Consider the following 57,671-nt stretch of genomic DNA (forward strand, 5'->3'; position numbering starts at 1 on the left):
GATCATTATTGGAAGTAGTCGCAGCTTCTGGAAAAAGCAATATCCTTTCTTTCAAGAATGTGCAGAAGGAACATTCGATGATATTCCTTTTGACAAATTTTATCGTTCATTGAACCATACAAAATCAAGTTTGGTTCGTATCGAGGCAGACAGTTTAACTTACCCTCTCCATATCATCATTCGTTATGAAATCGAAAAAATGATTTTCAATGAAGGGGTAGATGTTGCTGAACTACCTGAAATATGGAATCAAAAATATGAAGAGTATCTGGGAATACGACCAACAAATGATGTGGAAGGCATCCTACAAGACGTTCATTGGTCAGGTGCAAGCTTTGGTTATTTTCCATCTTATGCATTAGGATATATGTATGCTGCGCAATTACTTCATTCTTTGCAGCAAGAAATAGATGTGGAAAATGTTCTAGCGTCAGACGATTATTCTCCAATTAAAAACTGGATGTCAGAGCATATCCATCAATATGGTGCATCTAGAAAACCAAATCAATTAATCATGGATGCAACACATGAACCGCTTAATCCGCAATACCTGATCGACTATATGAAAGACCTGTATTTTAATGTATATCAGGTGAAATAAAATACAATTTACAAAGATAGCTGAAATTCATCTAATCTATAGATGTTTTCAGCTATTTACTTAAGAAAGAAGTGGAACGAATGGATAAATTACAAGTGATCGCTGATTATAGTATGGACCAATTAGCGCATGATCAAACAGGACATGGGAGCGATCATACCAAAAGAGTTGTCAAGTTAGCTGAAAAAATTTTGGAGACGGAACCGCAGGCAGACCGCTTTGTGACGCTTGCAGCAGCTTACCTACATGATACGATTGATGATAAAGTCGTTAAAAATGAGAACGAGGCAAAGCAACAGCTTCGTGTATTCCTTCGCTCTTTGCCAATAGTAGAGGAACAGATCTCGATGATTTTTTCCATTATCGAAAATATGTCCTTTTCTAAAAATCTCTCTGAAGCGGCCGAACTATCTCTGGAGGGTAAGATCGTTCAAGACGCTGATCGTATCGAAGCATTAGGAGCAATCGGCATTTTGCGTACTGCTTATTTCGGCGGTGGACATGGGCACCCGATTTTTGATCCTGAACTGTATCCGCAAACATTCAAGGACAAAGAAAATTACCGAAAAGGCACGACAGTGATCAATCATTTTTATGAAAAACTGTTCTTGCTGTCTGATAAAATGAATACTGATTACGGATATGAAGAAGCCAAACGAAGAGAAACCTTCATGCGTGAATTCTTAGAAGAATTTTTTCTGGAATGGTCTATTGACGATGAAAATTTTACTCCAGACAATTGGATCAAAAATAACAAAAAATGATGGAGGTTGTGACAGAAGTGGTCAGCTCCAAGATATTTCGGATCATTTTCCGTAAAAGTTACTTCTGGAACACTATTTACCAAGAGGTCGTGAGCCTGCCGTTCAGCTCCGAGTCACAAGGAACAATTTCAAAAAATAGCTTCTCATGTTTGATGAATATTGTGACTTGTGATTCGGAATTGGCAGGAGAACACCGTTTATTCGGAAGAAAGGACTGTGACAAGACTTTTGTCACAGTCCTTTTTTCGAATTCAACAAGTAAAATTTTTAAGAAATATTCAGAGAGTAAAATTAAAAATTGCTGATAAATGAAGATGGAAGTTTTATGTATTTTTATTGGTCTATGCAATAAATAAATTAAATATTCAGAATACAATTGATTTTAACGAAAGGGCTTCTATCAATGGTTGTGTTGTATTTATCTGCCCAGGTAGAGTAAAATAGATCATTATCTAAAAGGTAATTGTTCATACTATATAAGTCATTTGAAAGTAAAAAGATACTGTAAATAAAAAATGTGGTTAAATAATTCTCATAATCAGTGTAAGCGTTATCAATAATATGGCATACTTGCTTTGTAGATGAATGACACGATATATGTTTGGTATGTTCTGCAAGACAGATGAATATGGAGGTGGAGACAATGTCTTCCAAAGAACTAACAATGTATTTAGAGAAAGAATTGGATCAACTGAAAGAAAAGGGGTTATACAATACGATCGACATACTAGAAAGTGAAAATGGTGCTTGTATCATCGTAGACGGAAAAAAGATGATCAATCTAGCATCCAACAATTATCTTGGATTTGCCAATCGCGAAGAATTGAAAAAAGCATGTATTGAAGCAACCGAAACTTATGGTGTAGGAGCAGGAGCAGTCCGAACGATCAATGGTTCGCTGAAAATCCATCAGCAATTAGAAGAAAAAATCGCAGAATTCAAAGGGACAGAAGCAGCAATCGCCTTTCAATCTGGATTCAACTGCAATATGGGCGCTATCTCTGCAGTAATGACAAAAGAAGATGCTATCTTATCGGATGAATTAAACCATGCATCTATTATTGACGGTTGCCGCTTATCCGGAGCAAAAATCATCCGAATTAAACATCAAGACATGAAAGACCTTGAGAAAAAAGCAAAGGAAGCGATAGAAAGTAAGAAATATAAAAAAATCATGTATATCACAGATGGTGTTTTCTCCATGGATGGAGACATTGCACGATTGCCGGAAATTATTCCGATTGTTGAAAAATATGGACTGATCACCTACGTTGATGATGCGCACGGCTCAGGCGTAACTGGAAAAGGTGCAGGAACCGTCAAGCATTTTGGATTAAGCGACAAAATCGATATGCAAATGGGCACGTTATCGAAAGCTATAGGTGTTGTTGGGGGTTATGTAGCTGGATCGAAAACACTAATCGACTGGTTGAAAGCTAGAAGTCGGCCATTCCTATTTTCTACTTCGCTAACTCCAGGTGCAGCTGCAGCTGCATTGGCTTCGATTACTTTGATGCAAGAACATCCGGAACTTGTCGAAAAAGTTTGGGAAAATGCTAATTATTTTAAAGAAGAATTGAAAAAAGTAGGCTATAACATCGGTATGTCTGAAACACCTATTACTCCAGTCATTTTGGGAGACGAAAAAGTGACTCAGACTTTCTCTAAGAAGCTGATCGAACATGGGATTTATGCTAAACCAATCGTTTATCCAACTGTGCCTCTTGGGACAGGCAGGATCAGAAATATGCCGACTGCGGAACATACGAGGGAAATGCTTGATGAAGCAGTAGCAGTTTATCAAAAAATAGGAAAAGAAATGGAAATTATTTAACTAAGTTTAGTTTTTTCGTCTATTTAAAATTAGAGAACATGTTCACGCATATATTGTTAATCATCTGAAGATAGTAGTAAAAAAGATCAGGGAGGATCATCATGAAAAAAGTATTGGTGACAGGATGTTTAGGACAAATTGGTTCAGAGTTGATCACACGACTACGTCAAGAACTAGGCAGTGAAAATGTCATTGCGACAGATATACGCATGCCTGAAGTCATTGAGAAAAACGATATCTTTGAGATCCTAGATGTAATGGATTACGAAAAAATGCGCAGCATAGCAGAACAATATCAAGTGGACACATTGATTCATTTGGCTGCTCTTTTGTCAGCTGTTGCAGAAGCAAAACCACAATTAGCCTGGGATTTGAACGTGACTGGGCTGGTCAATGCATTGGAAGTCGCTAGAGAATTCCAGCTGAAACTTTTTACGCCAAGTTCAATCGGCGCGTTTGGTCCAAATACTCCAAAAGATCATACCCCACAAGATACTCTTCAGCGTCCTACAACCATGTATGGGGTAACGAAGGTAGCTGGAGAACTACTATGTGATTATTATTATGTGAAATATGGCGTAGATACTCGTGGTGTCCGTTTCCCTGGATTGATTTCTTATGCAACCTTGCCAGGAGGCGGTACGACAGACTACGCAGTCGATATTTATTATTCAGCAATCAAAGAAGGAAAGTACACTAGTTTCATTGATCAAGGTACATCAATGGATATGATGTATATGCCAGATGCGATCGATGCCATTATAAAACTCATGAATGCAGATCCTGATCGATTGGTTCATCGAAATGCCTTCAATATATCGGCGATGACTTTTGACCCGGAAGAGATCAAAGCATCTATTCAAAAAATCATACCAGATTTTGAAATGGATTATGATGTGGATCCTGTACGTCAGTCAATAGCAGAATCTTGGCCAAATTCACTAGATGTTTCTTGTGCGCAAGAGGAATGGGGCTTTTCGCCGAAATACGACTTAGATGCGATGACAAAGGATATGTTGGAAAAACTGAAAGAAAAATTGGTAGAGACGGTATAAAACAAGAACCACATCCAAAAAGTTTTTTATACTTTTGGGATTGGCTATGGTATGAAAGGGGACAAGGGATGGAAGAATATCAAGCCACGCCAGTAAAAGAAGTAAAAATAGAAAATGAATTAAAACGTACGATGGGATTTTTTACTGCTTTATCGACTGTTATGGGCACAGTGATCGGTGCAGGGGTATTTTTTAAAGCCGCAAGCGTAGCAGAAGTTACAGGATCCGCCAGTTTGCATATGTTTTCTTGGTTTCTCGGTGGTATGATTTCTGTCTGTGCAGGACTAACAGGAGCTGAACTGGCAGCTGCTATTCCAGAAACAGGAGGGATGATTAAATATATCGAACGGATTTACGGAAATACAGCAGCTTTTTTATTGGGCTGGGCGCAAGTCGTGATTTATTTTCCAGCAAATGTAGCAGCCTTGTCGATCATTTTCGGTACACAGTTCGTCAATCTATTTGGTCTTTCCCAGTCAATGATTGTTCCCGTAGCTGTTACAGCTGCTGTATCGATCCTGCTGATCAATTTTTTAGGTTCTAAAGCTGGAGGGGCTTTTCAGTCGATTACGCTTGTCTGCAAGCTTATCCCTTTGTTTGTGATCGTCATTTTCGGTTTGTTCCGACAAGAAGGAGTAGACTTCCAACTGTTTCCGATCCAAGCAGGAGAAAATCTTTCATTTTTCTCAGCCTTGGGAGCGGGCTTGCTAGCAACGATGTTCGCATACGACGGTTGGATACACGTAGGAAATATTTCGGGAGAATTGAAAAAGCCGGCGAAAGATTTGCCAAAAGCAATTTCTTTAGGAATCATCGGAATCATGATCGTTTATTTATTAGTAAATGCGGTGTTCTTAAGAACCGCATCTATCGACGGAGTCGCAGGAAACAGCAATGCGGCAAGTGACGTTGCAAAAATGATTTTTGGCGGCTTCGGTGGAAGACTGGTCACAGTTGGTATCTTGATTTCTGTTTATGGAACCATCAATGGCTATACCCTTACTGGAATGCGTCTCCCTTATGTTATGGCAAAAGAAAACAACCTGCCTTTTAACAAGCTCTTTGCTAAACTTCATGATAAAACTAAAGTTCCTGTAGCCGCAGGTATCTTAGAGCTAGTCATCGCTATTGGCATGATGATGATCGGTGGTTTTGATACACTAACGGATATGCTGATCTTTGTCATTTGGATTTTTTATACGATGGTCTTTGTTGGTGTCATTCTTCTTCGTAAAAAAGAACCTGATTTGTTTCGACCATACAAAGTTCCAATGTATCCGTTTATTCCACTAGTAGCAATCATTGGAGGGACTTTTATCGTATCAAGCACGCTTATCACTCAGACCTTTTTAGCTTCGATGGGGATAGTATTGACACTTGCCGGTATCCCGATTTATCTCTATTTAAAACGTAGATAGCTAAAACATTCGAATTTTATTAGAACTGCACTCTCTGCCAAATAAAATATTTTATTTAAATGAGGAGTACGTGGAAGAAATGTCAAAAGTACTCGTTAATTTTGATCACGTAAATGTCGTTTTGTCTACAATGAAATAGCAAAGTAAAAGACAGAAATCGGGCTCAACCGATTTCTGCCTTTTACTTTGATTTGCGTAACTGAACTATTCGGCGTACGCCGCGATAAATATTTAATAAAACCAAGCAACCAGAAATGAAAATGGGAAGCCAAATCAGATAGACAGGGTAGCCAAGCACTTTAGACAAAGCTTGTGGAGAAATTTTATCCATTTCAAGAAGTGCTTGCTGCCAAGTCTGAAGATTGAAGACTAGCATGAAACCCGAAATAATCAGGAGAATAAATCCTAAATAATGAATTGTAGTTCTTTTTCTTACATAAGCGATCGTAGCATAAAGGAACAGTAAAAAAATAGGTACGCCAAAAACAAAGTACATATTCAGCATCTCGACACCCCCTTTGTGTTTATCTTACTTTACTTTGAAAGAAATGAGAAATAATAGCCTCGTTACTTGCTTGAAACAGCAAAGGACTGCTAAGATAAGAGAGATACAAAGAATCAAGGAGGAGTCATATGGCAAGTTATATCGAACCGATTCGTTTTGCGCTGATTGTTTTTCCATTTTTAGCCTTAGCGATCTCATCTGTTTTTTTTATTTATGAATATCGAAAGTATGGAACATTTCTAGTAACAAGGGCAGTTATTTTGTATTCTTTCGTTTTTTATTTATTGTGTGCGTATTTTTTGGTGATCTTACCACTTCCGGCAAAGGAGACGGTTGCCCAAATGACAGGGCCAAAGATGGAGCTGCATTTATTTGCTTCATGGCAACATTTCAGAGACAACACGGTATTGGTCTTGTCTGAACCTAGTACCTACCTGCCGGCAATGAAGCAGAGTGTATTTTTGGAACCAGCTTTTAATGTTTTATTACTCATACCATTTGGCATTTATTTAAGATATTATTTCCGGCTTTCTTTTATGAAAACGATGATTGCTAGTTTCTGCCTTTCTCTATTTTTTGAATTGACGCAGCTAAGTGGACTTTATTTTATCTACCCAAGACCATACCGCTTATTTGATGTGAATGATTTAGTGACAAATACATTGGGTGGAATCATTGGTTTTGTCGTTATGCCGTTATTTACATTTATGCTTCCTACAAGAAGACGAATGGATGAACTTTCTTATGAAAAAGGAAAGACTGTCTCATTGACTCGACGCTTGGTCGCTTATTTGATCGACTGGACATTTTTATCTCTTATTAATTTGGTAGCGGCGATTTTCTTTAAACTTGCGTTCGATTCAGGGACAGTTACTTCTCATATCTGGTGGCTTTTATTAGAAGTAGGGGTATACTTTATGATTGTACCGTTTATAACCAATGGATGGACACTTGGCAAAAAAATTGTGCGTATCCGTTTGGTGGAAGAAGACCGCGAACGAATTTCTTTAAAAGCATTGATGATCCGCTACGGGTATCTGTACTTTCTTTTTTATGGTTTAAGCTGGTTGGGGCAGTTGCTTCAGCAAATCATGAATTCGACAACGAATACGGTGTTGCAGATGAGTGCAGTATTCATTTCTCTCGGTGTCTTGTTACTGCAAGGTATTTTTATTTTAAATATCTTGCTATCATTTTTGAGAAAAAAACGGATTCTGTTTTATGAAAAAGCTAGTCACACATATACTGTTAGCACGATTGGCCAAACAAAGGATGATGATTCTCGAAATTAGCTGAGCAAAAACGCTTTGTCTGTGTTATAATGCCAAAGTCGTGATAATTTAAAGAGAAGAGGTGCACGAATGAATAATTTTGATATATTCCGCTTCAAACCGTTTATCAATGAAGCGTTAACCGCAAAGGGCTTCAAACAGCCCACAGAGGTCCAGGAACGTTTGATTCCTTTAATTGCAAAAGGAAAAAATATCATTGGGCAATCTCAAACTGGTACAGGAAAAACACATACGTTTTTGTTGCCTTTGTTTGAAAAAATCAATGCAGAAAAAGAGGAAGTACAAGTTGTTATTACAGCTCCAAGTAGGGAACTAGCTGCACAGATCTATGAAGCAGCTACACAAATCGCTAAATTTTCTACACCGGAGATCCGTGTCTCGAATTTTGTCGGCGGTACAGACAAACAGCGTCAATTAAATCGTCTGCATCACCAACAGCCACAGGTTGTAGTAGGCACGCCTGGTAGAATATTAGACATGATGAATGAACAAGCGCTGAAGATTCACACCGCATTTGCATTTGTTGTCGATGAAGCGGATATGACATTGGATATGGGTTTTTTAAATGAAGTAGACCAAATTGCAAGTCGATTACCAGAAAAGCTGCAGTTTTTAGTTTTTTCTGCCACTATTCCAGAAAAACTTCGTCCATTCTTACGAAAATACATGGAAAATCCAATCATTGAAGAAATCAAACCAAAAGCAGTTATTTCTGAAGACATTGAAAATTGGCTGATTTCAACAAAAGGTAAAGATGAAAATCAAATGATTTATCAACTGCTGACAATTGGTCATCCTTATTTAGCAATCGTATTTGCCAATACAAAACAGCATGTGGATGAAATTGCCGATTACTTGAAAAACCAAGGCTTGAAAGTAGCAAAGATTCATGGAGACATCACCCCAAGAGAGAGAAAACGAGTGATGCGACAAGTACAGAATCTGGAGTATCAATATGTTGTAGCGACTGATTTAGCTGCTAGAGGGATCGATATCGAAGGTGTTTCTCATGTTATCAATGCAGAAATTCCAGAAGATCTAGACTTCTTTATCCATCGTGTCGGACGTACTGGACGTAATGGCTTAAAAGGAACGGCCATTACGTTATATTCGCCAAATGATGAGCAAGCCATTGATGCGATAGAAAAATTGGGCGTCTCATTTGAACCAAAAGAAATCAAAAACGGGGAAATCGTCAAAACATACGATCGTAATAGACGTGCCAAACGAGAAAAATCAAAAGATGTATTAGATCCCACGCTGATTGGTCTTGTGAAGAAGAAAAAGAAAAAGATCAAGCCTGGTTATAAGAAAAAAATCGATTGGGCAATTGCAGAAAAAAATAAAAAAGAACGCAAAATCGAACGCAGACAGCAAAGCCGTACTGCTCGTAAAAATAAGAAAAATTCACATAAATAAAAAACAAGAGGTTGTGACAAAAGGCGTGTCACAATCTCTTGTTTTTAAGCTAGACTTTTTTCCATTCCGATACAAAGTACTTCATCTTCAATAAAAGGTTCTGTGCAAGTATGATACCCTTGTTTTTCATAAAAATCTACAGCCGTCATTTCAGCTACTACATAACTAGTCTGACAACCTTCTGAAACCGCCCGTTTTTCAGCAGCTTCAAGCAACTGACCGCCTAACCCTTTTCCTCGGTATTCTTTTGCTACGCAAAATCGTTCCGGCTTGAAGCAAGTAGGTGTTTTCTTTTCATAACGCAAAGTAGCTACTGGTCTTTTTTGATCAAGAAATAGATAATAGGTTTGTTGCGGGATATCTTTTCCGTCGAATTCTAGTTCTGCAGGAATCCCTTGTTCTAATACAAAAACTTGATATCTCAAAAAGCAGCTAGCTGCGCGTATCCATTCATCCGCTCCAACTATTTTTTTCATCATATTCCTCCTTGTCATGAATAGCAGAGATGTATTGATTCCTTTATTCTTATCGTACCAAAAATCGTGGAATATGACCAAAAGGAAATGAAAATAAAAATTGAGATATTGACAGTGATCAATAGAATGCGTATACTAATTAAGTACGAAAAGGATATGATTTGTTTTTTAAGACTCACAGAAAATTCTTTCTTGGCTGAAAAAAGAATAGTCACTAATCAAATTGCTCCCTTTTTCTATTTTGGTAGAAATACCGACGCAGCTCAGCGTTATCGAGTTTAAGAGGTAATGATTACACATCATTGCAATCAAGGTGGTACCGCGAGTTTTCGTCCTTGGCTGTGATGGTGTTTTTTTGTATTTAATTTATAGAAAGCAGGTAATGATATGAAACAATTAAGTAGTGCACAAGTTCGACAAATGTTTCTTGATTTCTTCCAATCTAAAGGACATACGATTGAACCTAGTGCGTCTTTGATCCCCGTGAACGATCCAACCTTATTGTGGATCAACTCTGGTGTTGCAACATTGAAAAAATATTTTGATGGTTCAGCTGTGCCAGAAAATCCAAGAATCACAAATGCCCAAAAATCTATTCGAACAAATGATATCGAAAATGTCGGTAAAACAGCACGTCACCATACGATGTTTGAGATGCTGGGTAATTTTTCGATTGGTGACTATTTCAAAAATGAAGCCATCCACTGGGCATGGGAATTTTTGACTGATCCAAAATGGATGGCATTCGATCCAGAAAAACTTTATGTAACAGTTTATCCAAAAGATACAGAAGCAAAACGCATCTGGCATGAAGAAGTTGGCCTGCCACTAGATCACATTATTGATGTAGAAGACAACTTCTGGGATATCGGTGCAGGCCCATGTGGTCCGGATACGGAAATTTTCTATGACCGTGGAGAAGCTTATAACGATTTAGCAGAAGATGATCCTGAAAACTATCCAGGAGGAGAAAATGAACGTTATTTAGAAATCTGGAACTTAGTATTTTCAGAATTCAACCATAAGCCTGATAACACATTTGAACCACTTCCTCATAAAAACATTGATACGGGGATGGGATTGGAACGCATGGTCTCAATCGTTCAAGATGCGCCAACGAACTTTGAGACAGACTTGTTTATGCCTATTATCCACGCCGTAGAAAAGCTAAGCAAACAAGTAAAATATGGTGAAAACCCAGTAACAGATATTTCTTACAAAGTAATCGCAGATCATATTCGCGCCCTTTCATTTGCTATTGGCGACGGTGCATTGCCATCGAATGAAGGGAGAGGGTATGTCTTACGCCGTTTGCTTCGTCGTGCTGTCATGCATGGGAAAAAATTAGGTATTGAACAAGCATTCTTATATCGTTTAGTCCCTGTTGTTGGGGAAATCATGGTAAGTTATTATCCTGAAGTACTTCAACAAAAAGAATTTATTGAAAAAGTTATCCGTACAGAAGAAGAACGTTTCAATGAAACAATCAATGAAGGTTTGGAAATCTTAAATCAAGTGATCCAAGAAGTAAAAAACGAAAACGGGACGACTCTAGCAGGAAAAGACATCTTCAAACTATACGACACATATGGCTTCCCAGTAGAATTAACGGAAGAGGTGGCAGAAGATGAAGGACTGAAAGTTGATCATGCTGGTTTTGAAAAAGAAATGGATGCACAACGCGAACGTGCTCGCTCTGCCCGCAGTACTGAAAAATCAATGGGGGTACAATCTGCTTTATTGACAGATATCAAAGTAGAAAGTAAATTCATTGGATACACAGAACAAGAATCAGATAGTCAATTATTGGTCATCGTTAAAGGTGAGTCTCTTTTGAATGAAGTCGAAGAAGGTGAAGCTCAAATGATCTTTGATCAAACACCTTTCTATGCAGAAATGGGTGGGCAAGTAGCGGATCAAGGATGGATCATGAATGAAGTAGGCGAAATCGTAGCAGTTGTTACAGATGTTCAAAAAGCGCCTAATGGTCAATTTATGCATACCGTAGAAGTAAAAGCACCAATGAGCGAAGGACAAACCTATCATCTATTGATTGATCAATCGATGCGCAATCGGATCATCAAAAACCATACAGCAACCCATCTACTGCACAAGGCATTGAAAGAAGTACTTGGCGAGCATGCAAATCAAGCTGGTTCTTTAGTCGCTCCTGGACATTTACGATTCGACTTTACCCACTTTGGTCAAATCACTTCAGATGAATTAGCTGAAATGGAAAGAATCGTCAACGAAAAAATCTGGGAAGCTATCCCAGTTGAAACAATTGAAACAGATATCGATACAGCCAAAAACATGGGTGCAATGGCTTTGTTTGGTGAAAAATACGGACATGACGTTCGAGTAGTAAATATTGGCGGCTGGTCAATCGAACTGTGCGGAGGCACACATGTAGCAAATACAGAAAACATCGGAATCTTCAAAATCGTTTCTGAATCAGGAATTGGTGCAGGCGTGCGACGAATCGAGGCTGTAACAAGTAAAGAAGCGTACGAACTACTTGAAGAAGAAGAAAAACAACTAAAACAAGTAGCAACAATTGTTAAATCACCTCAATTGAAGGAAGTTGTTTCAAAAGCGGAACAATTGCAACAGCAAGTAAGAGAGCTACAAAAGGAAAATGAACAATTAGCTAGCAAGTTAGCGAATCAACAAGCTGGTGATGTATTCAAAGATCCAGAAACGATCAATGGAAAAACAATCATTGCAGCACAAGTAAAAGTGAAAGATATGAATCAGCTGCGTCAATTAGCTGACCAATGGAAACAAAAAAATATTTCAGATATTCTTGTTTTAGCAAACGAACAAGAAGGAAAAGTCAGTCTGCTAGCAGCAATGACGAAAGAATCAAATGAAGCTGGACTAAAAGCTGGCGACTTGATTAAAGCAATCGCACCGAAAGTAGGCGGTGGCGGTGGTGGACGTCCAGACATGGCACAAGCTGGCGGGAAAAATCCTGCTGGTATTCCAGATGCACTTAAAGCTGCGAAAGAATGGGTTGCGCAACAATAGGGCGTTTACGTTTGACAGAAAAACAAAAGTTCAAACATTGAACGAAACATGATTATGGGGGCGAAGACAAACAAGTCTTGCCCTCATACTTTTTTCAATTGGCTGGCGCATCTAATCAAATGGTCGGATTCGGATGGTCTTTAGTTGACGAAAGTGACAGAAATTTTTACGATTAGTATAAATAAAAAGGGGTGAAAAAATGAATAGTAGAAATAAGACCTTTCGACTAGTCTTACGTGCGATCTTGTTAGCAATCATCATCGTACAAGCGATGGTTCCTTGGCTGGGGTTTATTCCATTAGGATTCATTAGTTTAACAATTATCCATATCACAGTAATTATTGCTGCAGTAGTATTAGGCCCAAAAGATGGCATGGTGATTGGCTTGTTTTGGGGAATCGCTACAATTGTTCGTGCCTATGCCATGCCAACAACGCCATTTGATACATTAGTGTTCACGAATCCGATTATCTCGGTAGTTCCCAGAGTACTTGTTGGCTTAGTAGCAGGCTTGGTTTTCCACTGGATTTATCAAAAAAATAAATCAATAACGATCAGCTCAGCCTTTGCAGGGGTACTGGGTTCATTGGTCAATACAGTCTTAGTGTTAGGATTCATGGGATTATTTTATACAGGTGCAACGGCAGATGCCTATGGTGTAGATTCTGCTCTTTTATTTAAAACCTTAGCAGGGGTTGCAGCAATCAATGGGATACCAGAAGCAATAGGTGCGGGAATCATAACACCATTACTAGCAAAAGCGTTATTTGCAGCAACACCGTTGAAACCAGAATAATGACCATCTTTTAATAGTAATAGGACGCACGATAGATAGAAAAAGGAAGAGAGGAGAGGAAAACAATCGTCCTCTCCATCTTTTTACCTGAGCAACAAGCAAACTAGAAGGGGTAAAAAACTTGGCTAAGAAACAAGAAGAAAAAAAGAAACAAATACCGCAACAGCGGACAAAAAAAGGAGTACTAGCGGGTATCTTAGGATTGGTTACGAATCTGATCTTGTTTGTCTCTAAGCTAATGATCGGGCTTTTTTCAGGAAGTGTCTCCATTATGGCTGATGCAGTGAACAGTCTATCAGATACTGCTTCATCCATATTGACTTTGATCGGATTTAAAATTGCTGCAAAGCCAGCAGATCAGGAACATCCTTATGGACACGAACGCTTCGAATATATCAGTGGGTTATTTGTTTCGATCATCATTACTTATGTAGGATTTCAATTTTTAGAGTCTTCTGCTGAAAAAATCATCCATCCAGAAAATGTCTCTTTAACACCCATCGTCTTTTTTGTCCTAATCATTTCCATCTTTTTGAAATTTGCACAAGGCAAAATGTATCAGGTTATTGCGCAATCCATTGATTCTGAAACATTGAGAGCTACAGCAACAGATAGTTATAATGATGTCTTTACTACACTGGCTGTATTGCTTTCAGCAGCAATCGAATGGGTAACTGGATGGCGTATCGATGGATATATAGGTTTTGCTTTAGCATTATATATCCTTTATAGTGGATTGACGATGCTTCGAAATTTTGTATACGAACTATTAGGAAGTCGCCCAACGCCAGCAGAGATTGAAGAAATGGAAGAGCATTTAAATGCTTGCGATGATATACTTGGCTATCATGATTTATTGGTGCATAACTATGGACCCAATAAACGCTTTGCATCAGTCCACATCGAAGTAGATGAATCAATGAATTTGAATGTGGCTCATAAGATTATTGATCTGATAGAAAAAGACTTTAAAAAGTCTTTGGATGTGGAACTTGTCTGTCACTTGGATCCAATGCCTGTTGATAACGAAAAATACTATAATATCTTGCGGCAGTTAAAGCAAATTCTTCTTGAAACAGGTACAGGGCTTAATATTCATGATTTTAGAGTAATTCATCAAGGAAAAACGCTGCAATTTGATGTAGTGGTCCCTGAGAAATTCCAGTTTGATGATACAGAACTAGAAAGAATCTTACGTAGTCAAATAGAAGAAAAAATTGGAGATTACCAATTGGAAATTACGTTTGATCACAATTATCTTTTATATTAAATGAGAAACTATAAAAAGACTCCTTAAAGTTTTTAATTTAAAGAGTCTTTTTTTCTTTTAATTGTTTATGGAGAGCCTGACGTGCAAGATTATCTGCTCCTTTATTTTTGTTTTCGGGCAGCCATTGCAGGATCAATAAAGAAAATTCGGATAGAAGTTCTTGGATTCTTTGAAGGTAGGGAAGGAAGAGCTCGTTCTTCGTTGCGTTTTTGTCGACCGTAGAAACTAGTGTTTTGCTGTCTGAAAAACAGAAAATCGTTTCATTCTGTAAGTCGTTTTTCTTTAGAAATTCTAAAGTTTTTAAAAAGACTTCGAACTCTGCTTGATGGTTTGTCCCTAAAGAAAGCGGGATAGATAGCTGTTCTTGTTTACCTTGATAGACAATCAAGATTCCGCCTCCACTAGGACCAGGGTTGCCTTTTGTAGAGGCATCAATGTATACTTTTAACATAAAAAGAGATTCTCCTTTTTGTTCAAACTAATGTTATGGTAAGATTATATCATTACTGAATCGGTGAGAGGTTAGAGAATGAAAAAAAATATTCGATGGCAGCCTGAACTGGCACATACGATCATCTATTGGTCATTGACCTTGATCATTCTGTTTTTTAGTCTGATTCTTTCTTTAGAAAACACAGGTCCTTATTGGAAAAGCAATTTTGTTTTAGGTATTTTTCTTGTTTTTCTATTTCTAGGTTTGCGACGTTCTTTTATTTTAAAATCAAACTCTGTGATTATACGTTATGCTGCTTTTTGGAAAGACCGAGAAATATCTGTCGGACAGATTCGATCTTTGACGCCAACTAATACTGGGGTGCAAATGATGTTGCAAGATGAGAAAGCCCCATCTGTTTTCATGATGCGAAAAAAAGATCAAGTAGTCCTTTTTGATCATTTTGAAAAAAACGGACCCAAATCAGAATCAATTCCTTATCCTTATACGAAAAAAAGAAAAAGCTAATTTTAAAAATCAGAACCTAAAAAAACGAATTTTTACAGGAAAAGAAAAGAGTGAGACGTACGGTTCATCCCGTTTAGCGTCTCACTCTATTTGTTTATCTATTCATGCATACTAGTATCGGTAGTCTGAACGTTGCTTTTCTTGACATGGGCAGCTTGTGTTCCTCGATTCCCTTCGATGATCTCAAATTCGACCACTTGATTTTCTTCCAAAGTTTTGAATCCCTCTTCTTCAATCGCAGTAAAATGTACAAAAATTTCTTCTGTATCATCATAACTGATAAAGCCGTATCCTTTTTTGTTGTCAAACCATTTTACAATTCCTGTGGTCAAAGCACTCACGACCTTTCTAAAGTCTGATCATAGCCTTCATTATAAAGAGTATTTATAAGTACGTCAAATAAATTAAAAACCTGTAATTTTATGTTTTTTTTCTGAATAAAAAAAGGTATAATTGGCATATCTTAACAAAGAAGATATTTTGTTGAATAAAGTTCGTGAAAAGGGGTAATCAAATGAAGAATGATCTGCAAATTTCACAAGAAACAGAGCTAGAACCGATTGTTGAAGTGGCTAGTAAATTAGATCTTAAGGAAGACGATTTGGAACTGTATGGGAAATATAAGGCGAAAATCAATTTTTCTGGAATCAATCGATCAAAGGATAACGCTGAGGGGCATTTGATCTTAGTTACTTCCATCAATCCAACACCAGCTGGCGAAGGAAAGTCAACGATCACTGTAGGGTTAGGAGACGCGCTCAATAAAATCAATAAAAAATCTGTTATTGCATTGCGAGAACCCTCACTTGGTCCTGTGATGGGAATCAAAGGTGGTGCTGCAGGCGGAGGATATGCACAGGTATTGCCTATGGAAGATATCAACTTGCATTTTACTGGTGACATGCATGCTATCACAACAGCTAATAATGCATTATCTGCTCTTTTAGATAATCATATTCATCAAGGAAATGAATTGAACATCGATGCCCGCCGAGTGATTTGGAAACGGGTAGTCGATCTCAATGATCGTGAACTGCGTAAAGTAATTGTTGGCTTGGGTGGGCCAATCCAAGGTGTCCCAAGAGAAGATGGTTTTGATATCACAGTTGCCAGCGAAATCATGGCTATCTTGTGTCTTGCGGCAGACCTTGAAGATTTAAAGGCTCGTCTTGCAAGGATCGTTGTCGGCTATACATTTGACCGTCAGCCTGTGACTGCTGGAGACTTGAAAGCAGAAGGCGCTCTGGCATTACTGCTGAAAGATGCAATCAAGCCGAATCTTGTACAAACAATTTACGGAACACCAGCTTTTGTCCACGGGGGACCGTTTGCCAATATCGCTCATGGCTGCAATAGTATTTTAGCTACCAAGACAGCATTGAGATTAGCAGATTACGTTGTCACAGAGGCAGGATTTGGTGCAGATCTTGGCGGAGAGAAATTTTTAGATATCAAAGTACCTAACTTGAAAAAAGCGCCGGATGCTGTGGTGATTGTCGCCACTGTCCGTGCATTGAAAATGCATGGCGGAATGAAAAAAGATGAACTTAAAAATGAGAATCTTGATGCTTTGAAAGTAGGTTTTGCAAATTTAAAGCGCCATATATGTAATATGGAACAATATCAGCTACCTGTGATCGTCGCAATCAATGAATTCGTAACAGATACAGACAATGAACTCACACTGTTGGAGCACTTGTGTGAAAATCAGGGGATTCTTGCCAAGAGAGCGAGTGTATGGGCAGATGGAGCAGAAGGCGGCGTTGATTTAGCAAAAGCTGTAGTACGATTGATTGATAGAAAAGAAGCTAATTACAAGCCATTATACCGCCTAGAAGAAACGATACAAGAAAAGACAGAAACAATCGTCAAGAAAATTTACGGAGGAAATGGTGTTGTTTTCAGCAAAAAAGCGCAAAAACAAATAGAAGAGTTTACGAAGAATGGATGGGACAAACTGCCGATTTGTATGGCAAAAACACAGTATTCATTTTCTGATGATCCTTCACTGCTAGGTGCACCGGAAGATTTCACCATCACGATCCGCGAAATCATCCCAAAATTAGGGGCAGGATTTTTAGTAGCCTTGACTGGAGATGTTATGACGATGCCTGGTTTGCCTAAAAAACCTGCTGCATTGAATATGGACGTGACAAATGACGGAGAAGTGTTGGGATTGTTTTAAGCTTGATTATAATCTACCGTATACTAAATAACTTTCATTAAACATCGAAGGAGCTGTATTTTGACTACAGCTTCTTTTTTTAGACGATAGGGAATTAATTTTGTTTACACTAGGATCATTCTTTTTCTTTATTGTATTTTGAGCTATACTAAAGCATAATAGGAGGGTATGATGAAAACGACATTTATAAGAAAAACCGGTTTTTACGGTATGGGTAGCTCGATTCAATTAAGAATCAACAATGAAAAACGCAGTGTTCTCAGTCATGAACAAAAGATAACGCTTGATCTGGAAGTGCCCTTTACGATGCAGGTCACCTTTTATTGGCTAAAAAGCCCCGTTTATACAGTGAAAGAAGCAAAGCCTGCTTATGTGATCACAATGAATTACTTGATTCTTCAAATCTATCCGTTTTTATTTCTAGCAACTGGGTTGGGGGCCGTTTTCCTACAAAATTTATTTTTCAGTTTTTTTGCAGTTATTGTGTTGATTGCGTTCTTTTTCTATATAAAAAACCGGGCATATTTGATCAAGGAGGAAAATTATGGCAAACTCTGATCTTTTTTTAATCAGTTTCAATCGAATCGAAAAATGGATGAGAGACGAGATGGGAAATGCACGAAATATGGGATTTACCGAACTTGTCAGACGCCTAGCTCAAAGAAAACAATTAATGATCAGAAAATACGAAGATGATCTTTTACAGCTTGCTCAGTTAAGGAATGCGATCGTCCATGATCGGATCGCAGTCGATTTTGTCATTGCAGAGCCAAATGATTGGACAGTCAAGCGAATCCAGCTGATCGAACAAGAACTGATTCAGCCTGAAACCGTGCTGCCTCGATTTGCAAAACGTGTAACAGGTTTTGAACAAGATCTTCCGTTACTTGAACTGTTAAAGATAGTAGCAGAAAAAAGGTATTCACAATTTCCGTTATACAATAAAGGAAAATTTGTAGCATTGATTACTTTACGTAATATCGGGTTTTGGCTAGCAAAAGAAAGCCAAAAAGGTCCGGTTGATTTAACAAATAAACGAGCGTTGGATTTGATTATCCAAAACGGAAAGTACACAAATTATCATTTTGTTCCAGCTAAAACACATATTTACGAGGTTGAAGCGATGTTTCGTGAGCAAGGGACTTTGGAAGCCGTACTTATCACTAAAGATGGGAATCCCGATGGTAATCTGCTCGGGATCGTACGACCTCGTGATATTTATAAACAAATAGAAAAGGATTGATTTTTTGTTAATTATTTATTGGATATTCAGCGCTTTGCTAGTAGGAGTGGATCAGTTGGTCAAATGGTGGATCACTGATAATCTAGCGCTTGGAGAGACGAAAAATCTTATACCAGGTATTTTGTCACTGAATCATATTCGAAACACTGGAGCCGCATGGAGTATGCTAGAAGGGAAGATGTGGTTCTTTACTATAGTGACACTCATTGCAGTCGTTGTGATTCTCACATTGATGATTAAAAATCGTGAAAAAGGTAATCGCTGGTTCATGATTGGATTGAGTTTGATTCTAGCTGGTGCGATTGGCAATTTTATCGACCGTATTCGTCTTGGCTATGTAGTAGATATGTTCCAGACAGATTTTATGAGCTTTCCGATTTTTAACGTAGCAGATGTGACACTTGTATGTGGAGTGATTTGTATATTAATTTATATTATTTTAGATGAAAAGGATCAAAGAAAAAAATGACAGAACTTAAAACGACGATTCACCATGAATCTGGTAGGATCGATAAAGTATTGACTAATTTATTCACCGATTACAGTCGTTCGCAAATTCAGCTGTGGCTGAAAAATGGAGCGGTTTCTGTCAATGGACAGCCAGTCAAAGCAAATTACAAAGTAAAACAAGGAGACGAGATTACTGTCTTGATCCCCGAACCAGAAACATTAGATGTGGTCCCAGAAAATATCCCGTTGACGATCGTTTACGAAGATGAAGATGTAGCGGTGATAAACAAACCTCAAGGAATGGTCGTTCATCCTTCAGCAGGTCATACGCATGGCACAATGGTCAATGCGCTGATGTACCATATCAAGGATCTTTCTACGATCAACGGCGTTATTCGTCCAGGTATTGTTCACCGAATCGACAAAGATACTTCCGGACTGCTAATGGTTGCCAAAAATGACCAGGCACACGAATCATTAGCTCAGCAATTAAAAGATAAGACCTCTTTGCGCAAATACGTTGCTTTAGTCCATGGAGAGATTCCTCACGAAAAAGGAACCATCAATGCGCCAATCGGCCGTTCGAAGGAAAACCGGAAAATGCAGGCGATAAGAGAAGATGGGAAGCCGGCTGTCACACATTTTACTGTATTGGAACGTTTCGAAGGATTTACTCTGGTTGAATTAAAACTAGAAACCGGAAGAACACACCAGATCCGTGTGCATATGAAGTATATCGGTTATCCGTTAGCTGGAGATCCAGTATACGGACCGAAGAAAACTTTGAAAGGCAATGGTCAGTTTCTCCATGCGCAAATGTTAGGTTTTACGCACCCGACTACAAACGAAAAGATGATCTTTGAAGCACCTCTTCCAGAAGTTTTTGAAAAAACTTTAGAAAAATTAAGAAAAAACATTGCATTTTAATTTAGATAACGGTATAGTAATTAACAACGAAAGCATAAAACTTAATAGAATTCCTTTAAGTTTAGTCCCGTGAGGCTAAGAAGGGTGGGAGCAAGGATACGTATGGTGCGCCATAAGTAGATTGCTCATTGACATAGTATAGCTATCAGTGTATCAGTATACGCTCAGTCTAAACATTCCTCCTGTCCTCTTAGGGCAGGAGTTTTTTTATGCAAAAAAGTAGGGGGAATGAAAATGCAAGCAAAAGAAGTAGTAGATCAGGTAACCATGAAGCGAGCATTGACTCGAATTACTTATGAGATTATCGAGAGAAACCATAGTATCCAAGATATCGTATTGGTAGGTATCAAAACACGAGGAATCTACATTGCATCAAGAATTGCCGAACGCCTGAAGCAGCTAGAAGATATCGATATTCCTGTAGGAGAACTGGATATCACTTTATACCGAGATGACAAAAAAGAAAATCCAGAAGAACCGGAACTTCATTCTTCTGACATCCCAGTTTCCTTAGAAGGAAAAGAAGTTATTTTGATTGATGATGTTTTGTATACAGGACGAACGATTCGAGCAGCAATGGACGCAGTAATGGATTTTGGTAGACCAAGAAAAATTTCATTAGCAGTCCTGGTCGATCGTGGGCATCGAGAATTGCCAATCCGTGCAGATTATGTTGGGAAGAACATTCCAACATCTCGGGCGGAAGAGATTTTAGTAGAGATGCAAGAGCTTGATGGACAAGATCGCATCATGATTTTGAAAGAGGAAGATTAGAGGAGAGAGAAACATGTCGGAGAAAAAAGGATTTCATAATGATGACGTGGTGTTAGATATCCACGATCGCCCAACCCCAGGACATTGGGTAGGATTAAGTTTACAACACTTGTTCACGATGTTCGGAGCAACCGTGTTAGTCCCCATCTTAGTAGGTATCGATCCAGGTATCGCGCTAGTCAGTTCAGGACTAGGTACATTGGTGTACTTATTTACTACTAAAGGAAAGATACCTGCGTACTTAGGAAGCAGCTTCGCTTTCATTGCAGCGATGCAGCTTTTGATGAAAACAGATGGTTATCCAGCGATTGCACAAGGAGCAGTCACAACTGGATTAGTCTACTTGATTGTTGCGCTGATCATCAAAAAGATCGGTTCAGCATGGCTGGATAAAATCTTGCCTCCAATCGTCGTCGGTCCAGTCATCATGGTTATCGGGTTGGGACTTGCGGCAAATGCAGCAACAAACGCTATGTATAATCAGGGCACGTATGATTTCAAGTATATTGCTGTAGCACTGATCACATTAGGATTGACCATTTTCTTCAACATGTGGCTAAGAGGTTTTCTCGGATTGATTCCGATTTTACTAGGTATCATTAGCGGATACATCGTAGCCTTGCTGTTTGGAATCGTGGATACTAAGCCAATCGTAGACGCTGCCTGGTTTGCTGTTCCTAACTTTGAGATTCCCTTTGTACAATATGAACCAAAGCTATATCTTGGAGCAATCACAACAATGGCACCCATCGCTTTTGTGACGATGACAGAGCATATCGGCCATCTTATGGTATTGAATAAACTAACTAAACGTAATTTCTTTGAAGAACCGGGTCTTCATAAGACGTTGACAGGTGATGGGTTAGCACAAATCGTGGCAGCCTTTGTCGGAGGTCCTCCTGTAACAAGTTATGGTGAAAACATTGGTGTTCTGGCTATCACACGTGTCCATAGCGTGTTTGTGATCGGTGGAGCTGCAGTATTTGCAGTCATTTTAGGATTCGTAGGAAAATTAAGCGCTTTGATTTTAAGTATCCCTGGACCAGTCATCTCAGGAATCAGTTTTATCTTATTTGGAGTAATTGCGGCAAGTGGAATGAAGATTTTAATCGAGAACAAAATCGATTTTGATAAAAAGAAAAATCTGTTGATTGCTTCAGTTATCTTAGTAGTAGGAATTGGCGGACTCGTCTTTGAAGTAGGCACATTTACATTGTCGGCAATGGCATTAGCAACTGTACTTGGCATCATTTTAAATCTTATCTTACCAGAAACTTCACGAAGCGAAGAAAACTAAGGAGGAAACATTATGATCATCAAATCAGAACGTATCAGCTTAAAGCATTTATTGACCGTTGAGGCACTTACTGATCAAGAAGTTATGGGCTTGATCCGCAGAGGGCAGGAATTCAAGCAAGGTGCTAATTGGACTCCGCAAAAGCGCCAGTACTTTGCTACAAACCTCTTTTTCGAAAATAGTACTCGCACACATAAAAGCTTCGATGTAGCGGAGAAAAAACTAGGGCTAGAAGTGATTGAATTTGAAGCAAGCACAAGCTCTGTCCAAAAAGGGGAAACACTATACGATACAGTACTGACGATGTCAGCATTAGGCGTAGACGTAGCGGTTATCCGTCATGGTGATGAGAACTATTATGACGAACTGATACAAAGTAAAACAATCCAGTGTTCGATTATCAATGGAGGAGACGGAAGCGGACAGCATCCAACCCAATGCTTGCTTGATTTGATGACCATTTATGAAGAATTTGGACATTTTGAAGGACTGAAAGTTGCCATCGTAGGTGATATCACTCACTCTCGCGTAGCTAAATCCAATATGCAGATGTTAAAACGTCTAGGCGCACAAGTATTCTTCTCAGGTCCTAGAGAATGGTACGACGATGAATTCGAAGTGTACGGACATTATATGCCATTGGATGAACTACTAGATCAAGTTGATGTCATGATGATGCTTCGGGTGCAACACGAACGCCATGATGGAAAAGAAAGTTTCTCAAAAGAAGGCTACCATCAGGAACATGGGTTAACAGTTGAGCGTGCGAAGAAGTTGCAAAAACATGCAATCATTATGCACCCAGCACCAGTTAACCGCGATGTAGAATTAGCTGATTCATTAGTGGAAGGATTACAGTCGCGGATCGTTCAGCAAATGAGCAATGGAGTATTCGTCAGAATGGCAATCTTAGAAGCAGTGCTAAATGGAAAAGCGTAATTATAGGAGGATGAAAAAATGAAAACACTCATTAAAAACGGTCAGATCAATACACGAAAAAATATGACGACACCAGCAGAAATTTGGATAGAAGATGGGCGAATCAAAGCAATCGGTACAGGATTCTCAGAAGCCGAATTTGATGAAGTGTTTGATGCAAAGGGACAATTGATCACACCTGGTTTAGTGGACGTCCATGTTCATTTGAGAGAGCCAGGATTTACATACAAGGAGACGATCGAAGCTGGGACTCGCTCAGCTGCTCGTGGCGGTTTCACTACTGTATGCGCGATGCCGAATTTAAATCCTGTACCTGATACGGCAGAAAAGCTGAGACAAGTATATGACATCATTAGAAAAGATGCAGTTGTGAAGGTATTTCAGTATGCGCCAATCACAGAAAATCTGCGAAGTGAGAAATTAGTTGATCAAGAAGCACTGATTGAAGAAGGTGCTTTTGCTTTCACAAATGACGGTGTAGGTGTCCAAACAGCTGGGACGATGTATCTGGCTATGAAAGAAGCTGCAAAAAACAATAAAGCCCTAGTAGCCCATACAGAAGATGAATCTTTATTATTTGGCGGCGTTATGCACGCTGGCAAGAAGGCAGAAGAACTTGGTCTTCCCGGGATCTTAAGCGTAACCGAGTCTTCTCAAATTGCTAGAGATCTGTTGCTAGCTGAAGCAACTGGTGTTCATTACCATGTTTGCCATGTTTCTACTAAAGAAAGTGTCCGTGTAATCAGAGACGCAAAAAAAGCAGGAATCCACGTAACAGCAGAAGTTTCACCCCATCATCTTATTTTGATCGACGAAGATATTCCCGAAGATTTCGGCTTTTGGAAAATGAACCCGCCGCTAAGAGGACGGGAGGACAGAGAAGCTTTGATCGAAGGCTTGCTTGACGGTACGATCGATTGCATCGCTACAGATCATGCCCCCCATGGATTAGAAGAAAAAAGCCAAAGTTTCATGAAATCACCATTTGGTATCGTAGGAAGCGAAACAGCGTTTCAACTGATCTATACTCATTTTGTAGAAACTGGTCGATTCACGTTGGAACAAGTGATCAATTGGTTGGCAGTTAAACCGGCTGAGATTTTTGGTTTGAATGCAGGAACGCTAACGGTTGGTGCCCCCGCTGATGTAGCAGTTTTTGATATTACACAAACTTGCACGATCGATAAAGCAGACTTTTTATCAAAAGGGGAGAATACACCTTTTATCGGCTGGAAAGTAAAAGGCGAAACACAAATGACTTTTGTCAACGGAAAACTTGTGTGGCAGAAGGGAGAATAAAAGTATGGAACGTTTGCTTATATTAGAAGATGGAACAGTTTTCGAAGGAAAGGCTTTTGGTGCAGATGCTAGTGTCTTCGGAGAAATCGTTTTTACAACAAGTATGACTGGCTATCAAGAAACTATCACTGATCAAAGTTTTAACGGTCAAATCATTACATTTACCTATCCTATGGTGGGTAATTATGGGGTAAATAGAGATGATTATGAATCGATTTCTCCAACATGCAAAGGAGTAGTAGTAAAAGAACATGCACGTGTAGCTTCAAACTGGCGAAACCAAATGACGCTAGATTCATTTTTGAAACAAAAAGGAATTCCTGGAATATCAGGTATCGATACGCGCGCCCTTACTCGCAAAATCCGTGAAGTCGGAACGATGAAAGCTAGTATCGTTGATGCTGGAGATTCCTTCGAACATGCATTTGATCAGCTGAAAGCAACCGTTCTAGCAACCAATCAAGTGCAGCAAGTCTCAACTAACAAACCTTATCCAAGTCCAGGAACAGGTCGGAAAGTCATTGTCATTGACTTCGGTTTAAAACATAGTATTTTACGAGAATTGAGTAAAAGAAACTGTAACCTCACAGTACTTCCCTATAACACAGATGCCGAGACGATTTTAGCGCTATCACCAGACGGAGTCATGCTGACGAATGGACCTGGTGATCCAAAAGATGTGCCAGAAGCAATCGAAATGATCAAAAAAATCCAAGGAAAAGTACCGATTTTTGGTATTTGTCTCGGTCACCAGTTATTTGCTTTAGCCAACGGTGCAGATACCTATAAAATGAAATTCGGACATCGAGGATTAAATCACCCGGTACGAGAAGTAGCGACCGGAAGAATTGATTTTACTTCTCAAAATCATGGCTATGCAGTCGATGAAGCCACGATTGATCCAGAAAAACTCATCGTAACTCATGTAGAAGTAAATGACGGAACAGTAGAAGGAGTCAAACACAGAGATTATCCCGCTTTCAGTGTGCAGTTTCATCCAGATGCTGCCCCTGGTCCGCATGATGCACTACATTTATTTGATGAATTTATGGAAATGATGGACGCAGGAAAGGAGCAGTAAACAGATGCCGAAACGTACAGATATCAAGAAAATTATGGTGATTGGATCTGGTCCGATCATCATTGGTCAAGCCGCAGAATTTGACTACGCAGGAACACAAGCCTGCCTTGCCTTAAAAGAAGAAGGATATGAAGTGGTTTTAGTAAATTCTAATCCTGCGACGATCATGACGGATAAAGAAGTGGCAGATCAAGTATATATCGAACCGATCACACTTGAATTTGTATCAAGGATTCTTCGAAAAGAGCGTCCAGATGCTCTCCTTCCAACTTTAGGCGGACAGACAGGCCTCAATATGGCAATGGAGCTGGCAGCATCAGGTATTTTAGAAGAATTGAACATAGAACTTCTAGGAACAAAGCTTTCTGCGATCGATCAAGCAGAAGATCGTGATCTATTCAAACAGTTGATGAAAGAATTGAATCAGCCAATCCCCGAGTCTGAAATCGTCAATACAGTAGAAGAAGCTGTAGATTTTGCAAATAAAATCGGCTATCCTGTCATCGTTCGTCCAGCCTTTACTTTAGGCGGAACTGGTGGTGGTATGTGTGAAAATGAAGAAGAATTACGTATCGTATCAGAAAATGGATTAAGTCTTTCCCCCGCTACCCAATGTTTGATTGAACGAAGTATTGCAGGTTTTAAAGAAATTGAATATGAAGTGATGAGAGATTCGGCTGATAATGCAATCGTTGTCTGCAATATGGAAAATTTTGACCCAGTGGGTATCCATACAGGTGATTCTATCGTATTTGCCCCTAGTCAAACATTGTCTGACCATGAATATCAAATGCTTCGTGATGCTTCTCTTTCGATTATTCGAGCACTTAAGATCGAGGGAGGCTGTAACGTCCAACTCGCTCTTGATCCACATAGTTTTAATTATTATGTGATTGAAGTCAATCCGCGTGTTTCTCGTTCATCTGCGTTAGCAAGTAAGGCGACTGGCTATCCGATCGCTAAGCTAGCTGCTAAAATAGCACTTGGATTAACATTAGACGAAATGAAAAATCCTGTTACAGGAACGACTTTTGCAGAATTTGAACCTGCATTAGATTATGTTGTAGCTAAAATTCCTCGCTGGCCGTTTGATAAGTTCGAAAACGGAGAACGGCTTTTAGGCACGCAGATGAAAGCAACTGGTGAAGTGATGGCTATCGGTCGGAATATCGAAGAGTCTTTATTGAAAGCTGTGCGTTCTTTAGAAATCGGTACACACCATATCGAACTTCCTGAGTTGGCAGACATCACGGACGATGACCTAATCCAAAAAGTGGTTCGAGCACAAGATGATCGCCTGTTTTATGTAGCTGAAGCTATTAGAAGAGGGTACACCATAGAAGAATTAGCGGATTTGACAAAAATCGATTTATTCTTTTTAGATAAACTGTTGCATATCGTAGAAATCGAACAGCAGTTGAAACAGCAGCCGTTGGATGACAAGATATTGAAAACAGCGAAACAAAACGGTTTTACAGACAAAAAAGTGGCGGAGCTGTGGGAAATAAACGAAGAAGCCGTTCGCCAGATGAGAAAAGAAAATGATTTGATTCCTGTATATAAGATGGTTGACACTTGTGCAGCGGAATTCGAATCAAAAACACCTTATTTTTATAGTTCCTATGAATATGAAAATGAAAGTTCACGATCAGAAAAGCACTCAGTTCTAGTACTGGGATCTGGTCCTATCCGTATCGGACAAGGGGTTGAATTTGACTATGCGACTGTGCATTCTGTCAGGGCAATCCAGCAGGCAGGATACGAAGCAATCATCATGAACAGCAATCCTGAAACAGTTTCGACTGACTTTTCTATTTCGGATAAATTATATTTTGAGCCATTGACCTTCGAAGATGTGATGAATGTGATCGAGCTAGAACAGCCGATAGGAGTAATCGTTCAATTTGGTGGTCAGACAGCAATCAACTTAGCCGAACCTTTGACTGCTGCTGGTGTAAAAATCTTAGGGACAACGATCGAAGACTTGGATCGTGCGGAAAATCGTGATTTATTCGAGCAAGCGCTGAAAGAGTTGGATATTCCTCAACCTTTAGGGGATACTGCTACAAGTAAAGAAGAAGCCGTGGTTATCGCTTCGAGAATTGGTTATCCAGTTCTTGTTCGTCCAAGCTATGTATTAGGCGGACGTGCGATGGAAATCGTTGAAAACCAGCGAGATTTAGAAGATTACATGGAACATGCCGTGAAAGCATCTCCAGAACATCCAGTACTAGTGGACCGTTACTTGCTTGGCGGTGAATGCGAAGTGGATGCGATTTGTGACGGTGAAACAGTACTCATCCCAGGGATCATGGAGCATATTGAGCGTGCTGGTGTCCATTCAGGGGATTCAATGGCTGTGTATCCACCTCAAACATTATCTGAATCGATCAAGAAAACGATCGAAGATTACACGATCCGCTTAGCATTAGGTTTGAATTGTGTCGGGATGATGAATATCCAGTTTGTCATCCATGAAAATGAGGTTTATGTGATCGAAGTCAATCCTCGAGCAAGTCGGACTGTTCCATTCTTAAGTAAGGTGACAGGAATTCCAATGGCACAAATTGCGACGAAAGCTATTTTGGGAGAGAAACTAAAGACACTTGGTTATGAAAACGGACTTTATCCAGAAACAAAAGAAGTTCATGTTAAAGCACCTGTCTTTTCTTTTACGAAATTGCAGAAAGTTGATACTTACTTAGGGCCTGAAATGAAATCGACTGGAGAAGTAATGGGATCTGACAGACAATTAGACAAAGCTTTGCACAAGGCATTCGAAGCTTCTGGATTACACTTGCCTGAATATGGAGCCGTATTATTTACGATTGCGGACGAAACAAAAGAAGAAGCACTAGAATTAGCTAAACGTTTTACAGAAATTGGCTATAGTCTGATAGGAACGAAACATACAGCTGCTTATTTCGAAAAAAATGGTCTGGTCGTTGAAACAGTAGCGAAAATTTCTGAGGAAGCAGCAGAAAAAAATGTAGTCGACTTAATAAGAGATGGTAAAACACAAGTGGTTGTCAATACGATTGATAAAGATCGGGGAAATGCTTCTAAAGACGGTTTCATCATCCGAAGAGAAGCAGTTGAACATGGTATTCCATTGTTTACTTCTTTAGACACAGCAGATGCGATCGTTCGAGTGATGGAATCCCGTGCTTTTTCAACTAACCCTATTTAACGGCGAGCACATGTTAAGACAAAAAGACGAAAAACCGTTGCAGGAGGGGACAGATGAAACAAGAAATGATGGAAATCGTTCAGCAAAAACAGCTGGCACCAAAGATTTTTGAAATGACATTGAAAGGTGATCTAGTAAAAGAAATGCAGCAACCAGGACAGTTCTTGCATATTCTCGTGCCGCGTGCAGACTTGCTATTACGCCGACCGATTAGCTTGAATCATATCGACCACGAAACAAATACTTGCCGTATCATTTATCGGGTGGAAGGTGAGGGGACTAGAGTCTTCTCTACTCTTTCTGCCGGAGACCATTTAGATGTCATGGGTCCTTTAGGCAATGGTTTTGATTTGTCCAATCTTCATACAGGAGACGAAGTATTTATAATCGGTGGAGGAATCGGTGTCCCTCCTCTATATGAGTTATCAAAACAGTTAGTCGAAAAAGGAATTAAGCCAACGCATTTTTTAGGTTTTGCCACACATGAAGTCGTTTATTATGAAAAAGAATTTAATCGTCTAGGAGAAACAAGAATCGCTACTGACGATGGAACATACGGTATGCACGGAAATGTCGGTAATTTATTGTTAGGAACGAAGACGGAACCTACAGCTGTTTTTGCATGTGGTTCAAACGGGTTATTGAAGACAGTGGAACAGCTGTTTTCTTCGCATCAAAATGTCCAGTTATCATTAGAATCCCGCATGGCATGTGGGATAGGGGCTTGCTATGCTTGCGTTTGTCATACGCCGGAAGATGAAACAGGAACAAAAAGTGTGAAAGTTTGTGACGAAGGACCGATTTTTAAAATAGGAGAGGTAATTATATGAATGAGAATCCTTTAGCAGTCAAGCTCCCCGGTCTAGAATTAAAAAATCCTATCATGCCGGCAAGCGGCTGTTTCGGTTTTGGCAAAGAATACGGAAAATACTATGATTTGAATCAGCTTGGATCGATCATGGTCAAGGCAACGACTCCAAATGCCCGCTTTGGCAATCCCACACCAAGAGTGGCGGAAACACCATCTGGCATGTTGAATGCAATTGGTTTGCAAAATCCTGGTCTAGACGTTGTTATGCATAAACTTCTTCCAGAATTAGAGGAGTACAATGAGTTACCCATCATCGCAAATGTTGCTGGTGCTTGTGAAGAAGACTATGTAGAAGTTTGTAGCAAAATTAGCGAAGCGCCAAATGTGAAAGCAATCGAGCTGAATATTTCTTGCCCAAATGTCAAACATGGCGGAATTGCTTTTGGAACAGATCCTGAAGTTGCTTTTCAATTAACACAAGCAGTAAAGAAAGTTTCTTCTGTTCCTGTCTATGTCAAATTGTCCCCAAATGTAACAGACATCGTTCCAATCGCTCAGGCAATCGAAGCTGGAGGGGCAGATGGGTTTACGATGATCAATACTCTTCTTGGTATGCGGATTGACCTTAAGACAAGAAAACCGATTTTAGCCAATCAAACAGGTGGACTCTCCGGACCAGCAATCAAGCCTGTCGCTATTCGTTTGATTCACCAAGTAGCAAGTATATCCAGCCTTCCAATCATTGGGATGGGCGGCGTGCAGACAGTGGATGATGTTCTTGAGATGTTTATGGCTGGAGCAAGTGCTGTAGCTATAGGGACCGCGAATTTCACCGATCCGTATATCTGTCCTAAACTAATTAAAGAGCTCCCTGTGCGAATGAGCGAACTAGGCATCGAATCGCTGGAAAGATTAATCAAAGAAGTGAGAGAGGAACGTGAACGATGAATCAACTAGACCAACGACCAATTATTGCATTAGATTTTTCAACTAGGCAAGAGGTAGAAGACTTTCTTCGATTTTTCCCGAAAGAAGAAAAATTGTTTGTGAAAATCGGAATGGAATTGTTCTACCAAGAAGGACCTGAAATCGTACGTTATCTAAAAGAGGCTGGTCATAATGTATTTTTAGATCTGAAACTTCACGATATTCCGAATACGGTCGAAAAAGCAATGCGGGGATTGGCAAAGCTTGGTGTTGATCTCACCTGTGTTCATGCCGCTGGCGGTATTCGTATGATGGAGGCGGCAATGCGAGGATTAGAAGAGGGGACTCCAGAAGGTGGAAAACGTCCGCTACTTCTAGCTATCACTCAGCTTACTTCTACAAGTGAAGAAGAAATGCATGCCGATCAACTAATCGAAGTTTCTTTAGAAAAAAGTGTGATCCATTATGCTAGCTGTGCCAAAAAAGCAGGATTAGATGGTGTGGTTTCTTCTGCTTGGGAAGTAGAAGCGATCAAAGAAATGGCAGGAGACGAATTTGTTTGCTTAACTCCGGGTATAAGACCAGAAGGAACAGTCGCAGGAGATCAGACAAGAGTAGTCACACCTTCTCAGGCAAAAGAGATCGGCTCAACTTTTATCGTTATAGGTCGACCAATCACTCAGTCAACTAATCCTTATAAAGCATATCAAACGATTCAAACAGAATGGAGCTAACCTAAAATGAATGTTGAACAAAGTATCGCAAAAGACTTATTAGAAATTGAAGCAGTATTTTTAAATCCAAGTAATCCTTTTACATGGGCAAGTGGAATCAAAAGCCCAATTTACTGTGATAACCGAATCACAATGAGCTATCCAAAAGTCCGAAAAGAGATCGCAAAAGGATTAGCAAGCAAAATCAAAGAAGCTTACCCTGAAGTACAAGTGATTGCTGGAACTGCAACAGCAGGAATCCCTCATGCCGCATGGGTAGCGGAAATACTGGATTTGCCAATGGTCTATATTCGAAGTAAGGCGAAAGATCATGGGAAAGGTAACCAAATCGAAGGACGTATATTTGAAGGTCAGAAGATGGTTGTGATCGAGGATTTGATTTCTACAGGCGGAAGTGTCTTGGAAGCAGCTGAAGCAGCAAAAAGAGAAGGTGCGGATATCCTTGGTGTTGCGGCTATCTTTACGTATGAGTTGCCAAAAGGAAAAGCAAATTTCGAAAAAGCCGAAATCCCTCTTATGACGTTGACCAATTATTCTGTATTGATTGAAGCAGCTTTAGAAGATCGTTATATCGATGAGCAAGAATTAACTCTGCTAAAAGAATGGAAAAAAGATCCTGAAAATTGGCAGATTTAAGCGCGCTTGATGAAGATAGAGAAATCCGATTTGTGTCTCCAGAATCATCAATTGGAATAGCAAAAATCCAAAAACTGATTGCGAGAAGCATCTTTTCATCAGGTATGAAAAGAAACTTCTATCGTGATCAGTTTTTGATTTTTTTAAAATTCATTTTTCTAAGACTGGTTAGCAGAAAGAAGAGAATAATCTCTTCTCTTTTTTCTATTATATATAGATTTTCTCTATTTTTTGGTAAGGGAGCTGTTTCAAAAATGGTAAAGAGCGGAAATGTTGCGAATATCAGTTATTTAATGATATGATATTCGGAAAAAGAAATCTCAAAGGGAGGTAACTTTTATGGGATTGAATGAATTTATTTTAGGATTGAACAATTTAGAGACGATCACAAGGGCACCTGGATTTTTTAAATATACAGAGCATACAGTTGCAGCACATTCGTATCGTGTAGCATCTATTGCGCAAGTTCTAGGAGACATTGAAGAAGCGAATGGACAACCGATCGATTGGAAACTGCTCTATGAAAAATCATTGAATCATGACTACACAGAGCGTTTTATTGGTGATATCAAAACGCCGGTGAAATACGCAAGCAAAGAGTTAAGAGGGATGCTGCAAACAGTTGAAGAAAAGATGACGGACGAATTCATCAACCAAGAGATTCCAGCTGAGTTCCAAGAAGTTTATCGCCGTCGGTTGTTCGAAGGAAAAGATGAAACCGTAGAAGGAGAACTATTAGCCATTTCAGATAAGGTTGACCTTCTTTATGAATCTTTTGATGAAATCATCAAAAATAACCCGGAAAAAGTTTATAAGGAGATGTTCATTGAGGCAGTGACTACGATTAAAAGCTTTGAACATCGGCCTTCTGTTCAATATTTCTTTAAAGAGATATTTCCGGAACTATTGAACCAGGAATTTTATGGAAAAGAGGCGTTTTTAGAAACCGTCTCAACGATTGTAAAGAAAGAAGAAAAATAAAAATGATATGAGATGTAGGGGGAAGTATAGTTGAAAAAGAATATGGATGTCGAATGGGGCTATTCTGGAGACAAAGGTCCGGAAAATTGGGCGAGTTTATGTGATTGGTTTGCGAGAGGTGCGGAATTTCCATTGCAGTCGCCTATTCATTTGACCAAGGGGGAAGAAACCAAAATAGAAGGAGACACGCTTTCCTTTCATTATCAAAAGCAACGGTTTACTGACAAGGAATTCAAAAACACGATTCATTTAGTACCTTTTGACCAACTCAGTTATGTAGAGTTCAAGAAAGAACGCTATTATTTGACAGATATTCATTTCCACTTACCTTCTGAACATATCATCAACGGAAAACAGGAAGATATTGAATTTCATTTTGTTCATATGAACAGCAAAAAAGAGAATCTAGTCGTGGGTGTCATGTACCAGCTAATGGAACAGGAAGGTTGGATGTATAATCAAGAAAATGGGGAAAGTTGGAACTTAGAAAAACATGAGCATTGGGTAAATCCGGATGTGTTCTTTCCGGAGCAAAAAAGCCATTTCCATTATATTGGCTCATTGACAACTCCGCCTACCAGCGGGCCAATCCAATGGTTTGTAATGGATCATGTAGGAAAACTGAACCAAGAGTTTCTTCTCCCCTTCGATGGTCAGTATGCTCGACCGAACAACCGACCAATCCAGCCCTTGAATGGAAGAGAAATTTATTATTTCGAGGAGTTTGAGCAATGAATATTCAGCAGATGAAATACGTGGTCGCTGTAGCAAACAATGGTAGTTTCAGAGAAGCGGCAAAGAAAATGTTTGTCTCCCAGCCAAGTCTTTCAGCTGGTATCAAAGAATTAGAAACCGAGTTAGGGATCACGCTGTTTACTCGAACGAATCGAGGGGCATATTTAACAGAAGAAGGGCAAGACTTCTTAAATCGTGCCGAGAAAATATTGGTCCAGCTTGATACATTAGAAACTCACTATCTAACGAGTGAAAAGAGAGACAATTTTTCGATTGCTGCCCAGCATTATGATTTCTTAGGTCCTTTGACCGCACAGCTACTCGAGGAATTTAAAGACGAGATCAAACAATTCCGGATCATGGAGACGACAACAGCGAGAGTGATCGAAGAAGTCAAAGAGCAGCACAGTGAGATCGGCATTATTTATATGAATGAGCATAATCAAGCTGGTATCAGAAGATATTTACAACAAGGAGAGCTAAGTGGCCGCAGCATTGGAAAATTCAAAACGCATATTTTTTTAAGGCAAGGACATCCATTAGCTGAACACGCAGAGATCACCAAAGAAGAATTGTTATCTTATCCTCAAGTTCGTTTTACACAGGATGGAAATAATTTCCCGTATTTTTATGAAGACCTTATCGAGATCCCTGATCAAGAAACAGTGATTTATACGAGTGATCGAGGTACTTTGATGAATATCGTTCTTGAAACTGATGCTTACGCTTCAGGATCTGGTATTGTGATTGGAGGGATTCGCGAGCATTTGCGGTTAATCCCTTTGGCAGAAGGCGAACTAAATGAATTTTATATCATTTATTCGGCGAAACGTCCGCTCAGTGAAATCGCTCAAAGATTTATCAAAGAGCTTACTCGGTTACTGGACCAGCAGAGCTAAGAAAAGCAGATGAGAACGCTGTTTGTTGAACACCGTTAATCAAAAAAGAGGGGTTGTGACAGAATTTTGTCACAACTCCTCTTTTTGTAGCAAACAATTTATAACTAATTGCTGTTGTGGGGAAGTACGCAAATATGATTCTAGAAACACTCATTGATTATCGGTTTTGTTTCATAGCTGTAATTTTTTCTTCTTCTGGTGTCACGATAATCGTCTTTTGGTTTTCATAAATAACATAACCAGGCTTGGCGCCATTTGGTTTTCGGATATGCTTTACCTGTACAAGATCAACCGGCACTTGGGCAGAATATCGGTATTTTGAAAAATAGGCAGCTAACTCGGCAGCTTCTGTAATTGTTTCATCTGAAGGTTTGTCACTTTTAATGATGACGTGCGAACCGGGTATATTTTTTGCATGAAGCCAATAGTCGGTTTTTTTAGCTGTCTTCATTGTCAGCTGGTCATTTTGAAGATTGTTTTTACCAACAAGAATGAGCGTTCCATCAGAAGAAAAGTATTGATCAGGCTGAGATGGTTTCTTACGTTTTTGTTTTTTTAAGTTCTTCTTTTTCAGGTATCCTTCTGAAGTCAATTCTTCTTTGATTGCTTCGATATCCATTGGACCGGCAATTTCCAGTTGAGATAAGACAGATTCAAGATATTGGATTTCATCTTTGGCTTCTTGGATTTGTTCGCCAATCAGCTTAACAGCGTTCTTCAGCTTTTGGTAACGATGGAAATATTTCTGTGCATTTTGATTTGGTGTCAATGCCGGATCTAGTGCTATTTTGATTGGCCGATCTTCTTCATAATAATTAGGTAAAACAACTTCTTTTGCGCCGCGTGGTACTTGTGTCAGAAAAGTAGTAAGTAGTTCGCCATCTCTACGGTAATTCTCAGCGTTTTCGGATTCTTTGAGTGTTTGTTCACGTTTTTTCAATTTATTTTTATTTCGTTTTAGTTCATTTTCGATTTTTCGAATCAGTTCTCCGCCTTGTTGTTTTGCCCGATCTTTCTCTGCTTTTTCGTGATAATAGCTATCTAATAATTGACTGAGTGTTGGATAAGCTGTTACAGCAGATGCCTGTTCGGACAATACCTGATAAGCAATCGGTGTGAAAAAATCTTTATTTTCCGTTTCGTAAAAAGTAGGAATAGGCTGATGGCTGATGGCTGAGAAAAATTCGTCCCATACAACCATCTTTTCATTAGGACGTTCCAGTAATCTTTTGGTCAGCTCTTGAGCGGTATCGAAACCGATTCCCTGAAACTGACGTTGGATTGCTTTTGGCTCTAGTTCAGTTTGGGAAAGCCGCTGAAAGATTTTTTCTTTCTCGGAGCTAAATGGGTTCAAGACCTCTTGTTTTGGCGGAGCAACATATTCTACACCAGGAAGCAAAGAACGATAAGTGTTTTGAGAGCTTCCAATGTGTTTGATCGCATCCAGTATTTTTCCAGTTTCTCGATTAACTAAGACGATCGTACTATGACGTCCCATTAATTCAGCGATCAATATGATATTTTGTAGATCACCCAACTCGTTTCGTTTAGCAAAGTGGAAATGGATCACTCGATCATTTTCGATTTGTTCGATGTCTTCTAAAATAGCGCCATCCAAATATTTTCGAAGCATCATCACGAAGTTAGGCGGATTATCAGGATTCTGATAATCGATTTGGGTAATCTGTACACGAGCATAACTTGGGTGCGCAGATAATAATAATCGATGGTTTTTGCCGCGTGAACGAATCACCAGCACGATTTCATTTTCATAAGGCTGATGGATTTTCGAGATCCGGCCAGATAGTAACGTTTCACGCAATTCGTTGACCATCGCGTGGGTAAATACACCATCAAAGGACATGGTTCATTCCTCATTTCTTTTCATAAGTATATTCATTATAACGAAAAAAAGAAGAAAAACCAATTTGGCCGAATAGTAAAGCAAAAGTCTAGAAAAATCTTGGACTAATTACATAAAAAACAGTGTTTCTATCGTTGAAATCCAAATTTTTAGGTATAATAAAAAATAGGAGAAAAAGTAGAAAAGAAGGTGTTTGTTATTTGGGAAGTAGTTAAATCGAGAGTACAAGAAATGAATGAACATTTCTCAGTGTCATTCGCAGAAAATCCAAGTAAGTATTTTCGACGTCTTGTTTTTCTGCTCATCTTATCATTGCTGTTAACAGTTGCAATGTTTTTATTGCCGGAAAAAATCCGAGAAGAGCAAGTAAATAGTCTCGTTTATTCGTCCATACCAACCAGCAAATTGAAACCTTTTGATTACAGCAAAGCTGATCAGAAAATCAGACAAAGCCGGGCGATATCGGTGATGTTCAGCAAACCGAACGGGAAAACCTATCAGGACATGCTTGATGTTTTTAATGATCCTGAGCTTATGGAAGAATTGAATCGACCGATCTTTTATTATCCGATCGTTTATGATGTACATGAACTGGAACAAAAATATAACATACGAACGGATGAAGTGACATTTATTTTCTTTGATGGAGGAAAAGAAGCAAATCGGATAACTGCGGGTAAGGGAGGAATAACTGATTTTGATAAGGAGTTGATCCCTGAACTGAATCGACTTCCGTTAGCCAATATCAAACAATTAGAAGAAGAATTGGATAGAACGGGAGTAACTTCCCAAAATTCCGAGATTGCTAATTGAGACATTGGCGCGATGAAAAGGTGGGTCTATATAGCGCTATTTTTAATTATCAGAACAAGTGATGTTTGATCTTCAAAATAACAAATAAAAAATTAAAAAATATAGTTGACGAAATTCAAAAATTCGATTAGACTTAAATCAATTCTTAAGGAAAGGGTGACCCGTAATGAACTTATCAAAACGTATTTCAGCAGAAAACAAAAAAAATTGGCGCAGCTGGCGTAGATAAGTTGTATTAATGGTGAGACTTTCCCATAGATACAACTTTTTAGAGTGCATTTCTAAAGCTTGTATCTATGCTAGACATGAACATTGACTGCCGCATAGATTAGAATCTATGCGGTTTTTTGTGTAAAGACAATGACCGCTTTGGCCATTGTCTTTTTTTGTAGACTGGATACTTGCCTGATTATAATAAATAAAAAGATTGACTTTGCAGGAGGAAAAAAATGAAAAACAAACGATTAATAACAGTTGTAGTAATTATTTTAGTTTATTTAGCAGGTGCATTTATTTATGGAAAAGCCTCAGGCGAAAAAGAAAGTACTTCGACGAACCAGACAAAAAAAACAACAGTTGTTGGGGTATTGCAATACGTGAGCCATCCGGCATTAGATGAGATTTATCGAGGAATCAAAAATGGTCTGAAAGAAGAAGGATTAAAAGAAGGAGAAAATCTTGAGATCAAATTTCAAAATGGACAAGCCGATCAGAGCAAGCTAGCCACAATGAGTCAACAGCTAGTACAATCTGATCCAGATGTCTTGATTGGAATCGCAACACCTGCCGCTCAATCATTGGCAAACACGACTTCATCGATCCCAGTTGTGTTAGGTGCTGTAACGGATCCTGTGGGGGCTGGATTAGTCGCTTCTTTAGAGAAACCTGGTGGTAATGTAACAGGTGTTTCTGATCAGCCGCCTGTTGCTTCACAAATCAAGCTTGCTTCTGATTTGTTGCCAAATGCAAAAAAAGTCGGAATCTTGTATGCTTCTTCAGAGGATAATTCAAAATACCAAGTAGCACAAGCAGAAGAAGCTGCAAAAAAAGAAGGGTTAGAATCAGTAAAATATGCGGTGCCTTCCACTAATGAGATTGCACAAACGGTTCAAGTGATGAGCCGACAAGTCGATTTTATCTATGTTCCATTAGATAATACCATTGCCAATGCGATGCAAACAGTGGTAAAAGAAGCAAACAAAGCAAATATCCCCGTCATTCCATCTGTAGATACAATGGTGGAACAAGGTGGACTAGCAACAATCGGGATCAATCAATATCAATTAGGACTTCAAAGCGGTAAGATGGCAGCAGAACTTGCGAGTGGAAAAGAAAAACCGGAAACGACGCCTGTTTATACATTTGATCAAGGGGATACAGTGATCAATCAATCTCAAGCTGATCGCTTAGGAATCATTGTTCCCGAATCGATGAAGGAAAAAGCCAAAATCATTACAGATGACTCGCAGCAAGAAACATCTAAGGAGGATGACAAATGATCGTATCAGCTATTTCACAAGGCATGCTTTGGGCAATATTAGGATTAGGGATTTTCATGACTTATCGGATCTTAGACTTTCCTGATATGACGACAGAAGGGTCCTTCCCATTAGGTGCTGCTGTCTGTGTGACAGCTATTACTCATGGGGTAGCGCCGATTGTAGCTACATTATTAGGCGTAGGTGCTGGCATGATAGCAGGACTCGTTACGGGATTACTTTATACAAAAGGAAAGATACCGGTTATTTTAGCAGGGATTTTAGTGATGTCAGGATTGAACTCAGTTATTTTGTTTGTGATGCGAACACCAAATCTTTCTTTATTGAATCATCCGATTCTACAAGACAGCTTCCATCGCTTTGGGTTACCTGATTACTTTGACACAGTCCTTCTTGGCGTCATCTCTTTGGGCATCTTGATTGCTGTACTGCTATTCTTCTTCAATACAGATTTGGGTCAAGGCTATATTGCGACAGGAGACAACGAAACGATGGCTCGGTCGTTAGGGATAAAAACCGATCGTATGAAAATTTTAGGTTTAACTTTGTCGAACGGTGTCATTGCATTATCCGGTGCGCTGATTGCCCAGAACGACGGATATGCAGATGTAAATAAAGGGATTGGCGTAATCGTCATCGGTCTTGCTTCCATCATCATCGGTGAAGTGATCTTCCAAGAATTGACGCTAGCAGAAAGATTGATTGCTATTGTTGTCGGCAGTATCATTTATCAGCTATTGATTTTAGTAGTAATCAAACTAGGGTTTGACACGACTTATCTGAAGTTGTTCTCCGCTATCATCTTAGCTATTTGTCTGATGATCCCGCAATTGAAGAAAGCACTGAACTTAAAAACGGGTTTTGAGAAGGAGGCATAGTAATGACTGATATATTGACAATCAAAAATGGCAGAAAAGTCGTAAACAATGGAATGAATGAAGAGAAAGTACTATTGGATGAAATTAACCTTACAATCAGAGAAGGGGACTTCATCACTGTCCTTGGCGGGAATGGTGCTGGAAAAAGCACACTGTTCAATACGATCGCTGGTACGCTTCAACTCAGTCAAGGATCGATCTCTTTTAAAGATCAGCTGATCACAAAAGATTCAGAAGAAAAAAGAGCACGATTCCTTTCTCGAGTTTTCCAAGACCCCAAGATGGGAACGGCTCCTCGGATGACAGTAGCAGAAAATTTGCTACTTGCACAAAAAAGAGGTCAAAAACGGAAATTCCGTTTACGTAACTTGAAAAATCAAAAAGAAGATTTTTTCAGACTATGTCAAGAAGTCGGTAATGGCCTAGAGCAACACTTGGATACTCCAGCGGGTGAATTATCTGGTGGTCAACGCCAAGCATTAAGCTTGCTGATGGCGACGATCACAGCTCCTGAGTTACTATTATTAGATGAACATACTGCAGCTTTAGATCCTAAAACAGCTAAAGCATTAATGCGATTAACAAATCAGCGGATCAATGAACAAAAATTGACTTGTCTCATGATCACGCATCGAATGGAAGACGCCTTGAAATACGGAAATCGTCTGATCGTACTCCAAAAAGGGAAAATCGTTCAAGATATTTCTGAAAAAGAAAAGCAACATTTGACAATGGGCGACCTTTTGCAGTTCTTTGAAGAAGTAGTGGATTGATTTCGACAGAAAAATTCCTTTCAGTAGAAGGACTTGAAAACTCATTGACATCTTCCTTTGATTCATCCTATACTTAAAACAATAAACAATTAAACATATTTGGGTGTTTTGTAGGATCACGTAGTCAATGATTTTAACAATTAAATAGAATATTCTTTGCTCTGACAAGTAAACGATGAGAAAAGAATTTGCTACTTTGCCACCTAGACGTTTCGTACTTTTTCGTATCAAACGCTAAGTGGCTTTTTTTATTGAAGTAAGAACAAAGGAGGAATAAGATGATTTCTGGACAAACCAAATTAGCTGGGCTCTTTGCTGATCCGGCTTCTCACAGTTTATCCCCATTGATGCACAATACTGCTTTTGAAGCAAACAACATCGATGCGGTGTATTTAGCTTTTAAAGTAAATCCAATGAATTTGAAGCAAGCAGTCGAAAGTATTCGAACTTTTGATATGTTAGGTGTAAATCTTTCGATGCCGAATAAAACAGCGGTTATTCCTTATCTGGATGAGGTAAGCCAGGAAGCGCAATTGATCGGAGCAGTGAATACGATCGTGCACGAAAAGGGTCGTTTGATTGGCTATAATACCGATGGTGCGGGCTTCATGCAATCCGTGCAAGAAGCTGGGATTTCGATCAAAAAGAAAAAAATGACTCTACTGGGAGCTGGAGGTGCAGCAAAGGCAGTCACTGTTCAAGCAGCGTTAGACGGCGCTGAGGAAATCGTAGTTTATAAACGAAACAACCAAACATTCGCTCAAGTAAAAGAAACATTCGAACAACTCAGCTATCGAACTTCTTGTAAGATAAAAGTTCGTGACTTTGCCGATACGCATCAATTAAGAAAAGACTTGAAAGAAAGCTGTCTTCTAGTCAATGCAACAGATATCGGGATGGGAAAGAAAATTAATCAGTCACCGCTCTTAGATATAAGCATGATGCATGAGAATCTAGCGGTTTTTGATTTGATTTATGCACCTAGAGAAACATGTTTATTAAAAGAAGCAAAAAAAGTAGGAGCAAAAGGATACAATGGACTTGGCATGTTGATCTACCAAGGAGCAATCGCGTTTGAATTATGGACAAAGGAAAAGATGCCGATCCATGTGATTGAAAAGCTGTTTGATTAAAAAAGGATAATAGATAAAGATCTTTTATTCTCGCATAAACGGTCTCAAGAAAAGTAATCCTTTATGTATCGAAGCATTTATTTCGTTATTTTTTATTAAATTATCAAAAAATGATAGGCTTTTGTCGATTGGTTATCGTATCCTTTATTTATCAGTAAGAAACGAGGAGGAACCACAATGAGTCGGATGGATCGCTATAAGGACATCCATAAGAAGGCGAAACCTCTGAAGCGGGATACGGGGAGTATTTTTGCTAGAAGAGAACGAAAACGAACGCGTATGGAAAATGAGGAAGATGCTACCCGTATTTATGAAAGAGAGCAGCATTCATTTGAACATTTGAACCAATACGAGCAACAGATATACAGAGATGCACCAAGAGCAGAAGAACAACAAAAAAATAAAAAATTTTTCAATCGGCAAAAGAAGAACAAACCGTTAAAACCTCGAAGAAAGCGATCGTGGAAAAAAATCATTCTATCGATTTTGCTTGTTTTGATCCTTTATTCAGGTATCTCATTTTTTATTGGTAAATATGTAGCTGAACATGACACAAGCTTAGAGGCAGCGACTTCAGAAACCTTTCATGGGCAAAAAGCGACGAATGGTGCGCATAATATTTTGATCCTTGGAAGTGATACACGCGGAGAAGATGCCGGGCGAGCCGATACGATCATGGTCTTACAGTTGGATGGTCCTTCCCATAAGCCGAAACTGATTTCTTTTATGCGTGACAGCTTCGTTACGATCCCAGGGGTAGGACAAAATAAGATCAATTCAGCTTATGCATACGGAGGAGCCGATCTAGTGCGTCAAACTTTAGTAGAAAATTTTGGAATCGATTGTCAATACTATGCGAAAGTCGATTTCAAATCGTTTGAAAAAGTGATCGATGCCTTATTCATGAACGGAGTGAAGATCGATGCAGAAAAAGATCTGAATCTGGATGGTGTAGATATTAAAAAAGGGGTCCAGAAGATGGATGGACATGTTCTTTTGCAGTACGCACGTTTCCGAATGGATGAACAAGGAGACTTTGGCCGTGTCAGACGCCAACAGCAAGTAATGAACGCTATTTTCAGCCAATTGAAGAATCCATTGAATCTGATCCGTGCACCTTATGCAGCTGGTAAAGCTTTAGGGTATACATCCACAGATGTCACTGCTTGGTTCTTGACGAAAAACCTCTTTTCGATTGCACGAGGAGCTGGTGGCATTGATCGAATAAGTGTGCCAGTAGACGGTTCGTGGAATTATGGGCAAAGTGATTATGCTGGCAGTATTCTTGAAATTGATAATCAAATGAATCAATCTGCTATTACAGATTTTTTGAATAAATGATCATAAAAAAGATCAAGAAGAAGCTGCGCAAGGCTTTTGTCATGAATCAATCAAACGATTCACTCGTAAAAAACGCTTTCTTATGGTAGATTTAACCAAGAGAGGAGCTGTTTACATTGGATATCTATCTGAACTTCAAAAATGAGTCGCGTGAAGCCATCGCTTTTTATGAAAAAGTTTTTGAGACTGAAGCATCAGGTATCACCACATACGGTGAAATGCCTGGAATAGAACAAATGAACTTGCCAGAAGAAGCAAAAAATCTAATCACGAATGCACGGCTGAACATTTATGATACATTAGTTATGTTTGCAGATACGCCAGAAGGAATTGGTCCTGAATTAGTTGTGGGAAATAATGTTTCTTTAGTCATCCAGACAAGAAATGAAGAAGAAACGAAGCGCCTATTTGAAAGCTTAGCTGAGGGTGGTAAGATTGAGATGCCACTGGATGCTGTTCCGTGGGCTCAATTGTATGGGATGGTAACTGATCGATTTGGCATCAACTGGCAGATCAACCAAGAGTGACAGCTAAAGATGAATATTTTTTGGAAACATCATGCAGCAAACGGAACATCGTTTGTTTGCTTGATGTTTTTTGTGCCTATTTCGACTATACGGTATCTTTTTTTATTGCCAGATGCGAAAATATGTTCCATAATAGAGAAGTCCGCAAAAATCAAGTAACGGAGGTCAGAAGATGAAGACGGTGATACTAGCTGAAAAACCTTCACAAGCAAAAGCCTATGCCGAAACCTTCCAACAGCGAAAGCGATATGAAGGGTATTATGAAATCAGCGATCCATTGTTTGCTGGTGAAGTAACCATCACTTATGGTTTTGGACATTTGGTAGATATGGTTGCTCCAGGAGCTTATGAAGAGCGTTGGGCAAAATGGTCGTTAGAAAATTTGCCTATTTTCCCAGAAACCTTCCGTTACGAAGTTCCAAGGGACAAACGTACACAATTTTCGATCGTAAAACGAGAGTTACAGTCAGCTGATACCATCATTATTGCAACAGATGGTGATCGAGAAGGTGAAGCCATCGCGTGGTCGATTATTCGACAAGCAAACGCATTTTCTAAGGAAAAGAACTATTTACGTTTGTGGATCAATTCTCTTGAAAAAGAAGCAATCTATGATGGTTTTAAGAATCTTCAACCTGGGAAGAACTATTTTCCAAAATATAAAGAAGCGCAAGCAAGGCAGAACGCTGATTGGCTGATTGGAATGAATGGAAGTCCATTATATAGCTTGCTACTTCAACGAAAAGGGATTGATGGCAGTTTTTCTCTTGGTCGTGTACAAACACCGACACTCTATATGATTTATCAGCTGCAAGAAGAAATCAAACACTTCAAAAAAGAAACGTACTTTGAAGGAGAAGGTTTAATTACGACAAACAAAGGGCAGTTTTCTGGAAAAATCGTACCAAAAAAAGCATTTAAAACCCAAGAAGAGTTAACGAAGGAAATAGAAAAGCTTGGAGCGCATTTAGGTAAGCAAAACGGACGGATTCTTGAAGTTACGAAAAAGGAAAAGAGGTTGCATAGTCCACGTTTATTTTCGCTATCTAGTTTGCAGACAAAGATGAATCAGCTAATGAAAGCAAGTGCCAAAGCTACACTTGATGCTGCTCAAGAATTGTACGAAAGCAAGTTTCTAAGCTATCCAAGAACGGATTCCTTTTACATTACAGAAAATGAGCATCAGTATCTGGTTAAACATCTGCAAAATTATAAAAAATTTTTAGGAATAGAAGAAGTACAGACAACTGAGATCAAAGCAAAGAAACGATATGTCGATGCGAAAAAAGTTCAAGAACATCATGCAATTATTCCGACAAAGACGATTCCGACTCCTGCACGCTTTGCGAAGCTTTCCAAATTACAGCAAGCAATCTATTTGCAAGTTTTGCGCACTACTGTGGCTATGTTTGCTGCAGATTATATCTACGAAGAGACGACCGTAATGACGGGCGTACAGCAATTAAAGCTAAAAAGCATCGGAAAGATCCCATTACAGCAAGGTTGGCAGGAAATCTTACGCATCAAGTCAAAAAAGAAAGAAGCTCAGACTCTTCCTCCTATCGTAGAAAATGAAGAAGCAGAAGTAGAACTGAAAAGTATGGAGAAAGAAACACAACCTCCAAAACCCTATACCGAAGGAACGTTGATCACAGCAATGAAAACTGCGGGAAAAACGCTGGATAATGATGAAGCGCAAGAAATTCTCAAAGAAGTAGAAGGAATAGGGACAGAAGCTACACGAGCCAATATCATTGAAAATCTTAAGCAGAAGCATTACATCGAAGTCAATAAAAACGAAATAACTGTTACGCCAAAAGGAATCACTCTTTGTAAGGCAGTAGCCAATGAACCATTACTGACGAGCGCAGAAATGACTGCGCGCTGGGAAGGGTACTTGAGAAAAATTGGTAAACAAGAGGGGACACCATCTGTTTTTTTAGAGAATATCAAAAAATTCATCCTACATTTATTAGCAGAAGTTCCTAATCAAATCGACAAGGTAGACTTTTCAGATGAGATTAACGGGACACGACAGATAAAAGCGATGGAGAAGAAAAACGATCAACTAGGAAGATGTCCAAAATGTAAAAAGGGGATAGTCATGCTTTATCCTAAAATCGCTACATGCTTGAATCCGGAATGCGACTTCAAATTGTGGCCAACAGTAGCTAAAAAGAAGCTGACTAAAACTAATCTCAGAGATTTGCTTTCAAAAGGAAAGACAAGTAAAGTTGTCAAAGGTTTTACTGGTAAAAAAGGGAAATTCGATGCAGTTTTAGTATTAAAAGAAGATATGACAATCGGTTTTTCTTTTCCATGGACCGAAAACAGTGGAACAAAAGCAGTTGATGGAAACAAAGAAACATCAAGAAAAAATAATGAAAACGAAGTAGAGTAAATGAAAACAATGAAATAGCAGAATATTTATTCCGAAAAGTGAGAATATAAATACCAATAAAACTAAAAAATATCAGTCAATCAAGCAAAAAATGTTGGGGTAGGCTGATTTTATATAGATAGCAAGGAGTTTTTTTATTTGAAAAAAGTGCATTCATTTTTAAATTATCTTATGGGAGCAATTACGATTGTGGCTGTGTACCAAGCATTTCTAAAGTATCCTGATTACGGGACGAAGTTGTTGTCATTGACGCACAATCAAACAGCATATTCACCAACGTTGATTTTATCGACTTTGACTGCAGGAGCTAAAAGCGCTACTTATTTTTTTCATAAAACGACAAGCATGCTAAAGCGAAAGAAACAGCGAAAACAATTGTTGATGGTGGTAGCGGCTATGATCATTATTTATTTTCTACCAGTTATTACACAAGTATTTCATCAATATTTTGGTTAAGAATACGAGAGTTTGTGACAAAAGTCATGTCACAAACTTTTTTTCTTTGTCATTTTTTCGTAAGAAAAAGCAAAATAAAAGTATATACATTGATTAAAAGTATATACTTGGATATAATGTACTTACTATAGAATGAGAATGGTATAGAGGGTGGCGAAATATGAAAAAAATGAAAAAGTATAAAATTAGAAAATCTGGCAATAGCGATGTAACAACTATCCCACCAGAAGTAAAAGAATTCATGGGTGTGCAGACAGGTGACGCAATCAGTTATGTTTTTCAATCTGATGGTTCTGTACGAATGATCAAAGCACAAGAAGAACCTGATATTGATTCATTAGTTGATTCGATCATGAATCAATATGAAGACGCGTTAAAAGATTTGGTTGATTTATGAGGTATCTTTCGACTAAAGAAATTATCAAAATCAACGCGAAAGTTATTTTACGTCACTCGCCAGGCGAAATGATCGGTGTAAAAGATGCAAATGCATTAGATATGGCCGTCAAACAGCCTTCACAAGCAGTATTCAATCAAGAACTCTATCCCGAAGTCTATGAAAAAGCGGCAATTTTAGCAATTAATTTAGCTAAAAAACATCCTTTTCATAATGGCAATAAACGAACTGCTCTTGTTGCCATGTTGTTGTTTCTTCAATTGAATAATTGTCCAGTTGCTTTTTCTCGTCAAGAAGCTGTTGATTTTATCATAATGATTACCACTAGTTCATTGGATTTCGATTCACTAAAGTCCAAGATAACCAATTATTTACGACAAACCGCAATAAAATGAACGAATTAAAAACTTTATTTCTCAATTAGATCAGTATGTCATTAAGGAATATGCTGATTTTTTTGTATGGTTAATCATACAAAAAAGTTTTTTCATAAAAATATGGATTAATTTTGAAATAATTGATTTAAAAGGAATACAAAAGAGTGGATAGTAGGAAATAGTGGTTTAGAACTAGTGGACTGGTTTTTTATATATTTTAGTTTACATAATATATATTATACAAAGTAGATTCAAAAAATGATAAACCTCTCTCGAACGGTTTTTTATCAAAAATCGTCATTTTTCCATCAAAATCTGCTTATGCAAAATTATAAAAAAATTTTGCAGTTTTTCTTACTTTTTTTGTCGTTTAATTGAATGATAAAAACCAGTTTCTTTATTCAGTTAATCAAATATGAACGAATTAGATATGAATCATTGTATTTGCCGTTGCGGAAAGATTTTTTAATTAACCACAGATAAACATTGATAACGATTCGCTTATTGTAATCAACAGATTAAATTTCATATGTTCATATGTACGGATACATTTTTGGACCGATTAATTTTAACCATTCTGTTTATTTGCTTACCTATTAGATATCAATAAAAAACTGCTTAACAGCTGAAATAGCTGTTAAGCAGTTTTAGGATTTTTAGTTCATATTCATTGTTTCTTATAATACAGTGTTCAATACTTCTCTTAAAGCACTTGTTGATTTGCTGAACATTGCTTTTTCTTCTTCGTTGATTGATAATTCAACAACTTCACGAACACCATTTTCGTCAACGATTGATGGCACACCTGTAAAGATATCTTTTTCGTCGTATTCACCAGTTAAATAAGCAGATACAGGCAATACAGCTTGTTCGTTATTCAAGATAGCTTTTACGATACGTGCAGTACTCATACCAATACCATAGTAAGTTGCTTTTTTACGATCAATGATCTCATAAGCAGCATTACGGACTTTATCAGCAATCACATCTAATTCATCTTGGGCAATACGATGGTCTTTTTCTACAATTTCAAACACTGGTTTACCACCGACAGTTGTATGTGACCATGCAGCAACTTCTGAATCACCATGTTCACCTAAGATATAGCCGTGGACGCTGCGTGGGTCAACTTTTAATTTCAATGCGATTTCTTTACGGAAACGAGTTGTATCCAATGTTGTTCCAGTACCGATAACACGTGATGTTGGCAGACCAGATTCGTTCCAAGCGATATATGTCAAAATATCTACTGGGTTTGAAGCAACAACGATAATACCGTCGAATCCTGATCCCATGATTTCTTTTACGATTTGGCGCATGATTGACGCATTTGTTTTAACTAAATCTAAACGAGATTGACCAGGTTTTTGGTTGATACCAGCTGTGATAACAACGATATCAGCATCTTTACATTCTTCATAGCCACCTGACCATACAGCCACATTTTCATCACCCCAAGCCATACCATCTAAAAGGTCCAATGCTTCCCCTTCTGCTTTTTCTTGATTCACATCGATCAATACTAATTCATTAGAGATTCCTTGGTTGATCATTGCATAAGCGATACTTGTTCCAACAAAACCTGTACCGACGATTACTACTTTACGACTTGTTTTTTTCATGAATAAACAGCTCCTTTTCATAACTATTTGTTACTTTCATGAAAAGTATAGTCTTGTTTATTCATTTTATCAACATGTTAATTATAATAGTTGTTATTATAATTTTTGATGGAAACGAATTCCTGAATACGCATAACAGATAAATGACAAATGTTTACACCTATATCCCCTGATAATACAACCAAAAGTTTAGAACTGAAAATAAATCCAAAAAAAATTCGCTGCAACGATATAATAAGACAGCAACCGCACCTAAAACAATTTTCCTTCATATGCTTTAGTGAAAGATTTTTTTCTTAATGTTTATTTCTCCATTCATTGGGAGTACATGTTGAATACTTCTTGAATAATTTGAATAAAGAAGTCGTTTGTTTATATCCAATACGATTAGCGATTTCTTCCAACGAAAAACTCGTTTCTTGAATCAGTTCCAACGCAAAGTCGAATTTTTTCTTTAGAACCAGTTCTTGAAAGGAAGCATCAAAATACATTTTCAATTTATTACTAAGATAGACCGGATTGTAGCCAAAATGAGCTGCTGTTTCTTTTAACGTACAAGAAGTAAAATGCTTATCGATATAATCTAATACTCTAAGCATCTCATTTTCTGCGCATCCATCTGCTGATGAAAAGCTTTGTTGTTCTAATAAATGAGTCAATTCGATCAGTAATAGTGATGTATAGAGATTTAACGAACGGATCTTATGACTGTATGTATCAAAATAAATCAACAGCATATTTTCAATCAAATGCGTCAAACGACTTGTTTTTCCGCCGCGAAAATGAATGAATTGTGTATGTTCCCCTTTTTCTTTTGATGCATTGATCAAAAAAGAAGAAAGTAGATTATTTGTGCTTGCCAAATGATTCAATATCTCTGTAGATAAGGTTTCTTCTTTTAATAAGATGTTGATTAAAATATCCTCTTGCCCTGTGTATTCGATTCTTTGAGTAGCTTCTTTATCAATGATCACCACGTCACTTTCTTCCATCTCTATCCTTTCTCCATTGATAATTTGTAAACATGTACCGCTATACATATAATTGATTTCAACAAAATCATGTGTATGCTCGGGAACTTCCGCATATCGACGGTGTTTACTGATATGAATATTTCCCTGTTGAAATAGATCCCCTCGGTGGATTTTTGGCGGTGTCTGAAGATGGTAAGCTAAGTTTAAATCATTGATATTCATTCCTTGTTCACGCTGCAGAGTTTCGATTGATTCTTCGTTACGCAAAAAAATGTCTAATTCAGCTAGTTCCAATTGACTCCCTCCTTTTTGTAAGTGGTTTCTTTCGCTTATTAGTTTACGCTGTACTGCTATTATATGCAAAGCTATTTTTGGTTTCATAAAGACTTTCTATGGTTGGGACATGAACTTCCTGTGATTCCGCTATTGAGAGAATAACCACTTCATACTATATTTTTGATAAGCGCTTACAAAAATGAAAGGAACATGCTTATGAATAAAAAGATGATGAAATTTTCTCTGCTATCAGTCTCTCTTATTCTGACTTCTGCTGGTGCAGTCACGTCTGCAATTCCCAGTATGTCAGCTACTTATGCCACGCGTTCTTTATCTGCTGTTGAATTATTAACGACTGCTCCCTCCTTTATGGTCACTATTTTTGTTTTGATTAGTAGTTTTATTGCTAGGAAAATCGGACAAAAACAAACTGTGATCATCGGATTAGTGATTGCATCGATTTGTGGTATCCTCCCCCTCTTCTCACAAAGTTACAGTATTGTCTTAGCTTCAAGAGCTGGACTAGGTATTGGCTTTGGATTGATCAATTCTTTGGCAGTCAGCATGATTGCTGCCTTTTATCACGGAGATGAACGAGCCTCTATGATTGGTTTTCAAAGTGCATTTCAAGGATTTGGTGCAGCTTTAATGACATTTGTTGCAGGACAGCTAGTACAGTTCGGTTGGCAATATACCTTTTTAGTCTACGCCATCAGCTTACCTATTCTTGTCTTGTTTGTTTTGTTTGTTCCTACACCTGAAACAACTGAACTTCAATCACATGGCACAGCCCCAACAAGACAAGTAATCAAAACGAATCCTAAAATGATTAGTTATGGTATTTTTCTCTTGCTGGTCATCGTGGTATATAATGCTGTATCGATTAAATTAGCCACAGTCCTGACGACTTATTCTCTAGGAAACGAAACTAATGCAGCGAATATCTTAACAATCATGCAATTGGCAAGTATGACTGCCGGAGTTTGTTTTGGCTGGCTTCAGACAAAAGCACATCGCTATATGCTTACACTTTCTTTACTACTGATGGGAATCGGCTTTGTATTGATTGCCACTGTGATAAACCTGTATGTGATTGGGTTTGGTGCGATCCTAACAGGAATTTCTTTTTCGTTATTCATTCCTTACTTATTCAACCAAGTAAGTATCCAAGCGCCCAAGCACGCGGAGAGTTTCAATACTTCAATCTTATTGGTTGGCGCTAATTTAGGTACTTTCATTGCACCATATGGTTTGCTCTTTCTCTCTTTTGCTTCTCTTGGGAGTAAAACACTTGCTGTTTTCGTCAATGGCAGTATCTTGCTGTTGATTAGCGCGCTTATTAGCCTTCTAGTAGTACACAGGACGAATAGAAAGACAGTGATAAGAGTAGATGAAGAAATAAAAGAACAATTGACAACAAAATAAATTTGATGGAGGTCGTGTAAAATGACAAATGAAAAACATAAAGATAGATGGCTTTGGTATCCTGGAGACTTTGAGATCCGCCATGGACTGCTACAAAATTTCCAACGGGAAGAACGAGGTTTTGACTGGCCAGCGTACTGGTACATGGATGATTGCCATCGGAACGTCAAGTTTAAGAGATATTACTTTCTTGATCAACCTTCCATGTTTAAAGTGACGATCCAAGGAGTTGGGTATGTAGAAATTAATGGACAAAAACATCCATGTGGAAAATGGCTGACTTGTCCAGCTGGTAAAGCAAAAATTCGTATCTTTGTAGGACATACATCAGGGCTACCAGCGATGTTTATCGAGGGAGACGAAGTAAAATCAGATATTGGCTGGACAGCAAGTAATTTTATTGAAGAATATCCAGCTGGCTGGAGTCCGCTTTATGTCGATATCGCAAAAGACCCAAATCAAATCTATTATCAAAAAGAATGCGTCCATCCAGTCACTGAAACGGAGATTGGCGGAGGAATCTTATTCGATTTTGGGCGAGCAGTGAATGGCTGTGTAGAACTAATATCTCTGGATGACCACATCGAATCTATCACTCTATGTTATGGAGAGTCCGATGTAGAAGCTATGGATATCGATTATTGCTACTATAAGCAAATAGGAATGACAAGAAAAATGAAAGCTCGTAAACGCGCTTTTCGCTATTTGTTTATACCAGAGGTTTCTACTGGAATGGTTCAACTTCAAGTTTTTCATGAATTTTTATCTCTTTCGAAACAAGCTGCTTTTTCAAGCGATTCTTCTTTACTGAATCAGATCTGGTCAGTATCAGAAGAAACCTTCAAGTTATGTAGTGATTTGTTTTTTATCGACGGTATCAAACGAGATCGCTGGATTTGGTCTGGAGATGCGTATCAATCATTCATGATCAATCAATATCTTTTTTTTGACGAGGAAATCAATAAACGAACGATATTAGCATTAAGAGGACAAAATGAAATCAAGCAGCATATGAATACTATCGTTGACTATTCGATCTTGTGGTTGATTGGTATCGAAAACCACTATATGATGACGAAAGACTATGAATTTTTACGCATCGTCTACCCTAAGATGCAATCATTAATGAGATACTTGATGGAGCAAACGAATGAATTAGGGTTTATTTATGGGAGAGCAAAAGATTGGATATTTATTGATTGGTCTGAAATGGATAAAGAAGGAACGCTTGCTGCAGAACAAGTCTTATTACTGAAAGCCTATCATTCCATGATCACTTGCGGAGATATCTTAGCTGAAACATATGGAGAGAACGAAAATTATCATACTCATCTCTATCAAGAAAAATATCAACTATTGAAACAAAACCTATTTGACTACTTTTGGGATGAAGAACTTGGCGCTTTTATCGATTGCTATGAATCTGGGAGAAGAAATGTGACGCGTCATGCGAATATTTTCGCTGTTTTATTCGATTTTGCTAACAAAGACCAACAGCAATCGATCTTAAAGAATGTCTTATTGAATGACACTATCACACAGATTACTACTCCATATTTCAAATTCTATGAACAAGATGCTTTATGCAAACTCGGACAGACGAATATCGTCTACCAAACGATTCTTGATTATTGGGGAGGGATGTTATCTCATGATGCGGTAACTTTCTGGGAAGAATACGACCCTACTCAAACAGGAAATGAAAAATACAGTATGTATGGAGATCCTTATGGAAAAAGCTTATGCCATGCATGGGGAGCAAGCCCAATCTATCTTTTAGGACGCTATTTTATCGGTTTGTATCCAACAAAGCCAGGTTATGAAGAATTTATGATACAACCTAATCTAGATTCATTTGAAACACTGAATTGTACGCTACCTATCAAAGATGGAAAGATTTCGCTTGAAAAAACAAAAGATAAGATCGTGATTACTTCTGATAGAACAGGCGGAACAGTGAAAATGAATGGTAAAAGTTATCCTCTTCTAGCAAAACAGCCACTTGTCTTAACAAGCTATTCAAAAATAAATGCATAAAACAAAAAACTGCTTGCGACATATCAGAAGACTTTAAATCTTCTTCTGATATTGTCCAAGCAATTTTTATTTTGAAGTTTGCTTAATTCTGTTCTTTAGAAACAATGTTTGTTCTTTTTCCGGCAAAAAGAAAGCTAGATAATACGACAAGTAAAAAGAAAGCGATGATTCCAACTGTCAAGGCCATTTGACCGTATTCTCCTAGTTTCCCAAGTACAAGTCCTGGTACTAGATAATCAGTATCGGCAAATGTAGAAGAAGCGATTTTAAGATCTCCTAATACTGGAAGGATAAATAATGGCAGCCAACTAATCAACAAGCTATTGAAAGCAGAACCTAATACCGCCCCTCTTCTACCGCCAGTCGAGTTGCCGAAGACACCAGAAGCAGCTCCGCAGAAGAAATGTCCTACTACCCCAGGAATGATAACTGTAGTTTGCAAGCCTATCATAGCAAACATGGATAGTGTTCCTACAAAGAAGCTAACAAAAAAGCCAATTAATACAGCATTAGGTGCATATGGAAAAACGATAGGAACATCTAATGCTGGTTTAGAATCGGGTACGAGTTTTTTAGCAATCCCTTGGAATGCTGGAACGATTTCTGCCAACACCATTCGAACCCCTTGAAGGACGATAACAAACCCAGCTGTGAATGTTCCAGCTTGGATCAGTGCAAAGATTACAGCGTTGTCTCCATTGCTTAGTTCTCTTTCAACAAATCCAGGACCAGCTAACAAAGCAAGTGCGACATATACGATCGACATCAAGAGCATGATCGATACAGTAGAATCTCGCAAAAAGCTGAAACTTTTAGGAATCTTTATGTCCTCTGTAGAACGGTCTTTGTTTCCAAAAAACTTTCCAATCCATCCACTAGAAGCATAACCGATATTTCCGGTATGCCCTAACGCAACTTGATTGTTTCCAGTGATGTTCTTCATAAACGGTTGACAAAGAGCAGGCGTAATAGTTAATAGTGTTCCTTCGAAGACCCCGCCTAATAAGATCATCCACAAATTTGCAGTAAACCCCGCGCTCACTAAAATGACTGCTGTTAGACAAGAAACATAAAGCATTGCTTGACCTGTAAGAAAAATGAATTTATATCTTGTGAACCTAGCAAGTAAAATATTCACGATCATCCCTACTAGCATGATCAAAGCAGTAGGTGTACCGTATTGTTGCAAAGCAATCGCCACTACTGCTTCATTGCTAGGAACTACTCCTTGAGTATGCAGAGCTGTTTGGAACATCGAAGCAAAAGGGGTTAGTGAATTACTGATTAGACCAGCACCGCCGATCAGTACTAGGAATCCGACAAATGTTTTGATAGTTCCTTGGATCACTTCTGAAAATTTCTTCTTCTGAAGAACGAGACCAAGCAGTGCAATCAAAGAAACGAGGATGGAGGGCTGACTGACGATTGACACAAACAAATTCAACAATTTATCCATTGATAGTTCCTCCCTTGAATCATTTTTATTCTTTTGACAAGATCTTCGTTACTTTTTCTTTTACTTCTTCGCTGTCAATGATCGATTGCAAAGGTACGAGCTTTTCATCAGGTATAGAAGTTAGCGTATCTTTCAAAGAATGCTCAATGAAGAAATAATCAGCCATATCGCTAGATACACTTCCAACATCCGTATGACTTACTTCAAACTCGTCCACATCTGCTCCAAGATCTGCAAGTGCTTGTTTGATGTTCATCTCTACCATAAAACTTGTTCCTAATCCACTTTGACATACTGCAAAAATTTTCATATCATTCGTCTCCTTTTCTTATGATCGCTAATATTTCTTCTTTTGTTGATGCGTGTAATAAATCTTGAAGATTTTGTTTATTAGAAAGTAGCTTTGTTAAATTAGCCAACGCCCGAAGATGCGCCTCATTATCGATAGCAGCTAAACAGATAAACAAACTAATGGGATGGGCAGGATCATCAAGCAGATCCACAGGTTGTTGAAGTTTCAGCAAAGACATCCCTACTTCATTTACGCCATCTTCTGGACGAGCATGAGGTAATGCGATGTGGTCGCCAATATGGATAAACGCACCATACTGCTCCACGCGCTCGATCATAGCTTTGATATAACTTTCTTCTATTTTATTTTCTGATAATAGCGGCTGTGCGGCAAATGTGATTGCTTCTTGCCAGTTTTTTGGTTGATCCGATAATTGGATCATTTCTTCTGTTAATAATTCAGATAGCATAGGACGTTGATCCTCCTTCTTTTCTAAAAGTTTGTTCATTTTACGATTTAATACTTGATAGAGCTTTTCTTCGTCTACGCCTTCTTTTAATTCGATATAAGGCAGTAGCGCCGACAACAATTCTTGGGCAGAAGGCATTGAAAATCCTGGTATCAGCCAATCTCTTTGTACTTGATTGATCAGCTGATTTTTTTCCAAGTCAGTCATGATTGGATGCAGAACATAGAGAGACTTTTTCTTATCAGTAAGTGTGAGAGGTACAGTAGAAAAAATAATATCGTAAGAAGTTTCATCAACCTCGTGTAAGCGGTCAGCTGAATTAGTCTCTGTAAAAAAGATCATCGGGAATAATTGCTGAAGTTCACTTTTTAAGATCAATGAAGAGCTAATGCCACTTGGACAGACGATCACGGCTCTTATTTTTCTATTTCTTTCTTCTGCGTCCGCTTTTCTGATCTCTCCGCCAAATAGTATAGTGAAAAAACCAATCTCTTCTTCAGGGATGCTCTTCCCTATTCGTCTTTCTAACGGAAGTAATGCTTTTCTTGTCATTTCGTAGATGGAAGCATATTGATGCTTAATTTGATCGATCATCACATTAGGTAAATAAAAAGAATAGGAAATACGAAAATAGGCAGGGACCAAGTGATAAAAGACATTCATCAATAATTCACGAAACGAAGCAAATTCTACGGCCATCAGGAATTCCATGCGATGGATGACTTCTGAAGAACATTCCAGCAAAAAATCAAGTGCAGGTTCCTGGACATCTCCTTCAACGATCGATGCTAAGCAAAGAGAGAAAAATATAATCTCCGAATTTTGATGTTCGGAATAGCCAAGGCCAGTCAATACTTGTCGACTAATGTCAGTGACTGCAAGAGAAGCCAACAGTTCAGCATCTTTTACCAGTTCCATGGATGTTTTTCCAATTCGAATGGTTGTCAAACTCAAATAATAAGCTAATTCATCCATTCGATTTGGTGCAAATCGAAGATCTGATAGTGAAATCGTTTTATCTAGCAAATCTCTAACTTTGGCGTAATAATCAATGGAAAGGGTTGCGGTTAAATACGTGAGCCCAAATCTTCCAGCAAGTGACTGCATCAAACGAGCAGTGCGATTTTTAGCTTCTCTTCTTAATATTGCTTCTGACCCTAGCAGCCTAAAACCAGTTTTCCTAGTATACGACAGCTGACAATCTTCCACTTCTAATTCATTTCTTATCTTTTTGATATCTGACAGAACTGTCCCTTTAGAAACCTGAAGAAAATCTTGAAAATGAAAAACAGAAACAGACGTTGCAGTCGAATAAACCATCAAATAAAGAAGATCTCTTCGCTCTTGTTCGGTATACACAGCTTCAAATCGAGTAATATCCAAAAATTTTTCTGCCCAGTCGATTGCTCGGAATTTCTTTATACGGATATGGGTATCATCCACATATTCGGCAAAAGGAGTTAATTGTTTGATCGCCTCGCTTGTATTTACTTCGATGATCTCTGCTGCTTTTTCTAGACTGATTTCTCTTGGTGTTTTCAGGAGATAACTAATTTTGTAGTTCACAGCGCTGTTCACCTCCTACTTATATTCTAGTATGGTAGCGCTTTTAAATCGAGGGGTGTTTGGTACAACTTACAGTTGGATTTTTTTTACGACTGTACCGAACGATTTCTATCGAATGGATACAGAAAAAAAGCAGGTGACCAAATGTCTCCTGCTTTTATGAATTGATTTCGTCCGATCAATGATGATCATGTTTATTTTTTGAGGTCAGTTCTTCAAATTTTTCTTTGACATCTTCAACCGCTTTTTCGATATCTTTTTCAAAGTGATTGGGCTCATTAGGCTTTGTTTCCTCTTCTACAGAATTTGAACCAGATAAAGCTGTTTCTTTATTTTCTGTTTCACCAGAGTTTGTGCCAGCTAATGATTCTTCTTTGTCTTCTGTTTCACCAGAATTAGTTCCTGCTAAAGCCACTTCTTCTTCTGTTTTAGGGGCCATTGAACCTCTTAATCGTTTGTGTTTTTCACCGTCATAATTTGTCATGTTGGTTCCTCCTAGTAGTTCTATACTTTTTCATCGTACAATAAGACAGTTTATGCGTCAAAAAACAAACCCGATTCTTACA

General features: G+C 38.5%; 54 protein-coding genes (1 of these 54 only partly in view). 43 read left to right on the forward strand and 11 right to left on the reverse strand.

Annotated elements, in window-relative coordinates; genetic code table 11:
* The 5 genes from OZ002_RS04910 to OZ002_RS04930 all read left to right on the forward strand — a co-directional run.
* A protein-coding gene (locus OZ002_RS04910) for a carboxypeptidase M32 (RefSeq protein WP_002324814.1) crosses the window boundary here: on the forward strand, nucleotides 1-601 show its final stretch. Its footprint begins 896 nt before the window's first position; only the last 601 of its 1,497 coding nucleotides appear in the window; its start codon lies beyond the left edge, outside the window; it ends in the stop codon at nucleotides 599-601.
* Nucleotides 602-681: 80 nt separating this feature from the next.
* Nucleotides 682-1,365: an HD domain-containing protein gene (locus OZ002_RS04915; RefSeq protein ID WP_002289185.1), complete on the forward strand. Its 684-nt coding sequence runs from the start codon at nucleotides 682-684 to the stop codon at nucleotides 1,363-1,365.
* Between the two features lie 643 nt (nucleotides 1,366-2,008).
* Nucleotides 2,009-3,199, forward strand: coding sequence for a glycine C-acetyltransferase (locus OZ002_RS04920; RefSeq protein ID WP_002289186.1), 1,191 nt, complete (start codon nucleotides 2,009-2,011; stop codon nucleotides 3,197-3,199).
* Nucleotides 3,200-3,300: 101 nt separating this feature from the next.
* Complete coding sequence (locus tag OZ002_RS04925; RefSeq protein WP_002306778.1) at nucleotides 3,301-4,254, forward strand: L-threonine 3-dehydrogenase; 954 nt, start codon at nucleotides 3,301-3,303, stop codon at nucleotides 4,252-4,254.
* A gap of 68 nt (nucleotides 4,255-4,322) precedes the next feature.
* Nucleotides 4,323-5,672: an APC family permease gene (locus tag OZ002_RS04930; RefSeq protein ID WP_061605205.1), complete on the forward strand. Its 1,350-nt coding sequence runs from the start codon at nucleotides 4,323-4,325 to the stop codon at nucleotides 5,670-5,672.
* 181 nt (nucleotides 5,673-5,853) lie between these two features.
* Here OZ002_RS04930 and OZ002_RS04935 read toward each other — a convergent pair whose 3' ends face one another.
* Nucleotides 5,854-6,177, reverse strand: a complete 324-nt coding sequence (locus OZ002_RS04935; RefSeq protein WP_002318749.1) for a hypothetical protein — start codon at nucleotides 6,175-6,177, stop codon at nucleotides 5,854-5,856.
* 128 nt (nucleotides 6,178-6,305) lie between these two features.
* Between OZ002_RS04935 and OZ002_RS04940 the strand changes: the two genes are divergently transcribed.
* Nucleotides 6,306-7,469: a VanZ family protein gene (locus OZ002_RS04940; RefSeq protein WP_002331790.1), complete on the forward strand. Its 1,164-nt coding sequence runs from the start codon at nucleotides 6,306-6,308 to the stop codon at nucleotides 7,467-7,469.
* 69 nt (nucleotides 7,470-7,538) lie between these two features.
* The gene (locus OZ002_RS04945; protein ID WP_002289190.1) at nucleotides 7,539-8,888 is read left to right on the forward strand and encodes a DEAD/DEAH box helicase; all 1,350 of its coding nucleotides are present in this window, start codon (nucleotides 7,539-7,541) and stop codon (nucleotides 8,886-8,888) included.
* A 44-nt stretch (nucleotides 8,889-8,932) separates the two neighbouring features.
* Here OZ002_RS04945 and OZ002_RS04950 read toward each other — a convergent pair whose 3' ends face one another.
* Nucleotides 8,933-9,364: a GNAT family N-acetyltransferase gene (locus OZ002_RS04950; protein WP_002295842.1), complete on the reverse strand. Its 432-nt coding sequence runs from the start codon at nucleotides 9,362-9,364 to the stop codon at nucleotides 8,933-8,935.
* Between the two features lie 387 nt (nucleotides 9,365-9,751).
* Between OZ002_RS04950 and alaS the strand changes: the two genes are divergently transcribed.
* The 3 genes from alaS (at nucleotide 9,752) to OZ002_RS04965 (ending at nucleotide 14,460) form a co-directional block, all read left to right on the forward strand.
* Nucleotides 9,752-12,394 carry an alanine--tRNA ligase gene (alaS, locus tag OZ002_RS04955; RefSeq protein ID WP_325082901.1) on the forward strand — a complete coding sequence of 881 codons (2,643 nt, stop codon included), beginning with the start codon at nucleotides 9,752-9,754 and terminating at the stop codon, nucleotides 12,392-12,394.
* Between the two features lie 199 nt (nucleotides 12,395-12,593).
* Nucleotides 12,594-13,190 carry an ECF transporter S component gene (locus OZ002_RS04960; RefSeq protein ID WP_002295844.1) on the forward strand — a complete coding sequence of 199 codons (597 nt, stop codon included), beginning with the start codon at nucleotides 12,594-12,596 and terminating at the stop codon, nucleotides 13,188-13,190.
* Nucleotides 13,191-13,311: 121 nt separating this feature from the next.
* The gene (locus OZ002_RS04965) at nucleotides 13,312-14,460 is read left to right on the forward strand and encodes a cation diffusion facilitator family transporter (protein ID WP_002299705.1); all 1,149 of its coding nucleotides are present in this window, start codon (nucleotides 13,312-13,314) and stop codon (nucleotides 14,458-14,460) included.
* A 37-nt stretch (nucleotides 14,461-14,497) separates the two neighbouring features.
* Here OZ002_RS04965 and OZ002_RS04970 read toward each other — a convergent pair whose 3' ends face one another.
* Nucleotides 14,498-14,911 (reverse strand): ribonuclease HI family protein, encoded by a 414-nt coding sequence (locus OZ002_RS04970; protein WP_156249009.1) that lies wholly within the window; start codon nucleotides 14,909-14,911, stop codon nucleotides 14,498-14,500.
* 78 nt (nucleotides 14,912-14,989) lie between these two features.
* Between OZ002_RS04970 and OZ002_RS04975 the strand changes: the two genes are divergently transcribed.
* Complete coding sequence (locus tag OZ002_RS04975) at nucleotides 14,990-15,421, forward strand: EbsA family protein (protein ID WP_002295850.1); 432 nt, start codon at nucleotides 14,990-14,992, stop codon at nucleotides 15,419-15,421.
* A 98-nt stretch (nucleotides 15,422-15,519) separates the two neighbouring features.
* Here OZ002_RS04975 and OZ002_RS04980 read toward each other — a convergent pair whose 3' ends face one another.
* Nucleotides 15,520-15,753: a cold-shock protein gene (locus tag OZ002_RS04980; RefSeq protein WP_156249008.1), complete on the reverse strand. Its 234-nt coding sequence runs from the start codon at nucleotides 15,751-15,753 to the stop codon at nucleotides 15,520-15,522.
* A gap of 182 nt (nucleotides 15,754-15,935) precedes the next feature.
* Here OZ002_RS04980 and OZ002_RS04985 point away from each other — a divergent pair, with 182 nt between their 5' ends.
* From OZ002_RS04985 to OZ002_RS05075, 19 genes are all read left to right on the forward strand, one after another.
* A complete protein-coding gene (locus tag OZ002_RS04985) occupies nucleotides 15,936-17,606 on the forward strand; it encodes a formate--tetrahydrofolate ligase (protein WP_125179055.1) in 1,671 nt (556 codons plus the stop codon).
* Between the two features lie 171 nt (nucleotides 17,607-17,777).
* The gene (locus OZ002_RS04990) at nucleotides 17,778-18,164 is read left to right on the forward strand and encodes a hypothetical protein (protein WP_002295856.1); all 387 of its coding nucleotides are present in this window, start codon (nucleotides 17,778-17,780) and stop codon (nucleotides 18,162-18,164) included.
* The gene (locus OZ002_RS04995) at nucleotides 18,151-18,849 is read left to right on the forward strand and encodes a CBS domain-containing protein (protein WP_002295857.1); all 699 of its coding nucleotides are present in this window, start codon (nucleotides 18,151-18,153) and stop codon (nucleotides 18,847-18,849) included. Before OZ002_RS04990 ends, OZ002_RS04995 begins: the two co-directional genes overlap by 14 nt.
* A gap of 4 nt (nucleotides 18,850-18,853) precedes the next feature.
* Entirely contained in the window at nucleotides 18,854-19,318 is a 465-nt protein-coding gene (lspA, locus tag OZ002_RS05000; protein WP_002306762.1) for a signal peptidase II, read from the forward strand.
* Complete coding sequence (locus tag OZ002_RS05005) at nucleotides 19,315-20,226, forward strand: RluA family pseudouridine synthase (protein WP_002299711.1); 912 nt, start codon at nucleotides 19,315-19,317, stop codon at nucleotides 20,224-20,226. Before lspA ends, OZ002_RS05005 begins: the two co-directional genes overlap by 4 nt.
* A gap of 234 nt (nucleotides 20,227-20,460) precedes the next feature.
* A complete protein-coding gene (gene pyrR / locus OZ002_RS05010; protein WP_002295862.1) occupies nucleotides 20,461-21,000 on the forward strand; it encodes a bifunctional pyr operon transcriptional regulator/uracil phosphoribosyltransferase PyrR in 540 nt (179 codons plus the stop codon).
* A gap of 13 nt (nucleotides 21,001-21,013) precedes the next feature.
* Nucleotides 21,014-22,297 carry a solute carrier family 23 protein gene (locus OZ002_RS05015; protein ID WP_002288870.1) on the forward strand — a complete coding sequence of 428 codons (1,284 nt, stop codon included), beginning with the start codon at nucleotides 21,014-21,016 and terminating at the stop codon, nucleotides 22,295-22,297.
* 12 nt (nucleotides 22,298-22,309) lie between these two features.
* Entirely contained in the window at nucleotides 22,310-23,236 is a 927-nt protein-coding gene (locus OZ002_RS05020; RefSeq protein ID WP_002288872.1) for an aspartate carbamoyltransferase catalytic subunit, read from the forward strand.
* Nucleotides 23,237-23,254: 18 nt separating this feature from the next.
* Entirely contained in the window at nucleotides 23,255-24,535 is a 1,281-nt protein-coding gene (locus OZ002_RS05025; protein WP_125179054.1) for a dihydroorotase, read from the forward strand.
* Nucleotides 24,536-24,539: 4 nt separating this feature from the next.
* Nucleotides 24,540-25,616 carry a carbamoyl phosphate synthase small subunit gene (locus tag OZ002_RS05030; protein ID WP_002288877.1) on the forward strand — a complete coding sequence of 359 codons (1,077 nt, stop codon included), beginning with the start codon at nucleotides 24,540-24,542 and terminating at the stop codon, nucleotides 25,614-25,616.
* A gap of 4 nt (nucleotides 25,617-25,620) precedes the next feature.
* The gene (gene carB, locus OZ002_RS05035; protein ID WP_156249006.1) at nucleotides 25,621-28,806 is read left to right on the forward strand and encodes a carbamoyl-phosphate synthase large subunit; all 3,186 of its coding nucleotides are present in this window, start codon (nucleotides 25,621-25,623) and stop codon (nucleotides 28,804-28,806) included.
* A 53-nt stretch (nucleotides 28,807-28,859) separates the two neighbouring features.
* The gene (locus OZ002_RS05040; protein ID WP_002288879.1) at nucleotides 28,860-29,636 is read left to right on the forward strand and encodes a dihydroorotate dehydrogenase electron transfer subunit; all 777 of its coding nucleotides are present in this window, start codon (nucleotides 28,860-28,862) and stop codon (nucleotides 29,634-29,636) included.
* Nucleotides 29,633-30,565, forward strand: a complete 933-nt coding sequence (locus tag OZ002_RS05045; RefSeq protein ID WP_002306755.1) for a dihydroorotate dehydrogenase — start codon at nucleotides 29,633-29,635, stop codon at nucleotides 30,563-30,565. Before OZ002_RS05040 ends, OZ002_RS05045 begins: the two co-directional genes overlap by 4 nt.
* Nucleotides 30,562-31,278 (forward strand): orotidine-5'-phosphate decarboxylase, encoded by a 717-nt coding sequence (gene pyrF / locus OZ002_RS05050; RefSeq protein WP_002299720.1) that lies wholly within the window; start codon nucleotides 30,562-30,564, stop codon nucleotides 31,276-31,278. The genes OZ002_RS05045 and pyrF overlap by 4 nt, the downstream gene beginning before the upstream one ends.
* A gap of 6 nt (nucleotides 31,279-31,284) precedes the next feature.
* On the forward strand, nucleotides 31,285-31,914 hold the full coding sequence (gene pyrE, locus OZ002_RS05055; protein ID WP_002288884.1) for an orotate phosphoribosyltransferase: 630 nt from the start codon (nucleotides 31,285-31,287) through the stop codon (nucleotides 31,912-31,914).
* Nucleotides 31,902-32,216: a hypothetical protein gene (locus OZ002_RS05060; RefSeq protein ID WP_002288892.1), complete on the forward strand. Its 315-nt coding sequence runs from the start codon at nucleotides 31,902-31,904 to the stop codon at nucleotides 32,214-32,216. The genes pyrE and OZ002_RS05060 overlap by 13 nt, the downstream gene beginning before the upstream one ends.
* A 37-nt stretch (nucleotides 32,217-32,253) precedes the next feature.
* Entirely contained in the window at nucleotides 32,254-32,895 is a 642-nt protein-coding gene (locus OZ002_RS05065; RefSeq protein ID WP_002288886.1) for a YfbR-like 5'-deoxynucleotidase, read from the forward strand.
* Nucleotides 32,896-32,937: 42 nt separating this feature from the next.
* Nucleotides 32,938-33,630, forward strand: coding sequence for a carbonic anhydrase family protein (locus tag OZ002_RS05070; RefSeq protein ID WP_016627963.1), 693 nt, complete (start codon nucleotides 32,938-32,940; stop codon nucleotides 33,628-33,630).
* Nucleotides 33,627-34,529 carry a LysR family transcriptional regulator gene (locus tag OZ002_RS05075; RefSeq protein ID WP_002288888.1) on the forward strand — a complete coding sequence of 301 codons (903 nt, stop codon included), beginning with the start codon at nucleotides 33,627-33,629 and terminating at the stop codon, nucleotides 34,527-34,529. The genes OZ002_RS05070 and OZ002_RS05075 overlap by 4 nt, the downstream gene beginning before the upstream one ends.
* 157 nt (nucleotides 34,530-34,686) lie before the next feature.
* On the opposite strand, the gene efbA is transcribed toward OZ002_RS05075, so the two are convergent.
* Nucleotides 34,687-36,393 carry a fibronectin-binding protein EfbA gene (gene efbA / locus OZ002_RS05080; protein ID WP_029485284.1) on the reverse strand — a complete coding sequence of 569 codons (1,707 nt, stop codon included), beginning with the start codon at nucleotides 36,391-36,393 and terminating at the stop codon, nucleotides 34,687-34,689.
* Nucleotides 36,394-36,582: 189 nt separating this feature from the next.
* Between efbA and OZ002_RS05085 the strand changes: the two genes are divergently transcribed.
* The 11 genes from OZ002_RS05085 (at nucleotide 36,583) to OZ002_RS05135 (ending at nucleotide 47,006) form a co-directional block, all read left to right on the forward strand.
* Complete coding sequence (locus tag OZ002_RS05085; protein WP_002299728.1) at nucleotides 36,583-37,206, forward strand: hypothetical protein; 624 nt, start codon at nucleotides 36,583-36,585, stop codon at nucleotides 37,204-37,206.
* Between the two features lie 449 nt (nucleotides 37,207-37,655).
* Nucleotides 37,656-38,705, forward strand: a complete 1,050-nt coding sequence (trpX, locus tag OZ002_RS05090) for a tryptophan ABC transporter substrate-binding protein (RefSeq protein WP_156249004.1) — start codon at nucleotides 37,656-37,658, stop codon at nucleotides 38,703-38,705.
* Nucleotides 38,702-39,583, forward strand: a complete 882-nt coding sequence (locus OZ002_RS05095; protein WP_002306748.1) for an ABC transporter permease — start codon at nucleotides 38,702-38,704, stop codon at nucleotides 39,581-39,583. The genes trpX and OZ002_RS05095 overlap by 4 nt, the downstream gene beginning before the upstream one ends.
* Nucleotides 39,584-39,585: 2 nt before the next feature.
* Nucleotides 39,586-40,356, forward strand: a complete 771-nt coding sequence (locus tag OZ002_RS05100; protein ID WP_002289629.1) for an ABC transporter ATP-binding protein — start codon at nucleotides 39,586-39,588, stop codon at nucleotides 40,354-40,356.
* Nucleotides 40,357-40,634: 278 nt separating this feature from the next.
* On the forward strand, nucleotides 40,635-41,489 hold the full coding sequence (gene aroE / locus OZ002_RS05105) for a shikimate dehydrogenase (RefSeq protein WP_002331782.1): 855 nt from the start codon (nucleotides 40,635-40,637) through the stop codon (nucleotides 41,487-41,489).
* 177 nt (nucleotides 41,490-41,666) lie between these two features.
* Nucleotides 41,667-42,830 (forward strand): LCP family protein, encoded by a 1,164-nt coding sequence (locus tag OZ002_RS05110; RefSeq protein WP_002295866.1) that lies wholly within the window; start codon nucleotides 41,667-41,669, stop codon nucleotides 42,828-42,830.
* A gap of 116 nt (nucleotides 42,831-42,946) precedes the next feature.
* On the forward strand, nucleotides 42,947-43,357 hold the full coding sequence (locus OZ002_RS05115) for a VOC family protein (RefSeq protein ID WP_002299733.1): 411 nt from the start codon (nucleotides 42,947-42,949) through the stop codon (nucleotides 43,355-43,357).
* A gap of 172 nt (nucleotides 43,358-43,529) precedes the next feature.
* Nucleotides 43,530-45,758, forward strand: coding sequence for a type IA DNA topoisomerase (gene topB, locus OZ002_RS05120; RefSeq protein WP_156249003.1), 2,229 nt, complete (start codon nucleotides 43,530-43,532; stop codon nucleotides 45,756-45,758).
* Nucleotides 45,759-45,929: 171 nt separating this feature from the next.
* On the forward strand, nucleotides 45,930-46,214 hold the full coding sequence (locus tag OZ002_RS05125; RefSeq protein ID WP_002317704.1) for a hypothetical protein: 285 nt from the start codon (nucleotides 45,930-45,932) through the stop codon (nucleotides 46,212-46,214).
* 160 nt (nucleotides 46,215-46,374) lie between these two features.
* Complete coding sequence (locus OZ002_RS05130; RefSeq protein ID WP_002289715.1) at nucleotides 46,375-46,611, forward strand: AbrB/MazE/SpoVT family DNA-binding domain-containing protein; 237 nt, start codon at nucleotides 46,375-46,377, stop codon at nucleotides 46,609-46,611.
* Nucleotides 46,608-47,006 (forward strand): type II toxin-antitoxin system death-on-curing family toxin, encoded by a 399-nt coding sequence (locus tag OZ002_RS05135; RefSeq protein ID WP_002306744.1) that lies wholly within the window; start codon nucleotides 46,608-46,610, stop codon nucleotides 47,004-47,006. Before OZ002_RS05130 ends, OZ002_RS05135 begins: the two co-directional genes overlap by 4 nt.
* Nucleotides 47,007-47,665: 659 nt before the next feature.
* Here the strand turns inward: OZ002_RS05135 and OZ002_RS05140 are convergent.
* Together OZ002_RS05140 and OZ002_RS05145 are read right to left on the reverse strand one after the other, a co-directional pair.
* On the reverse strand, nucleotides 47,666-48,610 hold the full coding sequence (locus tag OZ002_RS05140; RefSeq protein WP_002289717.1) for an L-lactate dehydrogenase: 945 nt from the start codon (nucleotides 48,608-48,610) through the stop codon (nucleotides 47,666-47,668).
* Nucleotides 48,611-48,906: 296 nt separating this feature from the next.
* Nucleotides 48,907-49,851 carry an AraC family transcriptional regulator gene (locus tag OZ002_RS05145; protein WP_002296705.1) on the reverse strand — a complete coding sequence of 315 codons (945 nt, stop codon included), beginning with the start codon at nucleotides 49,849-49,851 and terminating at the stop codon, nucleotides 48,907-48,909.
* A gap of 219 nt (nucleotides 49,852-50,070) precedes the next feature.
* On the opposite strand from OZ002_RS05145, the gene OZ002_RS05150 reads away from it, so the two are divergent.
* Both OZ002_RS05150 and OZ002_RS05155 read left to right on the forward strand, forming a co-directional pair.
* Entirely contained in the window at nucleotides 50,071-51,285 is a 1,215-nt protein-coding gene (locus tag OZ002_RS05150; protein ID WP_197081270.1) for an MFS transporter, read from the forward strand.
* 21 nt (nucleotides 51,286-51,306) lie between these two features.
* Complete coding sequence (locus tag OZ002_RS05155) at nucleotides 51,307-53,322, forward strand: alpha-L-rhamnosidase (protein ID WP_002286037.1); 2,016 nt, start codon at nucleotides 51,307-51,309, stop codon at nucleotides 53,320-53,322.
* 82 nt (nucleotides 53,323-53,404) lie between these two features.
* Here the strand turns inward: OZ002_RS05155 and OZ002_RS05160 are convergent, their stop codons facing one another.
* The 4 genes from OZ002_RS05160 to OZ002_RS05175 form a co-directional block, all read right to left on the reverse strand.
* Entirely contained in the window at nucleotides 53,405-54,778 is a 1,374-nt protein-coding gene (locus OZ002_RS05160) for a PTS ascorbate transporter subunit IIC (protein ID WP_002306740.1), read from the reverse strand.
* 25 nt (nucleotides 54,779-54,803) lie between these two features.
* Nucleotides 54,804-55,088 carry a PTS sugar transporter subunit IIB gene (locus OZ002_RS05165; protein ID WP_002286047.1) on the reverse strand — a complete coding sequence of 95 codons (285 nt, stop codon included), beginning with the start codon at nucleotides 55,086-55,088 and terminating at the stop codon, nucleotides 54,804-54,806.
* A 1-nt stretch (nucleotide 55,089) separates the two neighbouring features.
* The gene (locus OZ002_RS05170; protein ID WP_008268563.1) at nucleotides 55,090-57,105 is read right to left on the reverse strand and encodes a BglG family transcription antiterminator; all 2,016 of its coding nucleotides are present in this window, start codon (nucleotides 57,103-57,105) and stop codon (nucleotides 55,090-55,092) included.
* 178 nt (nucleotides 57,106-57,283) lie between these two features.
* A complete protein-coding gene (locus OZ002_RS05175; protein WP_002286049.1) occupies nucleotides 57,284-57,589 on the reverse strand; it encodes a hypothetical protein in 306 nt (101 codons plus the stop codon).
* Nucleotides 57,590-57,671 lie beyond the last annotated feature (82 nt).

Origin of the sequence: Enterococcus sp. E4-150 (genome assembly GCF_035726465.1) — a bacterium.
Lineage (GTDB): Bacteria > Bacillota > Bacilli > Lactobacillales > Enterococcaceae > Enterococcus_B > Enterococcus_B faecium.

Coding starts and splice junctions, on each gene's coding strand:
- OZ002_RS04915 (WP_002289185.1), top strand. CDS start 682: ATGGATAAATTACAAGTGATCGCTGATTATAGTATGGACCAATTAGCG.
- OZ002_RS04920 (WP_002289186.1), top strand. CDS start 2,009: ATGTCTTCCAAAGAACTAACAATGTATTTAGAGAAAGAATTGGATCAA.
- OZ002_RS04925 (WP_002306778.1), top strand. CDS start 3,301: ATGAAAAAAGTATTGGTGACAGGATGTTTAGGACAAATTGGTTCAGAG.
- OZ002_RS04930 (WP_061605205.1), top strand. CDS start 4,323: ATGGAAGAATATCAAGCCACGCCAGTAAAAGAAGTAAAAATAGAAAAT.
- OZ002_RS04935 (WP_002318749.1), bottom strand. CDS start 6,177: ATGCTGAATATGTACTTTGTTTTTGGCGTACCTATTTTTTTACTGTTC.
- OZ002_RS04940 (WP_002331790.1), top strand. CDS start 6,306: ATGGCAAGTTATATCGAACCGATTCGTTTTGCGCTGATTGTTTTTCCA.
- OZ002_RS04945 (WP_002289190.1), top strand. CDS start 7,539: ATGAATAATTTTGATATATTCCGCTTCAAACCGTTTATCAATGAAGCG.
- OZ002_RS04950 (WP_002295842.1), bottom strand. CDS start 9,364: ATGAAAAAAATAGTTGGAGCGGATGAATGGATACGCGCAGCTAGCTGC.
- alaS (WP_325082901.1), top strand. CDS start 9,752: ATGAAACAATTAAGTAGTGCACAAGTTCGACAAATGTTTCTTGATTTC.
- OZ002_RS04960 (WP_002295844.1), top strand. CDS start 12,594: ATGAATAGTAGAAATAAGACCTTTCGACTAGTCTTACGTGCGATCTTG.
- OZ002_RS04970 (WP_156249009.1), bottom strand. CDS start 14,911: ATGTTAAAAGTATACATTGATGCCTCTACAAAAGGCAACCCTGGTCCT.
- OZ002_RS04975 (WP_002295850.1), top strand. CDS start 14,990: ATGAAAAAAAATATTCGATGGCAGCCTGAACTGGCACATACGATCATC.
- OZ002_RS04985 (WP_125179055.1), top strand. CDS start 15,936: ATGAAGAATGATCTGCAAATTTCACAAGAAACAGAGCTAGAACCGATT.
- OZ002_RS04990 (WP_002295856.1), top strand. CDS start 17,778: ATGAAAACGACATTTATAAGAAAAACCGGTTTTTACGGTATGGGTAGC.
- OZ002_RS04995 (WP_002295857.1), top strand. CDS start 18,151: ATGGCAAACTCTGATCTTTTTTTAATCAGTTTCAATCGAATCGAAAAA.
- OZ002_RS05005 (WP_002299711.1), top strand. CDS start 19,315: ATGACAGAACTTAAAACGACGATTCACCATGAATCTGGTAGGATCGAT.
- pyrR (WP_002295862.1), top strand. CDS start 20,461: ATGCAAGCAAAAGAAGTAGTAGATCAGGTAACCATGAAGCGAGCATTG.
- OZ002_RS05015 (WP_002288870.1), top strand. CDS start 21,014: ATGTCGGAGAAAAAAGGATTTCATAATGATGACGTGGTGTTAGATATC.
- OZ002_RS05020 (WP_002288872.1), top strand. CDS start 22,310: ATGATCATCAAATCAGAACGTATCAGCTTAAAGCATTTATTGACCGTT.
- OZ002_RS05025 (WP_125179054.1), top strand. CDS start 23,255: ATGAAAACACTCATTAAAAACGGTCAGATCAATACACGAAAAAATATG.
- OZ002_RS05030 (WP_002288877.1), top strand. CDS start 24,540: ATGGAACGTTTGCTTATATTAGAAGATGGAACAGTTTTCGAAGGAAAG.
- carB (WP_156249006.1), top strand. CDS start 25,621: ATGCCGAAACGTACAGATATCAAGAAAATTATGGTGATTGGATCTGGT.
- OZ002_RS05040 (WP_002288879.1), top strand. CDS start 28,860: ATGAAACAAGAAATGATGGAAATCGTTCAGCAAAAACAGCTGGCACCA.
- OZ002_RS05045 (WP_002306755.1), top strand. CDS start 29,633: ATGAATGAGAATCCTTTAGCAGTCAAGCTCCCCGGTCTAGAATTAAAA.
- pyrF (WP_002299720.1), top strand. CDS start 30,562: ATGAATCAACTAGACCAACGACCAATTATTGCATTAGATTTTTCAACT.
- pyrE (WP_002288884.1), top strand. CDS start 31,285: ATGAATGTTGAACAAAGTATCGCAAAAGACTTATTAGAAATTGAAGCA.
- OZ002_RS05065 (WP_002288886.1), top strand. CDS start 32,254: ATGGGATTGAATGAATTTATTTTAGGATTGAACAATTTAGAGACGATC.
- OZ002_RS05070 (WP_016627963.1), top strand. CDS start 32,938: ATGGATGTCGAATGGGGCTATTCTGGAGACAAAGGTCCGGAAAATTGG.
- OZ002_RS05075 (WP_002288888.1), top strand. CDS start 33,627: ATGAATATTCAGCAGATGAAATACGTGGTCGCTGTAGCAAACAATGGT.
- efbA (WP_029485284.1), bottom strand. CDS start 36,393: ATGTCCTTTGATGGTGTATTTACCCACGCGATGGTCAACGAATTGCGT.
- trpX (WP_156249004.1), top strand. CDS start 37,656: ATGAAAAACAAACGATTAATAACAGTTGTAGTAATTATTTTAGTTTAT.
- OZ002_RS05095 (WP_002306748.1), top strand. CDS start 38,702: ATGATCGTATCAGCTATTTCACAAGGCATGCTTTGGGCAATATTAGGA.
- OZ002_RS05100 (WP_002289629.1), top strand. CDS start 39,586: ATGACTGATATATTGACAATCAAAAATGGCAGAAAAGTCGTAAACAAT.
- aroE (WP_002331782.1), top strand. CDS start 40,635: ATGATTTCTGGACAAACCAAATTAGCTGGGCTCTTTGCTGATCCGGCT.
- OZ002_RS05110 (WP_002295866.1), top strand. CDS start 41,667: ATGAGTCGGATGGATCGCTATAAGGACATCCATAAGAAGGCGAAACCT.
- topB (WP_156249003.1), top strand. CDS start 43,530: ATGAAGACGGTGATACTAGCTGAAAAACCTTCACAAGCAAAAGCCTAT.
- OZ002_RS05125 (WP_002317704.1), top strand. CDS start 45,930: ATGGGAGCAATTACGATTGTGGCTGTGTACCAAGCATTTCTAAAGTAT.
- OZ002_RS05130 (WP_002289715.1), top strand. CDS start 46,375: ATGAAAAAAATGAAAAAGTATAAAATTAGAAAATCTGGCAATAGCGAT.
- OZ002_RS05135 (WP_002306744.1), top strand. CDS start 46,608: ATGAGGTATCTTTCGACTAAAGAAATTATCAAAATCAACGCGAAAGTT.
- OZ002_RS05140 (WP_002289717.1), bottom strand. CDS start 48,610: ATGAAAAAAACAAGTCGTAAAGTAGTAATCGTCGGTACAGGTTTTGTT.
- OZ002_RS05150 (WP_197081270.1), top strand. CDS start 50,071: ATGCTTATGAATAAAAAGATGATGAAATTTTCTCTGCTATCAGTCTCT.
- OZ002_RS05155 (WP_002286037.1), top strand. CDS start 51,307: ATGACAAATGAAAAACATAAAGATAGATGGCTTTGGTATCCTGGAGAC.
- OZ002_RS05160 (WP_002306740.1), bottom strand. CDS start 54,778: ATGGATAAATTGTTGAATTTGTTTGTGTCAATCGTCAGTCAGCCCTCC.
- OZ002_RS05165 (WP_002286047.1), bottom strand. CDS start 55,088: ATGAAAATTTTTGCAGTATGTCAAAGTGGATTAGGAACAAGTTTTATG.
- OZ002_RS05175 (WP_002286049.1), bottom strand. CDS start 57,589: ATGACAAATTATGACGGTGAAAAACACAAACGATTAAGAGGTTCAATG.